The organism is Streptomyces sp. NRRL S-87 (genome assembly GCF_000719335.1).
Lineage (GTDB): Bacteria > Actinomycetota > Actinomycetes > Streptomycetales > Streptomycetaceae > Streptomyces.
Genome location: NZ_JOGB01000007.1, coordinates 112649 through 169014, shown reverse-complemented (window position 1 = coordinate 169014; position 56366 = coordinate 112649). Strand labels below are relative to the sequence as shown.

At 74.1% G+C, this 56366-nt stretch carries 43 protein-coding genes (1 of these 43 cut by a window edge); 11 read left to right on the top strand and 32 right to left on the bottom strand.

All coding sequences use genetic code 11. The features are described from left to right. Positions 1-332: 332 nt before the first annotated feature. The 3 genes from IF43_RS0106890 to thyX form a co-directional block, all read right to left on the bottom strand. Positions 333-2018, bottom strand: coding sequence for a ribonuclease J (locus IF43_RS0106890; RefSeq protein WP_030195446.1), 1686 nt, complete (start codon positions 2016-2018; stop codon positions 333-335). 112 nt (positions 2019-2130) lie between these two features. After that, on the bottom strand, positions 2131-3030 hold the full coding sequence (gene dapA, locus IF43_RS0106885) for a 4-hydroxy-tetrahydrodipicolinate synthase (RefSeq protein ID WP_030195443.1): 900 nt from the start codon (positions 3028-3030) through the stop codon (positions 2131-2133). A 209-nt stretch (positions 3031-3239) separates the two neighbouring features. Beyond that, positions 3240-3980: an FAD-dependent thymidylate synthase gene (thyX, locus tag IF43_RS0106880; RefSeq protein ID WP_030195440.1), complete on the bottom strand. Its 741-nt coding sequence runs from the start codon at positions 3978-3980 to the stop codon at positions 3240-3242. 230 nt (positions 3981-4210) lie between these two features. Between thyX and IF43_RS0106875 the strand changes: the two genes are divergently transcribed. After that, the gene (locus IF43_RS0106875; RefSeq protein ID WP_030195437.1) at positions 4211-4450 is read left to right on the top strand and encodes a hypothetical protein; all 240 of its coding nucleotides are present in this window, start codon (positions 4211-4213) and stop codon (positions 4448-4450) included. A gap of 95 nt (positions 4451-4545) precedes the next feature. Next, the gene (locus IF43_RS0106870; RefSeq protein WP_030195434.1) at positions 4546-5115 is read left to right on the top strand and encodes a PH domain-containing protein; all 570 of its coding nucleotides are present in this window, start codon (positions 4546-4548) and stop codon (positions 5113-5115) included. A 62-nt stretch (positions 5116-5177) separates the two neighbouring features. On the opposite strand, the gene IF43_RS0106865 is transcribed toward IF43_RS0106870, so the two are convergent. The 6 genes from IF43_RS0106865 to eccD form a co-directional block, all read right to left on the bottom strand. Continuing rightward, on the bottom strand, positions 5178-5630 hold the full coding sequence (locus tag IF43_RS0106865; protein WP_030195433.1) for a tetratricopeptide repeat protein: 453 nt from the start codon (positions 5628-5630) through the stop codon (positions 5178-5180). Positions 5631-5647: 17 nt separating this feature from the next. Beyond that, positions 5648-6397: a 4-hydroxy-tetrahydrodipicolinate reductase gene (dapB, locus tag IF43_RS0106860; RefSeq protein ID WP_030195432.1), complete on the bottom strand. Its 750-nt coding sequence runs from the start codon at positions 6395-6397 to the stop codon at positions 5648-5650. A gap of 61 nt (positions 6398-6458) precedes the next feature. Further along, positions 6459-7838, bottom strand: coding sequence for a pitrilysin family protein (locus IF43_RS0106855; RefSeq protein WP_030195431.1), 1380 nt, complete (start codon positions 7836-7838; stop codon positions 6459-6461). Continuing rightward, positions 7835-10051: a polyribonucleotide nucleotidyltransferase gene (locus IF43_RS0106850; RefSeq protein ID WP_030195430.1), complete on the bottom strand. Its 2217-nt coding sequence runs from the start codon at positions 10049-10051 to the stop codon at positions 7835-7837. The genes IF43_RS0106855 and IF43_RS0106850 overlap by 4 nt, the downstream gene beginning before the upstream one ends. 283 nt (positions 10052-10334) lie before the next feature. Next, positions 10335-10622, bottom strand: a complete 288-nt coding sequence (rpsO, locus tag IF43_RS0106845) for a 30S ribosomal protein S15 (RefSeq protein WP_030195427.1) — start codon at positions 10620-10622, stop codon at positions 10335-10337. A 213-nt stretch (positions 10623-10835) separates the two neighbouring features. Then, positions 10836-12320 (bottom strand): type VII secretion integral membrane protein EccD, encoded by a 1485-nt coding sequence (gene eccD, locus IF43_RS0106840; protein ID WP_030195424.1) that lies wholly within the window; start codon positions 12318-12320, stop codon positions 10836-10838. Positions 12321-12509: 189 nt separating this feature from the next. Between eccD and IF43_RS0106835 the strand changes: the two genes are divergently transcribed. Further along, a complete protein-coding gene (locus IF43_RS0106835; RefSeq protein ID WP_030195421.1) occupies positions 12510-16460 on the top strand; it encodes a type VII secretion protein EccC in 3951 nt (1316 codons plus the stop codon). An 82-nt stretch (positions 16461-16542) separates the two neighbouring features. Continuing rightward, the gene (locus IF43_RS0106830; RefSeq protein WP_030195418.1) at positions 16543-16782 is read left to right on the top strand and encodes a DUF397 domain-containing protein; all 240 of its coding nucleotides are present in this window, start codon (positions 16543-16545) and stop codon (positions 16780-16782) included. Positions 16783-16959: 177 nt separating this feature from the next. Here the strand turns inward: IF43_RS0106830 and IF43_RS0106825 are convergent, their stop codons facing one another. From IF43_RS0106825 to eccB, 4 genes are all read right to left on the bottom strand, one after another. Then, on the bottom strand, positions 16960-17250 hold the full coding sequence (locus tag IF43_RS0106825; RefSeq protein ID WP_030195416.1) for a WXG100 family type VII secretion target: 291 nt from the start codon (positions 17248-17250) through the stop codon (positions 16960-16962). Positions 17251-17305: 55 nt separating this feature from the next. Further along, the gene (locus tag IF43_RS0106820; protein ID WP_030195408.1) at positions 17306-17647 is read right to left on the bottom strand and encodes a WXG100 family type VII secretion target; all 342 of its coding nucleotides are present in this window, start codon (positions 17645-17647) and stop codon (positions 17306-17308) included. A 169-nt stretch (positions 17648-17816) separates the two neighbouring features. Continuing rightward, positions 17817-19001: a type VII secretion-associated serine protease mycosin gene (gene mycP, locus IF43_RS0106815; protein ID WP_030195405.1), complete on the bottom strand. Its 1185-nt coding sequence runs from the start codon at positions 18999-19001 to the stop codon at positions 17817-17819. Between the two features lie 19 nt (positions 19002-19020). Then, positions 19021-20580 carry a type VII secretion protein EccB gene (gene eccB / locus IF43_RS0106810; RefSeq protein ID WP_030195401.1) on the bottom strand — a complete coding sequence of 520 codons (1560 nt, stop codon included), beginning with the start codon at positions 20578-20580 and terminating at the stop codon, positions 19021-19023. 334 nt (positions 20581-20914) lie between these two features. On the opposite strand from eccB, the gene eccE reads away from it, so the two are divergent. The 3 genes from eccE (at position 20915) to IF43_RS42410 (ending at position 26587) form a co-directional block, all read left to right on the top strand. Next, positions 20915-22264: a type VII secretion protein EccE gene (gene eccE, locus IF43_RS0106805; RefSeq protein ID WP_030195398.1), complete on the top strand. Its 1350-nt coding sequence runs from the start codon at positions 20915-20917 to the stop codon at positions 22262-22264. An 83-nt stretch (positions 22265-22347) separates the two neighbouring features. Further along, positions 22348-23028 carry a hypothetical protein gene (locus IF43_RS0106800; RefSeq protein WP_051794814.1) on the top strand — a complete coding sequence of 227 codons (681 nt, stop codon included), beginning with the start codon at positions 22348-22350 and terminating at the stop codon, positions 23026-23028. Positions 23029-23410: 382 nt separating this feature from the next. Continuing rightward, the gene (locus tag IF43_RS42410) at positions 23411-26587 is read left to right on the top strand and encodes an SCO5717 family growth-regulating ATPase (RefSeq protein ID WP_030195394.1); all 3177 of its coding nucleotides are present in this window, start codon (positions 23411-23413) and stop codon (positions 26585-26587) included. 120 nt (positions 26588-26707) lie between these two features. Here the strand turns inward: IF43_RS42410 and IF43_RS0106790 are convergent, their stop codons facing one another. The 9 genes from IF43_RS0106790 to rimP all read right to left on the bottom strand — a co-directional run bounded on the left by IF43_RS0106790 (position 26708) and on the right by rimP (position 38864). Continuing rightward, complete coding sequence (locus tag IF43_RS0106790) at positions 26708-27664, bottom strand: bifunctional riboflavin kinase/FAD synthetase (protein WP_078909956.1); 957 nt, start codon at positions 27662-27664, stop codon at positions 26708-26710. A 94-nt stretch (positions 27665-27758) separates the two neighbouring features. Further along, positions 27759-31427: a serine protease gene (locus IF43_RS42405; RefSeq protein WP_051794807.1), complete on the bottom strand. Its 3669-nt coding sequence runs from the start codon at positions 31425-31427 to the stop codon at positions 27759-27761. Between the two features lie 399 nt (positions 31428-31826). Beyond that, on the bottom strand, positions 31827-32732 hold the full coding sequence (truB, locus tag IF43_RS0106780) for a tRNA pseudouridine(55) synthase TruB (RefSeq protein WP_030195388.1): 906 nt from the start codon (positions 32730-32732) through the stop codon (positions 31827-31829). Next, a complete protein-coding gene (rbfA, locus tag IF43_RS0106775) occupies positions 32729-33169 on the bottom strand; it encodes a 30S ribosome-binding factor RbfA (RefSeq protein WP_030195384.1) in 441 nt (146 codons plus the stop codon). Before rbfA ends, truB begins: the two co-directional genes overlap by 4 nt. 35 nt (positions 33170-33204) lie before the next feature. After that, the gene (locus IF43_RS0106770) at positions 33205-33498 is read right to left on the bottom strand and encodes a DUF503 domain-containing protein (RefSeq protein ID WP_030195381.1); all 294 of its coding nucleotides are present in this window, start codon (positions 33496-33498) and stop codon (positions 33205-33207) included. A 210-nt stretch (positions 33499-33708) separates the two neighbouring features. Beyond that, a complete protein-coding gene (infB, locus tag IF43_RS0106765) occupies positions 33709-36789 on the bottom strand; it encodes a translation initiation factor IF-2 (RefSeq protein WP_030195379.1) in 3081 nt (1026 codons plus the stop codon). A 147-nt stretch (positions 36790-36936) separates the two neighbouring features. Then, positions 36937-37212, bottom strand: a complete 276-nt coding sequence (locus IF43_RS0106760) for a YlxR family protein (protein ID WP_030195376.1) — start codon at positions 37210-37212, stop codon at positions 36937-36939. Positions 37213-37356: 144 nt separating this feature from the next. Further along, positions 37357-38349 carry a transcription termination factor NusA gene (nusA, locus tag IF43_RS0106755; RefSeq protein ID WP_030195373.1) on the bottom strand — a complete coding sequence of 331 codons (993 nt, stop codon included), beginning with the start codon at positions 38347-38349 and terminating at the stop codon, positions 37357-37359. A 2-nt stretch (positions 38350-38351) separates the two neighbouring features. Then, entirely contained in the window at positions 38352-38864 is a 513-nt protein-coding gene (rimP, locus tag IF43_RS0106750) for a ribosome maturation factor RimP (protein WP_030195371.1), read from the bottom strand. A gap of 164 nt (positions 38865-39028) precedes the next feature. Between rimP and IF43_RS0106745 the strand changes: the two genes are divergently transcribed. From IF43_RS0106745 to IF43_RS36130, 4 genes are all read left to right on the top strand, one after another. Continuing rightward, positions 39029-39649, top strand: a complete 621-nt coding sequence (locus IF43_RS0106745) for a hypothetical protein (protein ID WP_030195369.1) — start codon at positions 39029-39031, stop codon at positions 39647-39649. Further along, entirely contained in the window at positions 39646-40104 is a 459-nt protein-coding gene (locus IF43_RS0106740) for a ferritin-like domain-containing protein (protein WP_030195366.1), read from the top strand. Before IF43_RS0106745 ends, IF43_RS0106740 begins: the two co-directional genes overlap by 4 nt. A gap of 16 nt (positions 40105-40120) precedes the next feature. Then, a complete protein-coding gene (locus IF43_RS0106735; RefSeq protein ID WP_030195362.1) occupies positions 40121-41014 on the top strand; it encodes an aminoglycoside phosphotransferase family protein in 894 nt (297 codons plus the stop codon). A 145-nt stretch (positions 41015-41159) separates the two neighbouring features. Next, positions 41160-42161: a slipin family protein gene (locus tag IF43_RS36130; protein WP_051794804.1), complete on the top strand. Its 1002-nt coding sequence runs from the start codon at positions 41160-41162 to the stop codon at positions 42159-42161. Between the two features lie 65 nt (positions 42162-42226). Here IF43_RS36130 and IF43_RS0106725 read toward each other — a convergent pair whose 3' ends face one another. The 10 genes from IF43_RS0106725 to IF43_RS0106675 form a co-directional block, all read right to left on the bottom strand. Then, positions 42227-43921 (bottom strand): proline--tRNA ligase, encoded by a 1695-nt coding sequence (locus IF43_RS0106725; RefSeq protein WP_030195356.1) that lies wholly within the window; start codon positions 43919-43921, stop codon positions 42227-42229. Positions 43922-44069: 148 nt separating this feature from the next. After that, positions 44070-44669, bottom strand: a complete 600-nt coding sequence (locus IF43_RS0106720; protein WP_030195353.1) for a GNAT family N-acetyltransferase — start codon at positions 44667-44669, stop codon at positions 44070-44072. Positions 44670-44755: 86 nt separating this feature from the next. After that, entirely contained in the window at positions 44756-45601 is an 846-nt protein-coding gene (locus IF43_RS0106715) for a DUF4081 domain-containing GNAT family N-acetyltransferase (protein WP_199922683.1), read from the bottom strand. Between the two features lie 146 nt (positions 45602-45747). Beyond that, complete coding sequence (gene ispG / locus IF43_RS0106710; RefSeq protein ID WP_037887509.1) at positions 45748-46905, bottom strand: flavodoxin-dependent (E)-4-hydroxy-3-methylbut-2-enyl-diphosphate synthase; 1158 nt, start codon at positions 46903-46905, stop codon at positions 45748-45750. A gap of 208 nt (positions 46906-47113) precedes the next feature. After that, complete coding sequence (locus IF43_RS0106700; RefSeq protein WP_030195341.1) at positions 47114-48415, bottom strand: RIP metalloprotease; 1302 nt, start codon at positions 48413-48415, stop codon at positions 47114-47116. Beyond that, the gene (gene dxr, locus IF43_RS0106695) at positions 48412-49662 is read right to left on the bottom strand and encodes a 1-deoxy-D-xylulose-5-phosphate reductoisomerase (protein ID WP_030195338.1); all 1251 of its coding nucleotides are present in this window, start codon (positions 49660-49662) and stop codon (positions 48412-48414) included. Before dxr ends, IF43_RS0106700 begins: the two co-directional genes overlap by 4 nt. Before the next feature lie 21 nt (positions 49663-49683). Then, positions 49684-51102 carry a hypothetical protein gene (locus IF43_RS37820; protein WP_158939187.1) on the bottom strand — a complete coding sequence of 473 codons (1419 nt, stop codon included), beginning with the start codon at positions 51100-51102 and terminating at the stop codon, positions 49684-49686. A gap of 71 nt (positions 51103-51173) precedes the next feature. Continuing rightward, entirely contained in the window at positions 51174-53117 is a 1944-nt protein-coding gene (locus IF43_RS0106685; protein ID WP_030195325.1) for an acyl-CoA dehydrogenase family protein, read from the bottom strand. Between the two features lie 244 nt (positions 53118-53361). Next, complete coding sequence (locus tag IF43_RS0106680) at positions 53362-54807, bottom strand: aldehyde dehydrogenase family protein (RefSeq protein ID WP_030195324.1); 1446 nt, start codon at positions 54805-54807, stop codon at positions 53362-53364. A 178-nt stretch (positions 54808-54985) separates the two neighbouring features. Then, on the bottom strand, positions 54986-56366 hold the 3' portion of the coding sequence (locus IF43_RS0106675; protein WP_030195323.1) for a PucR family transcriptional regulator. It continues 200 nt past the right edge of the window; only the last 1381 of its 1581 coding nucleotides appear in the window; its start codon lies off the right edge, out of view; the stop codon is at positions 54986-54988.

Genomic DNA, 56366 nt, shown 5'->3' with positions numbered 1-56366 from the left:
ACGCTGTTGAGTTCTCAAGGTGCGGACGCTTCCTTTGTTCCCGTTTCCGGGCCCTCCGGGCGCTTCCTTCGTTTCCGACTCTATCAGATCTTTTCTCGATCCGATTTCCTCGGTGCTTTCCGGTTCCGGCCCGTTTCCCTTTCGGGGGGCTTTTCCCTTTCGGCGTTTCAGACTCTATCAGGTTTCCCTGGTCCGAATTCCCACCCCCTTCGGACCGGTTCGGGCACACGACTGTGCCGTCGGTCTTTCCGGGGTAGAGCCGTAAACGTACTGGAGCGGGGCCCCCGATGCAAATCGGGGGCCCCGCTCCTGGGCCGAGAGGGCGAGGTCCGTCAGACCTCGACCACCACGGGGAGGATCATCGGGCGGCGGCGGTAGCCGTCGGAGACCCACTTGCCCACCGTGCGGCGGATGAGTTGCTGCAGCTGGTGGGGTTCGAGGACCCCGTCGGCGGCCTGCCGCGCGATGGCGTCCTCGATCCTCGGGACGACCGCGGCGAAGGCGGAGTCCTCGATGCCGGAGCCGCGGGCGTGGATGTTCGGTCCGCCCACGACCTTGCCGGTGGTGCTGTCCACCACGACGAAGACCGAGATGATGCCCTCGTCCCCGAGGATGCGGCGGTCCTTGAGCGAGCTCTCGGTGACGTCGCCGACCGAGAGGCCGTCCACGTACACGTAGCCGGCCTGGACCTTGCCGCTGATGCGGGCCTTGCCGTCGATCAGGTCGACGCAGATGCCGTCCTCGGCGATGACGATGCGGTCCTTCGGCACGCCGGTGAGGGCGCCCAGCTCGGCGTTGGCACGCAGGTGGCGCCATTCACCGTGGACCGGCATCAGGTTCCGCGGCTTGCAGATGTTGTAGAAGTACAGCAGCTCGCCGGCGGAGGCGTGGCCCGAGACGTGGACCTTGGCGTTGCCCTTGTGGACCACGTTGGCGCCCCACCGGGTCAGGCCGTTGATCACGCGGTAGACCGCGTTCTCGTTGCCCGGGATCAGGGACGACGCCAGGATCACGGTGTCGCCCGGGACGATCCGGATCTGGTGGTCGCGGTTGGCCATGCGGGACAGCGCGGCCATGGGCTCGCCCTGCGAGCCCGTGCAGACCAGGACGACCTCGTGGTCGGGCAGGTCGTCGAGGGTCTTGACGTCGACGACCAGGCCGCCGGGCACGTTGAGGTAGCCCAGGTCGCGGGCGATGCCCATGTTGCGGACCATCGAGCGGCCGACGAAGGCCACGCGGCGGCCGTACTCGTGCGCCGCGTCGAGGATCTGCTGGATGCGGTGCACGTGGCTCGCGAACGAAGCGACGATGATCCGCTTCTGGGCGTTCGCGAAGACCGTGCGCAGCACGTTGGAGATGTCCCGCTCGTGCGGGGTGAAGCCCGGGACCTCGGCGTTCGTGGAGTCGGTGAGGAGGAGGTCGATGCCCTCCTCGCTCAGCCGGGCGAAGGCGTGCAGGTCGGTCAGGCGGTTGTCCAGCGGGAGCTGGTCCATCTTGAAGTCGCCGGTGTGCACGACCATGCCCGCGGGGGTGCGGATGGCGACGGCCAGGGCGTCGGGGATGGAGTGGTTGACGGCGATGAACTCGCAGTCGAACGGGCCGAGGTTCTCGCGGTCGCCCTCGGCCACCTCGAGGGTGTAGGGGCGGATCCGGTGCTCCTGGAGCTTGGCCTCGATGAGGGCCAGGGTCAGCTTGGAGCCGATGAGCGGGATGTCGGCCTTCTCCCGCAGCAGGTAGGGGACGGCGCCGATGTGGTCCTCGTGGCCGTGCGTGAGCACGATGCCCTCGATGTCGTCCAGGCGGTCCCTGATGGACGTGAAGTCCGGCAGGATCAGGTCGACGCCCGGCTGCTCCTCCTCGGGGAAGAGGACGCCGCAGTCGACGATGAGCAGGCGGCCGCCGTACTCGAAGACGGTCATGTTCCGGCCGATCTCACCGAGGCCGCCGAGCGGGGTGACGCGGAGGCCGCCCTCGGGGAGCTGCGGAGGCGCGCCGAGTTCCGGATGCGGATGGCTCAAAAGTCTCTCCTCACCACACGCGCCACGTACCTCCTGGGCACGTGGCGCGCATGACAATCGTGCACTTGCTGTTGACTTGTGTGGTCGTGCTGTTCAGTTGTGAAGTCTGGTGTCAGAGCTGTACCCCGCCGGCGGCGAGGTCGACCTTGAGCTGGGCGGTCTCGGCCTCGGTGAGCCCGATCATCGGCAGCCGGAGCGGGCCGCCGGGCAGGCCCTGGAGGGCGAGCGCGGCCTTGGTGGTCATGACGCCCTGGGTACGGAACATGCCCGTGAAGACCGGCAGCAGCTTCTGGTGGATCTCGGTGGCCTTCTGCACGTCGCCGCTCAGGTGCGCGTCGAGCATGGCACGCAGGTCGGGGGCCACGACGTGGCCGACGACCGAGACGAAGCCGATCGCGCCGACGGAGAGCAGCGGCAGGTTCAGCATGTCGTCGCCGGAGTACCAGGCGAGGCCGCTGCGGGCGATGGCCCAGCTGGCGCGGCCGAGGTCGCCCTTGGCGTCCTTGTTGGCGACGATGCGCGGGTGCTCGGCGAGCCGGACGAGGGTGTCCGTGTCGATCGGGACGCCGCTGCGGCCGGGGATGTCGTAGAGCATGACGGGCAGCTCGGTGGCGTCGGCGATCGCCGAGAAGTGCCGGACCAGGCCCTCCTGCGGGGGCTTGTTGTAGTACGGCGTGACGGCGAGCAGGCCGTGCGCGCCGGCGGCCTGGGCCTGGCGGGCCAGCTCGATGCTGTGGTGGGTGTCGTTGGTGCCGATGCCGGCGACGACGTGGGCCCGGTCTCCGACCGCCTCGAGCACGGCTCGTACGAGGTCGTTTTTCTCCGCGTCGGTGGTGGTGGGGGACTCGCCGGTGGTCCCGTTGATGATCAGGCCGTCGTTGCCTGCGTCGACGAGGTGGGAGGCGAGTCGCTGAGCACCGTCGAGGTCGAGCGCGCCCTCGGCCGTGAAGGGCGTGACCATCGCGGTGAGGACCCTGCCGAAGGGGGTCTGCGGAGTGGAGATCGGAGCCATGGGTAACACGCTACTCGCTGCTCTGCCCGCGGTGCCCCCTTGGGGGGACGTGTAGGAGGGACCTCCCAGTGTCGGCCGTGCGGGTTGTTGGATCCCGGCACTGCCTGCTCGGGGGTTCAAGCAGTGCCGGGTCCGTTTGATCAGCCTAGATGAACTTCACGAAACGTCGCAATACGGACACTTCGGCTGATTCCTCGCACATGGGTACGCTACGGCGCGACGCGGCCGTTCTTGTTGAACGCGGCGTAGGTGAGGGGCATGAGCCCGGCCCAGTGCTGCTCCATCTTCTCGCCCACCATCTCGATCTCGCGCTGCGGGAACGAGGGCACGGCGGCCAGCTCGTGCTGCGTGCGCAGGCCGAGGAAGTGCATCAGCGAGCGGGCGTTGCAGGTGGCGTACATCGAGGAGTACAGGCCGACCGGGAGCACCGAGCGGGCCACCTCGCGGGCGACGCCGGCGGCGAGCATCTCCTGGTAGGCGTCGTACGCCTGACGGTACGAGTCCTCCATGACGCGGCCGGTCAGCTCGTGCTGCGCCCGGGTGCCCTCGACGAACACGTACTTGCCCGGGCGGCCTTCCTGGACCAGCTTGCGGGACTCGTCCGGCACGTAGAACACCGGCTGGAGCTCCCGGTAGCGGCCGGATTCCTCGTTGTACGACCATCCGACGCGGTGCCGCATGAACTCGCGGAACACGAAGATCGGCGCACTGATGAAGAAGGTCATCGAGTTGTGCTCGAAGGGGCTGCCGTGGCGGTCCCGCATCAGGTAGTTGATGAGACCCTTCGAGCGCTCGGGGTCCTTCTGGAGCTCGTCCAGGGACTGCTCGCCGGCCGTCGACACGCGCGCGGCCCACAGCACGTCGCTGTCCGTGGCCGCGTGCTTGACCAGCTCCACGGTGACGTCGCTGCGGAAGCTGGGTTTCAGGTCGGGTGCGGGGGTCTCGCTCACCGGCGAAGGGTCCTTCCAGTACGTGGCCAGGGGCGGCGCCCACTCTACGGGGCACGACGGACCTCGCCGGACCGCCGACCCGGTGACCGGCCGGAGGGGCAGTCCACGGGACGGACTTCGTCGAATTTGCCGAAAAGGGGCACCCGGGGGGCCGTTCGTGCGTCCTACCTCACAGCAAGGTCGTTTCCGTACGTCCGCCCCGCCCGTACCCGTGAGGAGATGCCGCCCCGATGTTCCGCCGGCGCGAGTCCGTCCCGTTCGCCTTCGTCGCCGAGGCCGACCGATTCCGCAGTAACGTCACTCCCCCGCCGCGCGAGCGTCCGGGCCTCGGGCAGATCGCCGCCCGTAGTCTGGTCGGGATCACAGTGGTGGCCGGTCTCGTCGGCGCCCTGCTCTTCGGGATGCCCGCGCTGCAACCGCAGACGCCGGGCGGGGCCGAGCAGTCCACGGCCTCCTCCGAGGGCCGCTGACGCCGTCCGGCCCCCCTGGGGTGGAAGGCCATTGACGGGCTGGATAGCCTCACCGGCACAGCCCAACCGAATGTGCATGTGAGTGAGGACCAGCCGTGCCCCTGCCCTTCCTGACGGCTTCGGACAGCGCATTCGACGCGCACGACGAGTTCGACGCGGCCCTGCCGCACGCCGACCACGACCAGTGGCGGCGCCCCTACCGGCCGGGCCCCTGGCGTGTGGCAGCCGCCGCGCTGCTGCTGCTCCTGGGGTCCTTCATGCTGCTGGCCACGGTCGTCGTGGCCTTCGCCGGCGCCCTGACGGGCACTCTGGTCTGCCTCGGAGCGGCGCTCCTCGTGATCGGCTCGGCCCTGCGCATGCTGCGGGCCGGCGTCTGGGTGAGCCGCGCGGGCCTGCGCCGGGTGTCGTTCTTCGGCACCCGTACGGTCGCCTGGTCCGAGGTCACCGAGATCCGCACCGTCCAGCAGCCGGTCCGCTGGCTGGGCCTGCCCCGTACGGTGCAGGGCCAGGCGCTGACGGCCGCGGCCCGTTCGGGTTCCGCGCTGCCGGTGCTGCTGACCGACCACAACGCCGACTTCCTCTCCCGTACCGAGGCCTTCGACCGGGCCGCGGACACGCTGGAGGCCTGGGCCGCGGAGTACGCCCCGGCCGGCGCGGCGTCGTAACACCGCGGAGGAACGACGCAGGGCCGGCTCCGCGGAGCCGGCCCTGGAAGCCCGTCGGGGTCTCAGACCCCGACGGGCTTCTTCGCGTGCAGCGCGATCGCCCGCTGCATGGCCTTGCGCGCCCGCGGGGTGTCGCGGGCGTCGTGGTAGGCCACGGCCAGCCGGAACCAGCAGCGCCAGTCGTCGGGGCTGTCCTCGGTCTCGGCCTTGCGGCGCGCGAAGACCTCGTCGGCGGAGTCCCGCAGGATCCGGCCGTACCCGTCCCTGGCCAACTCGTCGACGGGCAGGCCGCCCTGGGCGTCCAGTTCGGCGGCGAGACGGTTGGACCGCGCCACGAACTGGGTGTTCTTCCACAGGAACCAGATGCCGATCACCGGCAGGATCAGCACGGCCACGCCGAAGGTCACCGTCAGCACGGTGCCGTGCTGGACGAGCAGCACGCCGCGGCTGCCGACCAGGACGAAGTAGACGACCAGGACGGCGGCCGTGAGCAGATAGGTGAGCTTCGCGCGCATGGGTGGGCCTCAGCGGGTCAGAGGTCGAGGAAGTTTTCCAGGCCGAAGGTGAGGCCCGGAGTGGTCACCACGCGGCGGGCGCCCAGCAGGACGCCGGGCATGAAGCTGCTGTGGTGGAGGGAGTCGTGGCGGATGGTCAGGGTCTCGCCCTCGCCGCCGAGCAGCACCTCCTGGTGGGCCAGCAGGCCGCGCAGGCGGACCGCGTGCACCGGGACGCCGTCCACGTCGGCGCCGCGGGCGCCGTCGAGGGCGGTGGCGGTGGCGTCGGGCATGGGGGCGCAGCCGGCCTCGGCCCGGGCGGCCGCGATCAGCTGGGCGGTGCGGGTGGCCGTGCCGGAGGGGGCGTCGACCTTGTTGGGGTGGTGCAGCTCGACGACCTCGACCGACTCGAAGTAACGGGCGGCCTGGGCGGCGAACTTCATGGTGAGGACGGCGCCGATGGAGAAGTTCGGCGCGATGAGCACGCCGGTCTCCGGGGAGGCGGCGAGCCAGGTGCGCAGCTGCGCGAGGCGGTCCTCGTCCCAGCCGGTGGTGCCGACCACGGCGTGGATGCCGTGGCGCACGCAGAAGTCGAGGTTGCCCATCACCGAGGCGGGGGTGGTCAGCTCGACGGCGACCTGGGCGCCGGCCTCGGCCAGCGTCTCCAGCTTGTCGCCGCTGCCGAGCGCGGCGACCAGTTCCATGTCCTCGGCGGCCTCGACGGCCCGGACGGCCTCCGAGCCGATGCGGCCCTTGGCTCCGAGGACGGCCACGCGCAGCTTGCTCATGTTGTTCGCTTCCTTACGTCGCGTACGTACGTCACTGCCTGTCGCGCCACTGCTGGTCCTGCTAGGCCACCGCTTCGTCGAGGCGGGCGGCCTGCTTCTCCTTGAGCGGGCCGATCACCGAGAGGGACGGTCGCTGGGCCAGTACATCGCGCGCGACGGCCCGGACGTCGTCCGGGGTGACGGCGGCGATGGCGGCGAGCATGTCGGAGACCGACATCTGGGTGCCCCAGCACAGCTCGCTCTTGCCGATGCGGTTCATCAGGGCGCCGGTGTCCTCCAGCCCCAGGACGGTGGAGCCGGAGAGCTGGCCGACGGCCCGCTTGATCTCCTCGTCGGTGAGTCCCTCCGCGGCGACCTTGTCCAGTTCGTCGCGGCAGATCCGCAGGACGTCGTGGACCTGGTTGGGGCGGCAGCCCGCGTACACGCCGAAGAGGCCGGTGTCGGCGAAGCCGGAGGTGTACGAGTACACGCTGTAGGCCAGGCCGCGCTTCTCGCGGACCTCCTGGAACAGCCGGGAGGACATGCCGCCGCCGAGGGCGGTGTTCAGGACGCCCAGGGCCCAGCGGCGGTCGTCGGTGCGGGCCAGGCCCGGCACGCCGAGGACCACGTGGGCCTGCTCGGTCTTGCGGCTGACCAGCTCGACGCGGCCGGCGGCGCGGATGCGGCGGTGGCCGCCGCGCGGGCCGATCGGCTGGGCGTCGGTGTGCTTCAGCGCGCCGGCCTTCTCGAAGGCGGCGCGGACCTGGCGCACGACCTTGGCGTGGTCGACGTTGCCGGCCGCGGCGACGACGAGGTGGCGCGGGTCGTAGTGCTTCCGGTAGAAGCGGGCGATCTGGTCCCGGCTGAGCGCGTTGATCGTGTCGACGGTGCCGAGGACCGGGCGGCCGAGGGGGGTGTCGCCGAGCATCGTGTGCGCGAACAGGTCGTGCACGCAGTCGCCCGGGTCGTCCTCGGTCATCGCGATCTCCTCGAGGATGACGCCGCGCTCGGCGACGACGTCGGACTCGAGGATCAGCGAGCCGGTGAGCATGTCGCAGACCACGTCTATGGCCAGCGGCAGGTCGGTGTCGAGCACCCGCGCGTAGTAGCAGGTGTACTCCTTCGCCGTGAAGGCGTTCATCTCGCCGCCGACCGCGTCGATGGCGGCGGAGATGTCGAGGGCGGACCGCTTCTTGGTGCCCTTGAAGAGGAGGTGCTCCAGGTAGTGCGTGGCGCCGTTGAGCGTGGGCGTCTCGTCGCGGGAGCCGACGTGGGCCCAGATGCCGAAGGTGGCGGAGCGGACGGAGGGCAGCGTCTCGGTGACGACGCGCAGTCCGCCGGGCAGGACGGTGCGGCGGACGGTGCCGATGCCGTTCTCGCCCTGGAGCAGGGTTTGGGTACGGGCGACGGCCCGCCCCTCCGAAGAGGGGCGGGCCGTCACACGGGAACTACGCGACGTCACTTGTCGGAGTCGTCCTTGTTCTCAGAGGCGTCCTCGCCCTCGATCACGGGGATGAGGGAGAGCTTGCCGCGCTGGTCGATCTCGGCGATCTCGACCTGGACCTTGGCGCCGACCGCGAGCACGTCCTCGACGTTCTCCACGCGCTTGCCACCGGCGAGCTTGCGGATCTGCGAGATGTGCAGCAGGCCGTCCTTGCCCGGGAGCAGGGAGACGAAGGCACCGAAGGTGGTGGTCTTGACGACCGTACCCAGGTAGCGCTCGCCGACCTCCGGCATGGTCGGGTTGGCGATGCCGTTGATCGTGGCGCGGGCGGCCTCGGCGGCCGGGCCGTCGGCGGCACCGATGTAGATGGTGCCGTCGTCCTCGATCGTGATCTCGGCGCCGGTGTCCTCCTGGATCTGGTTGATCATCTTGCCCTTGGGGCCGATGACCTCACCGATCTTGTCCACCGGGATCTTGACGGTGATGATCCGCGGGGCGTTCGGGGACATCTCGTCCGGGGTGTCGATCGCTTCCATCATCACGTCGAGGATGTGGAGGCGGGCGTCGCGGGCCTGCTTGAGGGCCGCGGCCAGGACGGAGGCCGGGATGCCGTCCAGCTTGGTGTCGAGCTGGAGGGCGGTGACGAACTCCTTGGTGCCGGCGACCTTGAAGTCCATGTCGCCGAAGGCGTCCTCCGCACCGAGGATGTCGGTGAGGGCGACGTAGTGCGTCTGGCCGTCGATGTCCTCGGAGATGAGGCCCATGGCGATGCCGGCGACGGGGGCCTTGAGGGGCACACCGGCGTTCAGCAGCGACATGGTGGAGGCGCAGACCGAGCCCATGGACGTCGAGCCGTTGGAGCCGAGGGCCTCGGACACCTGGCGGATCGCGTACGGGAACTCCTCGCGCGTCGGCAGCACCGGCACGATGGCGCGCTCGGCGAGCGCGCCGTGGCCGATCTCGCGGCGCTTGGGCGAGCCCACGCGGCCGGTCTCGCCGACGGAGTACGGCGGGAAGTTGTAGTTGTGCATGTAGCGCTTGCGGGTCACCGGGGAGAGGGTGTCCAGCTGCTGCTCCATGCGGAGCATGTTGAGGGTGGTGATGCCCAGGATCTGGGTCTCGCCGCGCTCGAACAGGGCGGAGCCGTGGACCCGCGGGATGGCCTCGACCTCGGCGGCCAGGGTGCGGATGTCGGTGACGCCGCGGCCGTCGATGCGGACCTTGTCCTTGATGACGCGCTCGCGGACCAGGGCCTTGGTCAGGGAGCGGTAGGCGGCGGAGATCTCCTTCTCGCGGCCCTCGAAGGCCGGGAGGAGCTTCTCGGCGGCCAGCTCCTTGACGCGGTCCAGCTCGGCCTCGCGCTCCTGCTTGCCGGCGATGGTGAGCGCCTGGGCGAGCTCGCCGCGGACGGCGTCGGAGAGGGCGGCGTACACGTCGTCCTGGTAGTCCAGGAAGACCGGGAACTCGGCGACCGGCTTGGCGGCCTTGGCGGCCAGGTCGGCCTGGGCCTTGCAGAGGACCTTGATGAACGGCTTGGCGGCGTCGAGGCCGGCCGCGACGACCTCCTCGGTCGGCGCCTCGGCGCCGCCCTTGACGAGCTGGATGGTCTTGTCGGTGGCCTCGGCCTCGACCATCATGATCGCGACGTCGCCGTCCTCCAGGACGCGACCCGCGACGACCATGTCGAAGACGGCGTCCTCGAGCTCGGTGTGCGTCGGGAAGGCGACCCACTGGCCCTTGATCAGCGCGACGCGGACGCCGCCGATCGGGCCGGAGAAGGGCAGGCCGGCCAGCTGGGTGGACGCGGACGCGGCGTTGATCGCGACGACGTCGTACAGGTGGTCGGGGTTGAGCGCCATGATGGTGGCGACGACCTGGATCTCGTTGCGCAGGCCCTTCTTGAAGGACGGGCGCAGCGGGCGGTCGATCAGGCGGCAGGTGAGGACCGCGTCCTCGGAGGGGCGGCCCTCACGGCGGAAGAAGGAGCCGGGGATCTTGCCCGCGGCGTACATGCGCTCCTCGACGTCCACCGTCAGGGGGAAGAAGTCGAGCTGGTCCTTGGGCTTCTTCGACGCGGTGGTCGCGGAGAGCACCATCGTGTCGTCGTCCAGGTAGGCGACGGCGGAGCCGGCGGCCTGGCGGGCCAGGCGGCCCGTCTCGAAGCGGATGGTGCGGGTGCCGAAGGAGCCGTTGTCGATGACGGCCTCGGCGTAGTGGGTCTCGTTCTCCACTAGCGTTTTCTCCATTTTCGTCGTCTCCGTCCTCCACCCGTGTGGTGGGGGACGGTTTCTGGAGAAGCGCTCCTGGGTGCGGGCCGGTCTTCGATCGAAGCACCCGGTACGGGCCGCCGTGGGCTCTCCGGATGCCACTACCGAGGACCGGCGTGCGTATGGAGGGCGCTCCTCCTCTTCAGTTGTCGCGTGTTGCGACCAGACTACAAAGCGTCCGGTACGTCCCGCACGTACAGCAAAGGGAGCGGCCCCCTAAGAGTGGGAACCGCTCCCTTCACAGGTCTTACTTGGCGCCGGCGGCACCGCGGCGGATGCCGAGGCGGTCCACCAGCGTACGGAAGCGCTGGATGTCCTTCTTGGCCAGGTACTGCAGGAGGCGGCGGCGCTGGCCGACCAGGATCAGCAGACCACGGCGGGAGTGGTGGTCGTGCTTGTGGGCCTTCAGGTGCTCGGTCAGGTCCGAGATGCGGCGGGAGAGCAGCGCGACCTGGACCTCGGGGGAGCCGGTGTCGCCCTCCTTGGTACCGAACTCGGTCATGATCTGCTTCTTGACAGCGGCGTCGAGAGCCACGCTTGCTCCTCTTGGGTTCCGAATGCCTCCGAGTGCCCCAGGTCTGCGTCTCTGGGGAGCTTCCGTGACTCGGGAGGCGGGTCCGCCGGACGCCGGCCCCGGGCGGTTGCACCGGGGACGCGTACACAAACGGCCGTCACACAGCGTACCAGTAGGTGGGACGGCGCCGCTGCCGGGTTTCGGGCCCGGGGCGTTCTCCCTGGTCAGGGCGTTTCAGCTGGTCAGGGACCGGGCGGCGGAGTAGACGTCCAGGACGGCCAGGGCCAGCGGGACCAGGGAGAGCAGGACGGCGGCCTCGGCCAGGTCGAGCAGTCTCCCCCAGAAGGGTGACAGGCCCTTGCGCGGGATGACCAGTCCGACGGCGGTGAGCAGCGCGGCGCCGGCGGCGACGGAGGCGGACAGCCAGGTGGTGCGGAGGTCCAGCGGGCCCCGGTCGCCGTACACGAGGAGCTCGCGGAGCAGGTCGTGCGGGGGGTTGAGGGCCATGCCCAGGACGAGCAGGGCGATGGCGGCCAGGCCGGCGAGGAGGGTGCAGGCGACCTGGGAGGTGTAGCGGAAGAGGCGGGCGCGCAGCAGCATGGCCAGGCCGGCGGCGAGGGCCAGGGGCTTGGCCCAGGTGTCGTCGGAGAAACCGAGGACGGCGGCGGAGCCGATCACGACGGCGCTGGAGCCGGCGACGAGGCCGAGCAGCATCTCGTGGCCGCGGCGGGCCTGGGCGGCCACCCGGTCGGCGTCGACGGCGGCGGGGCCGCCCGTGGCGGCCGTGGCGGCCGTGTCCGCCTCGGGCGTGTCGTAGCCGTCGTGGGCGCCGTACGGGGCGGCGTACCCGATGGGCAGCCGGGCGAAGCGGGCGGACAGTCCGGGCAGGAAGGCGACCAGGCCGATGGCGGCGGGGGCGCAGACGGCGGCCGTCGCGGTGGCGGAGGCGTCGGTGAGGATCGCGGCGAAGGTGGCGAGGGTGCCGGTGGCGGCGAGGAAGGTGGCCGCCACGAAGGGCGCGTCGCCGCTGGGGGTGAGGGCCACCAGGGTGACGGCGGCGGTCAGGACGCAGGCGCAGCCCAGCAGGAACTGCAGCCGCCCGGGGCCCTCGCCGGTGGCGGGGGCCACGATCCCGGCGCCTGCGATGAGCAGGAGGGGCAGGGCGCCCAGGCCGAGGGCGACGGCGGAGCCGCGGTCGTCGTAGACGCGGGCGCGGACGCCGGCGAAGGCGGTCAGGAGGAGGCCGGCGGCGCCCGCGACGATGCCGGGCAGGCCGTGCATGTCGTGGTGGACCGGGTCGGCGTACCAGAGGACGAAGCCGAGCAGGACGAGCAGGACGACGGCGCCGGCCAGACCCGCGCCGCGCAGCAGGTCGTCGCTCCAGCGGTGCCGGTCGTGGACGACGGCCGCGGCGACGGCGTCGGAGACGTCGTCGAAGACGGCGGGGGGCAGGGACTCGGCGAACGGGCGCAGCGAGAGGACCTCGCCGTCGAGCACCTGCTGGGAGGCCAGGGTGCGGGCGCCGTCGAGGACGGTGCCGTCGCGGCGTACGAGGTGGTAGCCGGTCGGGGTGCCGACGGGCTGCGTCTGGCCGGTCAGCCGGAGCAGTTCCGGGTAGACGTCGGCGACGGCGATGTCCTCGGGGAGCGCTACGTCGATGCGGCTGTCCGGGGCCACGACGGTGACCCTGCAGAAACCGGTCGATGCGGCCGTACTCACCTGTAACCCCCTGGTTCGCGGTTGCGCACGCTGCGCGGGCGGTGCGCGCGCCACCCTACCGGGCGGTGGTGTGACCGTCGGCCAGTAGGATCACCAGCGCCGTTGCCGCCCTTGGCGGGGCGGGCCGGCAAGGAGGGCCGTGGGGGCGCCGGATGACGTCCCGTCCGTTGTCAAGGGATTGATGCTCCGGTGAGCCAGATCGTCGTCAAGCGCCCGCCGCGGGCGCTGCCGCCCGAGGTGCCGTCGGACGAGCTGCCGCTCCAGGCGCCTCCCGAACTGCCGCGCGGGCAGCAGGAGGGCATGCTGATGCAGCTCCTGCCGCTGCTGGGCATGGGCTCGTCGGTGGTGTTCTTCTTCATGCCGAACGCGCACCCGTTCATGCGGGTGATGGGCGTGCTGATGCTGGTGTCCACGGTGGCCATGGTGGTCGCGCAGATCGTGCGGTTCCGGCGCGGTGTGCAGGGGCAAATGGCCGACGTGCGGCGGGACTACCTCAAGTACCTGGCGCAGACGCGCCGTCAGGTGCGGCGCACCGCGCGGGCGCAGCGCGACGCGCAGCTGTACCTGCACCCGGCGCCGGAGCAGCTGTGGGCGGTGGTGGCCGAGGGCTCGCGGGTGTGGGAGCGGCGCGTCGGCGACGCGGACTTCGGCCAGGCGCGGCTCGGGCTGGGCGCGCAGCGGCTGGCGACGCCGCTGGTGGCGCCGGAGACGGCACCGGTGGACGAGCTGGAGCCGCTGACGGCGGGGGCGATGCAGCGCTTCCTGGCGGTGCACTCGTACCTGGACGGGCTGCCGATGGCGGTCTCGTTGCGGGCGTTCTACCACGTGACGGTCTCCGGCGAGCGGGAGTCGGTGCGGGGTGCGGCGCGGGCGCTGGTGGCGCAGCTGGTGACGCTGCACTCCCCCGAGGACCTGATGGTGGCGGTGGTCGCGGCCCCGGGCGCGGTGACGGAGTGGGACTGGACGAAGTGGCTGCCGCACGCGCAGCTGCCCGGGCAGGTCGACGGGGCCGGTACGAAGCGGCTGTTCGGCGACGACCTGGGCGAGCTGGAGCGGCTGCTGGCGGGGCGGCTGGACGGCCGGCCGCGGTTCAGCCGCGACGTGCAGCCGGTGCTGGACCAGCCGCACGTGCTGGTGGTGCTGGACGGCGGTTCGGTGCCGCAGGACTCGGTGTTCGCGGCGGAGGGCCTGCAGGGCGTGACGATCGTCGAGGTCGTGCCGGGCGAGCTGGAGGAGCCGCGCGGCGGACTGTCCGTGCACGTGCGGGCCGGGCGGCTGCGGCTGGAGTCGGGCGCCGGGGTGGCGTACGAGGGCGTACCGGACGCCCTGTCGCTGCCGGCGGCGGAGGCGCTGGCGCGGCAGCTGGCGCCGCTGCGCACGGGGGGCGGCGACGAGGACGAGCCGCTGCTGGCGAACCTGGACTTCACGGACCTGCTGAACCTGGGCGACGCGGCGCAGGTCGACGTGGCGCGCACCTGGCGGCCGCGGTCGGCGGGCGAGCGGCTGCGGGTGCCGATCGGGGTGGGCGAGGACGGCGCGCCGGTGATGCTGGACCTGAAGGAGGCCGCGCAGGAGGGCATGGGCCCGCACGGGCTGTGCGTGGGCGCGACGGGGTCGGGCAAGTCGGAGCTGCTGCGGACGCTGGTGCTCGGGCTCGCGGTGACGCACACGTCGGAGACGCTGAACTTCGTCCTGGCCGACTTCAAGGGCGGCGCGACGTTCACGAGCATGGCGCAGATGCCGCACGTGGCGGCGGTCATCACGAACCTGGCGGACGACCTGACGCTCGTGGACCGCATGGGGGACTCGATCCGCGGCGAGTTGCAGCGCCGCCAGGAGCTGCTGCGCTCGGCGGGCAACTACGCCAACGTCCACGACTACGAGAAGGCCCGGGCGGCCGGTGCCCCGCTGGAGCCGCTGGCCTCGCTGGTGCTGGTGATCGACGAGTTCAGCGAGCTGCTGACCGCGAAGCCCGACTTCATCGACATGTTCATCCAGATCGGCCGGATCGGCCGGTCGCTGGGCGTGCACCTGCTGCTGGCCTCGCAGCGCCTGGAGGAGGGCAAGCTGCGCGGTTTGGACACGTACCTGTCGTACCGGATCGGTCTGCGGACGTTCTCGGCGGCGGAGTCGCGCACGGCGATCGGCGTGCCGGACGCCTACCACCTGCCGCCGGTGCCGGGTTCGGGCTACCTGAAGTTCGGCACGGACGACATGACGCGCTTCAAGGCGGCGTACGTGTCGGGCACCTACCGGGTGGCCGGTCCGGAGCTGTCGGTGGGCCGGTTCCCGGTGGAGCGGCGCCCCGCGCTGTTCACGGCGGCGCCGGTGCCGGTGGTGTACGCGGCGCCGGACCCGGCGTACCTGGCGGAGGAGGCGGCGCGCGGGGACGACGCGCTCGCCGACACGGTGCTGGACGTGATCGTGCGGCGGCTGGAGGGGCAGGGGGTACCGGCCCACCAGGTGTGGCTGCCGCCGCTGGACGAGGCGCCGCCGCTGGACCAGTTGCTGCCGGGCCTCGCGCCGTCGGCGGAGCGGGGGCTGCACGCGGCGGGGTACACCCGGCCGGGCGGTCTGGTGGTCCCGCTGGGGCTCGTCGACAAGCCGTTCGAGCAGCGCCGGGAGGTGCTGTACCGGGACTTCTCGGGGGCGGCGGGGCACCTGATGGTGGTGGGCGGTCCCCAGTCGGGCAAGTCGACGCTGCTGCGGAGCCTGGTGTCGGCGTTCGCGGTCACGCACACCCCGCACGAGGTGCAGTTCTTCGCGCTGGACTTCGGCGGTGGCTCGCTGGCGTCGGTGGCCGACCTGCCGCACGTGGGCGGGGTGGCCTCGCGGCTGGATCCGGAGCGGGTGCGGCGCACGGTCGCCGAGGTGGCCGGGGTGCTGGCGCGGCGGGAGGAGTTCTTCCGGGCGCGCGGGGTGGACTCGATGGCCACGTACCGGCGCCGGCGGGCGGCCGGGGAGCTGCCGGGCGAGGTGTTCGGCGACGTGTTCCTGCTGGTGGACGGCTGGGGCGCGCTCCGGGCCGACTACGAGCACCTGGAGCCGGTGGTCGCGGACGTCGCGGCGCGCGGGCTGGGCTACGGCGTGCACGTGGTGCTGACCGCCTCCCGCTACATGGAGGTGCGGGCGGCGCTGAAGGACCAGATCCTGGGCCGGCTCGAGCTGCGGTTGGGCGACCCGATGGACTCGGAGTTCGACCGCAAGGTGGCCGCGAACGTGCCGACGGGCGCGCCGGGCCGCGGCCAGGTGCCGGAGAAGCTGCACTTCATGGCCGCGCTGCCGCGGGTGGACGGGCGGACCGGCGCCGAGGGGCTCTCGGAGGCGACCGCCTCGTTCGTGGCGTCCGTACGGGCCGGCTGGGCCGGTCCCGGGGCGCCCGCGGTGCGGCTGCTGCCGCGCACGCTGCCGGCCGACCGGCTGCCGAAGGGCTTCGAGTTCCCGGAGCGGGGCATCGCGATCGGCATCGACGAGACGGACCTGGAGCCGGTGTTCGTCGACTTCGAGACCGATCCGTTCTTCCTCGTGTTCGGCGAGGGCGAGTCGGGCAGGACGGCCCTGCTGCGGCTGATCGCCAAGCAGCTGGCGGAGCGGTACACCCCGGACCAGGCGCGCATCGTGGTGGGCGACTACCGGCGCACGATGCTGGAGGCGGTGGCCCCCTCGCACCTGCTGGAGTACGCGCCGATGGCGTCGTCCATGCAGACGCACATGGAGGCGGTGGCCACGGTCATGGGTCGGCGGGCGCCCAAGCCGGACGTCACACCCCAGCAGCTGCGCGACCGCAGCTGGTGGACCGGTCCGCAGCTGTTCGTGATCGTGGACGACTACGAACTGGTGGCCACGCAGGCGGGCAGCCCCATGGCGGGGCTGGTGGAGCACCTGCCGTTCGCCCGCGACGTGGGCGTGCGCTTCATCGTGGCGCGCAGTACGGCGGGCGCCTCCCGGGGCGCGTACGAGCCGTTCCTGCAGCGGGTCAAGGAGCTCGGGGCGCAGGGCGTGGTGCTCTCCGGCGACCGCAACGAGGGGGACGTCCTCGGCGGGGTGCGGGCACGGGCGCTGCCGCCGGGCCGGGGCGTGTTCGTCTCGCGCAAGCGCGGGCAGTCACTCGTCCAGCTGGGCTGGCTGGCGGATCGCTGACGCGGGCGGAGTCGGACAAGTACGATCCCCGGCAGGGCTGTTCGTACGACCGCTCCCCCGCACGCCCGAGAGGAAGGCGCCGATGGCCGACGCACGTGAGAAGGACGAGCTGTACGCCCTGGACATCTCGGGGGTGGAGTGGCTGAGCGCGCCCGGGACCGAGGAGCACGAGGAGCGCGTGGAGATCGCGCACCTGCCGGGCGGGGCCGTGGCGATGCGGTCCTCGCTGGATCCGGACACCGTGCTGCGGTACACGGAGGCGGAGTGGGAGGCGTTCGTCCTCGGAGCCCGCGACGGGGAGTTCGACCTCGAGCAGCGGTGACCCGCTCGCCGCGTGACGCGGCCGCCGCGTGACCTGGGCGTCAGGTGACCCGGGCGCCACGTGACGCGGGCGCCCGGTGACCCGGCCGCCGCGTGACCCGGTCACCGCACACTCAGGAAGGGGCCAGCGCTGCCGGACGGCGCGGGCCCCTTCCGGGTGGTGCGGGTGCGGGGGCGCTCAGACCATGCGGAAGCGCGCGGCGTTGCCCCGGTCGGTGTCCTGGTAGCCGACGAGGGAGTTGTCGAGCAGGCGGGCGATGGTGCCCAGCTTGTTGTTCATGCCGGCCATCTCGGTGCTGACCACCTGCTGGATCTCCAGGTACGAGGTCTTCGCCTCGCCCTCCCAGGACTCGGCGACGGTACGGACCTGGGCCATCAGCTGGTCCAGCTCCTCCGACAGCTTGTGGCTGGTGGTGCGGACGTCATCGGCGGCGGTGGCGACGGTGTCGTAGTTGACTGCGAAGGACATGTCGGTCTTCTCCCGTTGGAATGCGGCTGCGGCAGGGCGGGGCGGGGCGGACGGCTCAGATGTCGAGGATCGCGCTGTGCGCCGGCTCGCCGTCGCTGTCGTTGACGCGGCGGATCTCCGCGATGCGCTGCTGCTCCTCGGCGGTGAAGCCCTTGACGCTCATGCGCATGGCGTCCTCGAGCTCCTGGAGCTTCTGCTTGATCTTCCGCAGGTGGTCGTTCACCCCGCGCTGCAGGACGTCGTACTCCTGGCTGGCGGCGCCTTCCCAGCCTTCCTGGATCCGGTCGACCACGTCGTTGAGCCGGGTGATCCGGTTCGACAGCTCGGTGTGGTAGCCCAGGATCTCGTCGGCGAGCTTTTGCTTCTTCGCGTCGTCGACTGCGAGGTTGAACGCCATGGTCGGTGCACTCCCGTCATTACTTCTGTGAAGTCGCTTGCCACCCTAGCCACTTCATAGGACAGGCCCAACAAGTGCCCCTGATGGCCCAGGGTGACGGGCCGCGGGCGCCGCGTGTTCGCCGACTGCAAAGTTCCGCACGGCAGTCGGCCGGGCGGCGGACCGCCGGCTACCGGCCGCGGCGCCGGCGGCCGAGGTCCCTGGTGACCGTTGCGGTGCCCGCGACGACCGCGATCAGCAGCCCCGCGAGGGCCAGGGCGTACGTGGCGTACCGGGCGTCCCGCTCCTGGCGGGTCTCGGCGGTGGACAGCGGCGCGGCGGCGGGGGCCTCGGCGGGGACCGGTCCGCGGTCCGGGGTCGGGGACTCGCGCGGGGCCTCGTCCTCGGTCAGGGCGCGCACCGGGTCGACCACGCCCCAGCCGACGAAGTCGTCGCGCCCGTTGACCGAGCGCACGGCGGTCTGCTGGATCTGGGCGACGATCTGGCGCGGGGTCCAGTCGGGGTGCTTGGCGCGCAGCAGGGCCGCGACGCCGGCGACGTACGGGGCGGAGAAGCTGGTGCCGTTGTCGACGCACTGGCCGTTGCCGGGGACGGTGGAGACGATGTCCACGCCGGGCGCGGCCACGCCGACGAAGGAGCCGGGCTGGGAGAACGCGGCGCGCTCGTTGTTGCGGTCGGAGGAGGCCACGGCCAGGACGCCGTCGAAGGCGGCCGGGTAGGTCTTCTTCTGCTCGCCGGTGAGGCCGTCGTTGCCGGCCGAGGCGACGATGACCACGCCCTTGCCGATCGCCCGCGCCACGGCCTGGGCGAGGGCGGAGGCGGGCGGCAGGGGCTTGTCGGTGTCCTGGGAGATGTTGATGACCTGGGCACCCTTGGCCACCGCGTGGTCGATCGCCTCGGCCATGGTGGCCGCGGTGCCGCTGTTGCGGTCGTCGTTCTGGCGGACGGGGATGATCGTGGCTTCGGGGGCCAGGCCGACGAAGCCGGTGCCCTCGCGGGGGCGGGCGGCGATGAGTCCGGCCACCTTGGTGCCGTGGCCGACCCGGTCGTCGGTGCCGTCCTTGCCCTTGTCGAGGAAGTCACGGCCGGCGGAGGTGTCGACGGCGCCGCGCAGCTGGGGGTTGACGCGGTCGACACCGGTGTCGATGACGGCGACGCGGACGCCCTTGCCCCTGGTGTCCTGCCACAGCTGGTCGAGCAGGACGCGCTGGAGGGGCCAGGGTCGGCCCGCTATCTGCTTCCTCATCGGGAACGTGCACTGGCCGGCGCCGGCCAGGCGCGGCCCGTCGGCGGGGCGGGCGGCGGTCGGGGCGAGCACGAGCGCGGCCGCGAGCAGGGAGGTCGTACGGATCACTGGCGTCCCTCCCCGGTCCTCAGGAACCCTGCGGCTGGCGCGCGCTGTTGGTGTCCAGCCGGGGCCCCTTCGAGAGGAACTCCGACCACGCGATCGGCACGACGGCCGGCACCACCTTCTCGTAGCCGAGCCGGATCCGGGCCTGGCTCGCCTCGGGGCGCCCGTCCTCCTCCTTGCCGCCGCCCGCGCCGGCGCCGACGGCGGACCGGCGGGCGTCGCTGTCGCCGTTGGCCTGGAGGGCGTAGCGCAGGCCGGTGTCGGTGAGGAGGAAGAGGGAGCCGTCCGGGCGGGACCGGGCGCCGCCCTGCACCTGGGTGTAGAGGAGTCCGGTGCCGGGCGTGACGTAGGTGCTGGTGCCGGTGGCGGTGAGGTCGACGGGGAAGCCGGTGCCGGCCCAGGTGCTGAGGGTGGCGCGGCCCTGGGCGTCGACCTCGCGGAGCACGGCGCAGACGGTGTCGCGGGGCGCCGCGCCAGAAGTGCCGGGGGCGGCGGCCTTCGTACGGTTGACCTGGGCGGGCCGGGACTGGGGCCAGCGGGCGGAACCGGCGAAGGTGCCGCGGGCCGGGTCCAGGGACTGCAGGTCCACGTCCCGCGGCCGGCCGTTCATGTCGAGGCCCGCGGTGGCCGGGGCGTTGATGAGCAGCCAGGCGGTGAACTCCGAGACCGGCTGGACCTTGCCGGGCAGCACGACGTAGTGCTGGGGGCCGGCGCCGGTCTGGGCGCGCAGCACCAGGCCGACGCGGTTGTCCGCCGTGGCCAGCCCCGACAGCTCGGCATCGGCGCCGGGGCGGCCGGGCAGCTCGGGGAAGGCGACGGGCGTGCCGGTGCGCAGGGCGGCCAGCCAGGCGGCGGTGACGGGTTGGGAGCGCGCGGTCTCGCCGACCAGGGCGCGCACGAGGGTGTCGCGGTCGGACTTCGGGCCGGCGATCGCGTACTTGGTGCCGGTGGCGTCGACGAGGTACCGGGTCTTGTCGGGTCCGTGGACGTAGAGCACCTGGGCGCCGGTGAGCCGGTTCGGGCCCTCGGTGCGGGCGGCGTCGCGGTCGGCGAGGACGAAGGCGGCGGTCTGGGTGCCGTGGCCGCCCGCGCCGGGCTGCTGGCAGACGGCCCAGCGCTTGGCGGTGCCGGCGTCCCGGGCGGTGGGCAGCCGGTCGGGGGCGTAGGGGATGCCGAGGATGGGTCCGCGCGGGGGCTTGCCCGAGTCGAGGATCTCGTCGCTGACCTGGATGACGTCGAACTGCTGGGGGGTCAGCAGCAGGCGGGCCGAAGCGAGGTTGAGGACGGGGTGCAGCAGCGTCTTGTCACCGGTCTTGAGGACGACGTACCGGGTGGTGGACTGCTCGCCGACGACGACCTTGGCACCGGGGGTGTCCCAGCCCTTGGGGGCGACGGGCTTGAACATGCCCCAGGCGCCGAAGCCGGCCAGGACGAGCGCGCCGGCCACGAGGCTCGGCACGACGGCGCGCAGCGGGCGCGGGGCGCCCTCCTCGCTGCCGGTGGCGGAGGGTTGCAGGAACGCGGCGACCGTGCGCCGCTTCGCAAAGGTGTAGGCGTTGAGTTCGTCGCGCCGTGATGCCATGACCGCCCTGTCTCTCCCCGCTTCTCCCCGGTCGCGCCCGGCCGTTGCCGGCTGATCCCGGCCGTCGCGGGCCCGCGTGGCGGGGCCGGGGTGGCCGGTGCGTGCGGGCTGCGGCCCCGGTGGGCGGCCGGCCGCGGGCTGTCGGACCGGGCACCTACTATGCCTGTTGCCGGACGGCGAGTTCGGGCCGGATAGGGTGGCCGCGCCCCTGCGGGCGTTCCGCACCGGCCCGTTCGGGCCCGCGTGAGGCCGATGGGGGCGGATCGGGCGGATTCCGGACGGCGCGCGGCGCGGGTGCCGGTCCGCCGCACACGAAGGGGGAGGTGCGCGGGAGATGGCCACCGCGACGGAACCGCGGGCCGCGGGGGCGCCGCGGCCGGACACCGGGAGTTCGGGCCCGGGCGGCGGCGCAGCCGTGGCCGACCGGGGCGGGGTGACGCCGCGTCCGACGGCGCGGCCCGGGCGCTTCGGTCCGTTCCGACTGCAACAGGTCGTCCTGCTGGAGCTGGCGGCCGCGCTGCTGCTGGTGGCGTGGGTGCTGGGGCCGTGGCTCCTCGTGCCGGCCGGCGTGCTCGCCGCCGTGCTCGTCCTGTTCGCGCTGGTACGTCGTCACCAGCGCTCCCTCCCCGAATGGCTGGGCACCGCGCTGGCCCTGCGGGCGCGGCGGCGCCGGGCGGCCGCGTCGGCGGTGCCGGCGGGCACCGAGCCGGGGCTGGCTCCGCTGGTGGAGGCCGAACCGGCGCTGCGCACCTACACCTTCGCGGACCGGGACAACGAGCGGGAGCGGGGCCGTGAGCGGCCGCCGGTGGGGATGGTCGGCGACGGGACGTTCCTGACGGCCGTGGTGCAGGTGGACGTGGAGGCGACGGCCCTGCGGCCGGACCGCTCGGAGCGGGCGCTGCCGCTGGGCCTGGTCCGGGACGTGCTGGAGACGGACGGGATACGCCTGGAGTCGGCCCAGCTGGTGCAGCACACCCAGCCCGCGCCGGCCCCGCACCTGCCGAAGGAGGCGATGGCGGCCCGCAACTACGCGCCGCTGCAGGCCCGGACGGGCACGCCGGCGGTGCGGCTGACGTGGATCGCGCTGAAGCTCGACCCGGAGCTGTGCCCCGAGGCGGTGGCCGCGCGCGGCGGCGGCCTGGTGGGGGCGCAGCGGTGCGTCGTACGGGCGGCGGACCAGCTGGCCAGCCGGCTGACCGGGGCCGGGTTCCGGGCGACCGTGCTCACGGAGCAGGAGCTGACGGCGGCCCTGGCCACCTCCTCGTGCGCCAACCCGATGGCGATCACGCAGGCGGGGCGCGCGGGGCAGGCCGGTACGGCGGGGAGGCGTACGGAGGAGACGGCGCGCAGCTGGCGCTGCGACGACCGGCGGCACACGACGTACTGGGTGGCGCGCTGGCCCCAGCTGGGCGGCGGGGCGGCGCCGTTGGCGCAGTTCGCGGCGCTGCTGACGTCCGTGCCGGCGGTGGCGACGAACTTCAGCCTGACGCTGGCCCGCGGGGCGCGGCAGGAGGTCTCCCTGACGGGCCACGTCCGTATCACCGGGCGGAGCGACGAGGAGTTGGTGGCCGCGCGCCGCGAGCTGGAACGCATCGCGCGGGGCGTGCGCACGGGACTGGTCCGACTGGACCGCGAACAGGTGCCGGGGCTGCTGGCCTCGCTGCCGCTGGGAGGTGCGCGGTGAGGGCGCGGCGGAGTACGGGGGCCCGGACGGCCGGGGGCGGTGGACTTCGGGACCGGCGCGGTCGGCAGCGGCTCGGCTTCGGTCTGATCGGTCCGCGGCGCGAGCGGCACGCCCTCTCGTTCGAGGAACTGGACGCGCTGGCGCTGCCGGTGGCGGACGACGGCGTCGTCATCGGCGTCGACTCCGGCGGCCGGCCCGCCGTGCTGGGGCTGAACCGGCCCACGGCGTACGACGTCACGCTGGTGGGCGGCCTGTGGACCGCCCAGGTGGTGGCCCTGCGGGCGGCCGCGACGGGGGCCCGGGTCGCCGTGGAGACCGGCCGCGCCCCGGCCTGGACGGCCCTGGCCCGCTCGGCCGGCGGCGGCCAGCAGTGCGTGACGCTGCACGAGGTGGGCCGGGTGCCGCCGCAGGGCGCGTCGGCGGGCAGCCCGGTGCTGGTGGTGCGCGACTGCGGGATGCGGCCCCCGCGGGGCCGGGTGGTTGCCGGGCCCTGGCAGTCGGTGCTGACGCTCCTGCCCTATCTGAGCCCGGCGGCACCGCGGCTGCTGGAGCAGTCCGCGCTGGTGGGCGTGCAGCGGGTGTCCCCGGACGAGGCGGAGCAGATCGGCCGGCTGATGAACCTGCCGCGCTCGGCGGTGGACGCACTGCCCACGCTGGGCGACGGCGTCACCCTGTGGTGCACGGGCCGGGACCGGCAGTTCGTGATGACACAGGGCACGGAGGCGGAGCTCGGTCTGCTGGGCGCGGCCCGGCGGATCGACTGAGCGGTCGGAATCCGTTCGGGGCCGCACCGGTCGCGGGCGGGCGGCGGGCGGAGGGCCGCACCGGTCGGGGCCGGTGGCCGGTACCGGGGTCTCGCGAACTGCGTTCCGGTGGTGGGGCGTTGGCGGGGCCCGTCGGCATCGGTGACCCGTTGCCGCGCGCCGGGGCCGGTGCAACGCGGCGGCAGCCCGGCGGGAGCGTCGGGACACCCCCTAGGCTGGCCGTGTGCGCGGACGCGCCGCTGGGGGTCCGGTCGGGATCGCCCGGCCGCCGGACCGGCCGGCTCGTACGGCAGCCGCGGCCGGCGCCGGGACCGGGCCCGACCCCGGGCGAGCCGCCCACGCGAGTGCCGGACGTCGGCACTCGGACCGAGCAGGAGGATGTGTGTACGGCGATCGGAACGAGAGCCGCGACGGGTCGCGAGACGTCCCGACGGACGATCAGTCCGACGCGGAGCCCGAGCTGACGGGCGAGTTCACCATCGACTACACGCCGCCGGCCTGGTACACGCAGACCGCGGCGCCGGGCCCGGTACCGGGCGTCCCCGTACCGGGGCTGCCTCCGGGCAGCGGGTTCGAGCCGAACTGGCCCCCGCAGGACGCCGGCCCGGCGCAGCCCGCGGTCCCGCCGGCCTGGTCCACCCACGCCACCGCGCCGACGCCGTCGGGCCCCGTACCCGGCCGGCCGGAGCAGGGCGTTCCCGCGCAGGCCGGCCCGGCGACTCCCGCACACCCGGAGCAGGGCGTTCCCGCCCAGGCCGGCCCGGCGACTCCCGCACACCCGGACCAGGGCGTTCCCGCCCAGGCCGGCCCGGCGACTCCCGAACACCCGGACCAGGGCCACGACGCCCCGGCCCGGCCCGGCTTCCCGGCCCCGCCCACCCCGGTGCCGGTCCAGGCCGGACACGAGGCGCAGGCGCAGTACTCGGCGCAACCCGGTGCCCCTGCCGCCCCGCAGCACGTGCACGCGGGACACGGCGTGCCCGCGCACCCCGGCACCCCCGTCGTGGACGTACCCGGGTCCGGTCCCGCCGCACAGGGCCCGGCCGGGTCGGCCGATCGGGTGAGGGACGCCGACGAGCGCGTCACCGGTGCGGGCGACGCGGCCCCGGGCACCGGCAACGGGCCCGCGGACGCGGCACCGACCGCCCCGACTCCCCCGGCCGGAGAAGCGGTCCGCGCACCCGTCGCCCCCTACGCCGACTACTCGGTCTCGGCCGAGGCGCCCGGCGCGTTCCCGGACCCCGAGCACGCGCCGACGCCCCCGGCCGAGCCGGCCACGGCTCCTGCCCCCGCCCCTGTCCCGGGCCGCGGCACCGAGGCAACCCCGACCCGTGGCGCCACGGACCCGAATCCGATCCCGGCCCCGGCTCCAGGCGCGGCCCCGTACCCGACCCGTGGCACGGACCCGGGCCCGATCCAGGACGCCGCCGCGGCTGCCCCCGGCAGCACGGGTGCGGTCCCTGACCCGGGTGCGCCCCCGGCCCCGGAGCAGTACCCGGCCGTGACGGCGGACGCCGCCGGGCCCGCCGCCCCGGGCACGGACGCGGCACCGGAGCCGTACCCCGCCGTGACGGCGGACGCCGCCGGGCCCGCCGCCGGCTTCGGGGACGACGCCCTGCTGCCGCCGCCCGGACCCGGTGCGGTGCCGGTGTCGGACGCGCGGCCGCCGGCCGGCGCCGGCAACGACGACTACCCGCTGTCCGCTGCGGACGTCCCGTCCCCGTCGACGATGCCCGTCGCGCCGCCCGCCGCGACGGGCGGCCCCGTACCGGCGCAGCAGGCCCCCGCCGGGTACGGCTTCCCGCCCCCTGCGGTCCCGCAGCCACCCGCAGCAACGGCCGGGGCTCCGGCACACGCTCCGGCTCCGGCTCCGCAGGGCCCCGGCACTTCGTACGACGCCGGCGCTCCGTACGGCGCCACGGCCGCCCAGCCGCCCGTTCCACCGCCCCCGGCCGCCGCCGCGCCGTACGGGCAGCCGCAGGGGTACGCGCAGCCGCCCGCCGACCCCCGGACCGGAGCCGTGTGGCCGGCGCCGTCCGGCGACCCGGCCGGGGCTCCCGTGGCGGGACCCCCCGGAGGACCCGTGGGTGCGCCGGCCGCGGGTCCCGGTGGCGCGTTCGCGACCGGCCACGCCCCCGGCCACGGCGGCGCCTTCCCCGCCGGCCCCGTCCCGGGCGGCCCCGTCCCGGGCGGCGCCGGCGCCGGACCCGCCGCCGCACCGGGCACCGGGCCGGTCCCCGGTCATGCTCCCGGCGCCACCCCGCCGACCGCCGGCCCCACCGGACCGATGGGCCCCGACCCGCGCCAGCAGCAGCCCGGCCCCGGGGCGCCCCTCGGCTACACCGCCGCCGTCGAGCTGTCCTCCGACCGCCTGCTGCGCGCCAAGCCGCAGAAGCCGCGCAGCAACCGCGGCGGATCCGGCGGCGGGCTGTTCCGGTTCGGCGGCAAGGCGGCCGAGGCCGAGCGCCAGCGCAAGCTGGAGCTCATCCGCACCCCCGTCATGTCCTGCTACCGGATCGCCGTCATCAGCCTCAAGGGCGGCGTCGGCAAGACGACGACCACCACCGCCCTCGGTGCGACGCTCGCGAGCGAGCGCCAGGACAAGATCCTGGCCATCGACGCCAACCCGGACGCCGGCACCCTCGGCCGCCGCGTGCGCCGGGAGACGTCGGCGACCATCCGCGACCTGGTCCAGGCGATCCCGTACCTGAACTCGTACATGGACATCCGGCGCTTCACCTCCCAGGCCCCGTCCGGCCTGGAGATCATCGCCAACGACGTGGACCCGGCGGTCTCGACGACGTTCAACGACGAGGACTACCGCCGCGCGATCGACACCCTCGGCAAGCAGTACCCGATCATCCTCACGGACTCGGGCACCGGGCTCCTCTACTCCGCCATGCGCGGCGTCCTGGACCTCGCCGATCAGCTGATCATCATCTCGACCCCGTCCGTCGACGGCGCGAGCAGCGCGAGCACCACGCTCGACTGGCTGTCCGCGCACGGGTACGCCGACCTCGTCGCGCGCTCCCTCACCGTCATCTCCGGGGTCCGTGAGACCGGAAAGCTGATCAAGGTGGACGACATCGTCCGGCACTTCGAGACCCGCTGCCGCGGGGTGGTCGTGGTGCCGTTCGACGAGCACCTGTCGGCCGGCGCCGAGGTCGACCTCGACATGATGCGGCCCAAGACCCGGGAGGCGTACTTCCACCTCGCTTCCCTGGTCGCCGAGGACTTCGTGCGGGCCCAGCAGGCCCGGGGCGTGTGGGGCCACCCCGCGGCACCCCACGGGCCGCAGGCCGGGTACGCCCCCGCGTCGACGGGAACCCCCGGCGCACCGGTGCCGGGCCCCTACGCCGGTCAGGGCCCCTACCTGGGTCAGGCGCCCCACCCCGGTCCGGCCCCGGCCCCGCACCCGGCCGGACCGCAGGGCCGGCCGGTCCCGTCGTCCCCGCCCCCGCAGCCTCAGGCCCCCGCCCCGCAGCCGCACCAGCAGCCCGGCGCAGCCGCCCCCGGCCAGGACTGGCAGCAGCCCCCGCCGCCCCCTCGGCACCAGTAACCGGAAACGGCCGAGGGCCCGTACCCCTTCAGGGGTACGGGCCCTCGGCCGTGGCTCGGGCTCGGGCTCGGCTCCGGGCGACCGGGGACGAGCGGGGAACCAGCAGGGCCTGGGGGTGTTCTAGTGGTCCGCGTCGTACGCCTCGGTCAGCGCCCGCGCCCGCTTCACATCGTCCGCGATGGCCTCCAGCAGGCCCTCCAGCGACTCGAACTTCGCCATGCCGCGCACGTACGCCAGGAAGTCCACGGTCACGTGGAGCCCGTACAGGTCGAGCCCGACCCGGTCGATCGCGTAGGCCTCGACGGTCCGCTCGGTCCCGTCGAACTGCGGGTTCGTGCCCACCGAGATGGCCGCCGGCATCCGCTCGCCGTTCGCGCTCAGCCAGCCCGCGTACACGCCGTCCGCCGGGATCGCGGTGTGCGGCAGGGTCTCGACGTTCGCCGTCGGGTAGCCGAGCTCGCGCCCGCGCTGCGCGCCGCGCACGACCACGCCCTCGACGCGGTGCGGCCGCCCGAGGATCTCGGCCGCGCCCTCGACGTCGCCCTGGGCGACCAGCCGCCGGGTCAGCGTCGAGGAGAACGGCTCGCCGCCCCCCGCCGCGCCGCTCACGTGGAGGTCGACGACCTCGACCTCGTAGTCGTACGTGGCGCCGAGCTCCGCGAGGTAGTCCGTGGTGCCGGCGGCGCGGTGGCCGAAGCGGAAGTTCGGGCCCTCGATGACGACCTTCGCGTGCAGCGCCTCGACCAGCACCTTCACGATGAAGTCCGCCGGGGACAGCTGGGAGAACTCGGCGGTGAAGGGCAGGATCAGCACCGCGTCCACGCCCAGCTCGGCCATGAGCTCGGCGCGCCGGTGGTGCGGGGCCAGCAGGGGCGGGTGGCTGCCGGGGCGGACGACCTCGCTCGGGTGCGGGTCGAAGGTCACGACGACGGAGGGGACGCCGAGCTCGCGCGCGTGGGCCACGGCCCTGCCGATGATCAGCTGGTGTCCGCGGTGGACGCCGTCGTAGGAGCCGATGGTGACGACGCTGCGCCCCCAGTCCTGGGGGATCTCCTCCAAGCCACGCCAGCGCTGCACTGTGACCGCTCCTCGCCCGAAACCCGTAGTGCCGGTAGTGAATGCCTCTGCCCTGCGGACGTCATTCGCTCACACGGATGACACGGATGACGCCTTACGCAGGTCTAAGACTGCCATGTCCCCGCTCGTCCGCCGTCATCGGCATGGTCCTGAGGGGCGGGCTCGAGTGCCTCTCGAGCACGGTGAGAAGGGCCAGGGCCGGGCCGTGGGCCGTGGTGGCCTCGGGACGGGCCAGCAGCGCGAGGGCGGCGAACCGCAGCAGGTCGCGGTCGGTGGGGGTGGCGGCGTACGGGGCGGTGGCGAGGCCGTACGCGGCCGCGGCGACCCGGCGTTCGGGGCGGGGGTCGCGCGACCAGCGGTCCACCGCCCGGCAGAGGGCGGACGGCTCCTCCTCCGCGAGGACCGCGAGGAGTTCGTCGGCGCGCGGATGGGCACGGGCGACCAGGGCCTCGGCGAGGTCGTCCAGGGCCAGGCCGCGGTGGGTGTGGAGGAGGGCCTGGGCGGCGGTGGCCACGGTGGCGCCGGGGGTGGCGGCGAGGGGGGTGTCGTCCCCGAACCAGTCGCAGAGCAGGGGCTGCACGGCGCGCGGGTCGGCGTGCAGCCGACGGACGACGGCGTCCAGCCGGCGGTCGGGCGTGCCGGGAGGGGCGTCGCCGGGGAGCAGGTTGCGCAGCAGGTCCAACCGGTCGGGCTCGGGGAGGGCGAGCCGCTCCCAGAAGCACCCGCCGAGCCCGGCCCCCGGCGGCGCCGGGAGGAGCGCAAGTACGCGCAGGACGCCGAGGTACGGCCGTACGTCGCCCAGCCGCAGCAGCACCTCCCGCAGCAGCCGCCCCGCCCACCACTCCCGCTCCCCGGCCCCGCCGTCACCCGTCCCTCCACCGGCCGCGCCGCCGTCAGCACTCCCGGCCGCACCGCCCGGCCCTGCGAAGGCCGCGCCGCCCTCCGAGCCGACGACCGTCGCCGGCCACCCGCGCGCGGGTCCCGTCTCCCCCGCGGCGGCGGGTCGGGCACGCCCGACGCGCGCCGCGCCCCACCCGGCCCGCGGGTCGGGACGGACCTCGCCGGCGCGCCCGCCGTTCCCGGCGCGGAACGCCTCCCCCGGACCGGCCGGGCCGGGCCTCGCGGCGGGTGGCGGCGGCGCGGTCTGGGCGAGGGCCTCGACCAGGCCGGCCAGGGACCGGGCCAGGGTCGGGGCGTCCTGCTGGAGCAACGCCTCGACGACCACGCCGACCCGGTGCCGGGGCACCCGGGGCGCGGCCGCCGCTCCGTCCGCGGCCGCCGCACGCGCGGTCGCGGGCGCGGCCGACGCCACCCGTCCGGGGCCGCCGGAGGGGCCTGGGGGCGGCGGGGCCACGGGCGGTCCGGTCGGTCCGGCCGCCGACGGCCCCGGCCCCGGCCCCGGTGACGCGGTCGCGGGCCGCGGCGGGGGGAGCGGGGGGCCGGTCAGGAGGTGCAGGGCGCCGGGCAGGTCGAGGTGGGCGGCCTGGAGCCAGTCGGCGAACTCCTCGTGGGCGAACCGGTACCCCTCCCCCGCCGGGACCAGCAGCCCCTCCGTCAGAACGGCCGAGGCCCAGCCGGTGCGCCACGGGAACAGTGCCTCGAAGGCCGCGCGGTCGAGGTCCCCGCGCGACAGGCAGAGCCGGGCGGCCTCGTGCACCCGGCCGGAGACCCGCGCGGCGAGCCGCCGGACCTCCCGCCCCGGCACCCGTACCGCGGCATGCCTCCCGGAGCCGCTCCCACCGGGCCGGTCGCGGAAGGCAGCGCCGGCCTGGTCGCGCGTCGCCCCGCCGTCGGCACGCCGCCGGCGACCGCCCCCCGCACCCGGCCCCGCGTCCTCCCGACCGGCCCCCGCCCACGCCCCCGCCCACGCCCCCGCCCCCGCCGCGTCCCCGGCCCCGGTCCTGGTCCTGGTCCCGGTCCCGGCACGACCCGAACCCGCTCCCGAACCCCCGGCGGTACCGGCGGACCCCGCCCGCGGATGCGCGCCCGCGGATCCCGCCCCCGCATCCCGCCGAGCGCCGTCGCCCGCCGCCCCCGCACCGGCGTGCGCCGCCGAACCCGCCCGCGCACCCCCCGCGGCACCACCGGACCCCGCTCCCCGGGCCGACCCGCCGGAGCGCGCACCCGGCCCCGCGGAGGCACCGTCCGCCCCCGCTCCCTCCGGGCCGCCGGGGCCGCGCCCGGGCGTCAGGGGGTCGGCGGTCAGGCGGGTCGCGATGCGCAGGCAGACCAGCGCGAGGTACGCCGTGAAGGTCTCGTCGCGGTCCGGGCAGCCCTCGGTGACACCCGCCGCGCGCACCTCTCCCAGCAGCCGCAGCGTCAGCGGGTGGCCCGCGTCCCGCGCGGCCACGCCGGTGTCGGGGATGCCGTACCGGCCGCGGACGGTGGCCGCCTCCGGCGCCGCCAGGTCGCCCAGTCGGACCGCGGGCGCACCCGTGAGACCGGCCTGCTCCCAGTACTCGTGGAACTCCCACCGGCACCCCGCCACGAGCCGCGCCCCGCCCTGACGCAGCCAGCGCAGGGTGGCGGCCGTCCACTCCGCCAGCGCCCCCGAGAGCCGCAGCGGCATCTCCTCCGGCGCGTCGAGCACGACCAGCAGCGGACGGCCCGCGGCCAGGGCCAGGGCCGCCACCCGGGCCGGGTCCACCGGCTCCGCGGGGTCGCCGACCGGGCGCCGGTGCCCCGCGGCCGGGGACGGTCCGGCCGCGGGCCCCCCGGTGCCGGGTCCGCGGGCTCCGGCCGCCGGCCGGCGGGGCGGCCCGTCCGTCCCGTACGGCACGGCGTCCGTCCCGTACGGCGCGGCTTCCGCCGCGGCCACGATCCGGCCCGCCTCCCGCAGGGCCCGGCCGACCGCCTCGGCAAGGGAGGTGTCCCCCGCCTTCAGGTCGGCGCCGCGCAGCCACACGGTCGGGGCCGGCTCGGGGCCGCGGGCCCGGCGGCGCGCGAGGGCGGCGAGCTCGGTCGTACGCCCGGCGCCCGGGTAGCCGACCACCGCGCAGACGGCCTCCGGACCCGCCGCGAAGGCCGCCAGCTCCCGTGCCACGGCGGGGCGTGCCACGGGGTCCGGTCCGCCGTCCGCCGCCCCGAGGGTGGTGGCGGTGAGCTGGAGCGCGCCGGCGAGGTTGAGTTCCGGGCCGTACGCGGGCACGGTCGCGGCGTTGCGCGCCAGCAGCGCGGCCAGCGGGCCGTCGGGCGCGGCCGCGGCGGCGGCCCGCAGCGGCACCGCCCGCGGACCACCGCTGAGGACACCGAGGACGGCCCCGGTCGCGACGTCCAGGACCGGTCCGCCGGTCGCCTCGCCGCCGTCCCGGAGCGCGTCGCGGCCGTCCGTGCCGATGGCGAGGTCCAGCGCGGTGCCGGTCGCCCGGAGCACCCGGGCCTGGCGCCAGCCTCCCGCGGCGAGGTGCACGTACGTCCCGGCGGCGATCCGCGGCGCCGCGGCCACCGGCAGCGGTCGCACCCCGAGACCGTCGGTCCGTACGAAGGCCAGCCCGTGCTCCGGGACCGGCACCACGGCGTCCGGCCCGGCCTCGAAGGACCGCTCCCCCGCGCCGTGCAGGACCAGCGGCCCCCGGGCCCCGGTCACGGCCTCCAGACTGGTGACCACGGTGCCGGTGTCGTCGGCGACGAACCCGCTTCCCCCGGGCCGGCCGGCCCGGTCGCTCAGCCGTACTAGGGCGGGGCCGTGGACGGCACCGCCCCCGACCGGACCCCTGTTCCTGCTCCCGTCCCCGCCGCCGTCGCGGTCGGCGCCAGCCGCCATCACGCCCCCTCGCCCGCCTCCCCACCGCTCCCCCGTACGGCAGACGGTAGGGGGCGAAGATCGCCCGGGCAGGACACCGCGGAAACGCGCCCCCTCACGCTCCCTCCTTTCACTCCGAGCGCCGCCCCGGAAGGGTGAATAGCGGAGGTCGGGTGGATAGAGACCGTGCAGGGGGAGCGAGGGGGACGCGGAGCGGTGAGCGGCGCAGGGGGGTGCGCTCACCGCTCCGCGACGGTCCGGGGGGAGGGACCCCGGCGAACGACGAGGGCGGCCCCGCCGAGCGGGGCCGCCCTCGTCACGACCTTCAAGGACCGCCGGCCGTCCGGGGACCGCCGGGCCGCGCGCACGCCGCCCGACCCCCGGCCGCCGGTGTGTGTCAGAGGCCCGTCCGCCGTCCCGCTACGCGAAGACCGCCAGCGACTTCGCCTTGCCGTTCTTGCTCTCGACGAGCGCGAGCAGCCGGCCCTCCGGGCCGAACACCGCCACCGGCTTGCCCGGGGCGTACTCGTCCGGCATGTCCAGCCGCACGCCGTTGGCGAGCAGCCGGGAACGCTTCGCGTCGAGGTCCCAGCGGGCGAAGGCCGCGGTGGCCGCGTCGGCGATCGGCATGACCGTGAGCTCCTCCTGGAGCTGGTCGAGGGTGCGGGCCCGGTCGAGCTTGTACGGGCCCACGCGCGTGCGCCGCAGCGCCGTAAGGTGTCCGCCCACGCCGAGGTCGGACCCCAGGTCCCGGGCGAGCGCGCGGATGTACGTACCGCTGGAGCAGACCACGGACACGACCAGGTCGACGACCTTGGTGCCGTCCGCGGCCTCCGCCTCGCGCATGTCGTACACCTGGAACGAGGAGATCGTCACCGGCCGCGCCGGGATCTCGAACTCCTCGCCCTCCCGTGCGCGCTTGTACGAGCGCACGCCGTTGATCTTGATGGCGCTGACCTTCGACGGCACCTGCATGATCTCGCCGGTCAGCTTGGCGATCCCGGCGTCCACCGCCTCCCGGGTGACCGCGGAGGCGTCGGTGGACGAGGTGATGTCGCCCTCGGCGTCGTCGGTCAGGGTGTCCTGGCCGAGCCGGATGGTGCCGAGGTACTCCTTCTCGGTCAGCGCGAGGTGGCCGAGGAGCTTGGTGGCCTTCTCGACGCCGAGCACGAGCACGCCCGTGGCCATGGGGTCGAGGGTGCCGGCGTGGCCGACGCGGCGGGTCTTCGCGATCCCGCGCATCCTGGCGACGACGTCGTGCGAAGTGAAGCCGGACGGCTTGTCCACGATGACAAGGCCGTCCGGCGGGGTGGGCTTGGTGCTCATTCGGCGGCTTCGTCCTCGCCAGGCTTCTTGTAGGGGTCGGCCTCGCCGGCGTACGTGGCGCCCGAGGAGGCCTCGCGGACCTGCTCGTCGGAGGCGCGCGCCTTGTCGAGGAGGTCCTCGATCGTGCGGGCGTTCTCCGGGAGGGCGTCCGCGACGAAGGTCAGGGTGGGCGTGAACTTGGTGCCCGCGGCCCGGCCGACCGCGGAGCGCAGGAGGCCCTTGGCGCTCTCCAGGCCGGCGGCGGCGCTGGCGCGCTCCTCGTCGTCACCGTAGACCGTGTAGAAGACCGTGGCCTCCCGCAGGTCGCCGGTGACCCTGGTGTCCGTGATGGTCACGTGCGTACCCAGACGCGGGTCCTTGATGCCGCGCTGCAGCTTCTCGGCGACCACCTCCCGGATGAGGTCCGCCAGCTTCTTCGCCCGCGCATTGTCGGCCACTGGTCCGTCTCCTTCTTTTCTTGCAAGTCAAGCATTCAGTCTTCATCACCGTGGAGCCGGCGCCGCACCGACAGCAGCTCCACTTCCGGACGCGCCGCGACCAGCCGCTCGCAGCGGTCCAGTACGTCCGAGAGGTGCCCCGTGTCCCCCGACACCATGGCCACGCCGATACGGGCGCGGCGGTGCAGGTCCTGGTCGCCGACCTCGGCCGCGCTCACGGAGAACTTCCGCTGGAGCTCGGCGACGATGGGCCGGACGACGGAGCGTTTCTCCTTCAACGACCGTACGTCGCCGAGGAGCAGGTCGAAGGACAGAGTCCCTACGTACATGCAGATCCGGATGTCCCGCCGGTTCGGGTTCGGTGGCGCCCGCCCTGGGGTGCCCGCCGGGCCGACACGCTCGGCCCACGCGCTCGGCGGGAACATCCAAACCGTACACGCAACGGCCGGGGCCGATCGACGGAAATTCCGCCGACCGGCCCCGGTCACGACATCCCCCAGCTACCGCCGGGAGGTGCACCCAGTGCGAACCGCTGCGCGTCAGACGCGCGGCTTCTCGCGCATCTCGTACGTCGCGATGACGTCGTCGATCTTGATGTCGTTGAAGTTTCCGAGGTTGATACCACCCTCGAAGCCCTCGCGGATCTCGGTGACGTCGTCCTTGAAGCGGCGCAGGCCGACGATGTTGAGGTTCTCGGCGATGACCTTGCCGTCGCGGATGAGGCGCGCCTTGGTGTTGCGCTTGACCTCGCCCGAGCGGATGAGGACACCGGCGATGTTGCCCAGCTTGGACGAGCGGAAGACCTCGCGGATCTCCGCCGTGCCGAGCTCGACCTCTTCGTACTCCGGCTTGAGCATGCCCTTGAGGGCCGCCTCGATCTCCTCGATGGCCTGGTAGATCACCGAGTAGTACCGGACGTCGACGCCCTCGCGCTCCGCCATCTGCGCGGCACGGCCGGCCGCACGGACGTTGTAGCCGATGACGATGGCGTCCGAGCCCATGGCCAGGTCGATGTCCGACTCCGTGACCGCACCGACGCCGCGGTGCAGGACGCGGATGTCGACCTCTTCGCCGACGTCCAGCTGGAGCAGGGACGACTCCAGGGCCTCGACCGCACCGGACGCGTCGCCCTTGATGATGAGGTTGAGTTCCTGGACCAGACCGGCCTTGAGCACCTTGTCGAGGTCCTCGAGGGACACCCGGCGGGTGCGCTTGGCGAAGTTGGCGTTGCGCTCGCGCGCCGCGCGCTTCTCGGCGATCTGGCGGGCCGTGCGGTCCTCGTCCACGACGAGGAAGTTGTCGCCGGCACCCGGGACGTTGGTGAGACCCAGGACCAGGACGGGGGTCGACGGACCCGCTTCCTCGACGTTGTTGCCCTTGTCGTCGAGCATGGCGCGGACACGGCCGTACGCGTCGCCGACGACCATCGTGTCGCCGATGCGGAGGGTACCGCGCTGCACCAGGACGGTGGAGACGGCACCGCGACCGCGGTCGAGGTGCGACTCGATCGCAATACCCTGCGCGTCCTGCTCCGGGTTGGCCCGCAGGTCGAGCGAGGCGTCGGCGGTGAGGACGACGGCCTCCAGCAGGGAGTCGATGTGCAGACCCTGCTTGGCGGAGATGTCGACGAACATCGTGTCGCCGCCGTACTCCTCGGCCACCAGGCCGTACTCGGTCAGCTGACCGCGCACCTTGACCGGGTCGGCACCCTCGACGTCGATCTTGTTGACCGCGACCACGATCGGCACGTCGGCCGCCTTGGCGTGGTTCAGGGCCTCGATCGTCTGCGGCATGACACCGTCGTTGGCCGCCACCACGAGGATCGCGATGTCGGTCGACTTGGCACCACGGGCACGCATGGCGGTGAACGCCTCGTGACCCGGGGTGTCGATGAAGGTGATCCGGCGCTCTTCGTCGTTGACCTCGGTGGAGACCTGGTACGCACCGATGTGCTGCGTGATGCCGCCGGCCTCGCCCGCGACCACGTTGGTCTTGCGGATCGCGTCCAGCAGTCGGGTCTTACCGTGGTCGACGTGACCCATGACGGTCACGACCGGCGGACGCGGCATGAGGTACTCCTCGCCGCCCTCGTCCTCGCCGAACTCGATGTCGAAGGACTCCAGCAGCTCGCGGTCCTCCTCCTCCGGGCTGACGATCTGAACCTGGTAGTTCATCTCGCCCGCGAGGAGCTGGAGGGTCTCGTCCGAGACGGACTGCGTGGCAGTGACCATCTCGCCGAGGTTCATCATGACCGCGACCAGCGACGCCGGGTTGGCGTTGATCTTCTCCGCGAAGTCGGTGAGGGAGGCACCGCGCGACAGGCGAACGGTCTCGCCGTTGCCGCGGGGCAGCATCACGCCGCCCACGGACGGGGCCTGCATGGCCTCGTACTCCTGGCGCCTCTGACGCTTCGACTTGCGGCCGCGACGGGCCGGACCGCCGGGACGGCCGAAGGCACCCTGCGTGCCACCACGGGCACCGGGGCCGCCGGGACGACCGCCGAAGCCGGGACGACCGCCGCCGAAGCCGCCGCCGCCACCGGGAGCACCGCCACCGCCGCCGGGACGACCGGCGAAGCCGCCGCCGCCACCGGGACGACCGCCGCCGCCCGGACCGGCCGGACGACCGGCGAAGCCGGGACGACCGCCGCCGCCACCGGGACCGGCCGGACGACCGCCGGGGCCACCGGGGCCACGACCGCCGGGGCCCGGACGCGGGCCGGCAGCCGGACGCTGCGGCATCATGCCGGGGTTCGGACGGTTACCGCCCGGGGCACCGCCCGGACGCGGGGCTCCGCCCTGCGGACGGGGCATGCCGCCGGGGGTCGGGCGCGGACCCTGCGGACGCGGGCCGCCGCCACCGGGGCCGGCCTGCGGACGGGGACCACCGGGAGCACCGGCGCCGGGGGCACCGGGGCGCGGAGCGCCGCCCGGACGGGGCGCCTGCGGGCGCGCCATGCCGGTGGAGCCGCCGGAGGTGAAGGGGTTGTTGCCCGGACGGGGACCCGCGGGACGGGCGCCCGGACGCGGGGCCTGGCCGCCGGGACGCGGGGCCTGGGCACCGGGGGTGCCGGCCGGACGCGGCGCGCCGGGACGGGCGCCGCCCTGGCCGGGACCGGCCGGACGGTTGCCGGTGGGACGCGGGCCCGGGGTCGCGCCGGCGGGGCGCTGGGCCTGCGGCGCCGCCGGGGGCGCCTGGAACTCGGCCGCGACCGGAGCCGGAGCCGCCGGAGCGGGCTTCGGGGCCGGGGCCTTCGGACCGGGACGCGGGCCGGGGGCGGCCGGGGTCACCGGGGCGCTGGCCGCGGGAGCCTCGGCTGCGGCCGGCTTGGGGGCCGGTGCGCCGGGCTTCGGGGCAGCGGGACGGGCCGCGGAGGCCGGAGACGGCGCGGGCGCCGCGGGCTTCGCAGGGGCGGCCTTGCGGGGCGCGCCGGGCTTCGCAGCGGTCTTGCCGGCACCGCCGGGACCCTGCAAAGCGTCGGTCAGCTTGCGTACAACGGGCGCCTCGATCGTCGAGGACGCCGAACGGACGAATTCACCGAGTTCTTGGAGCTTGGCCATGACGACCTTGCTCTCTACTCCGAACTCCTTGGCGAGTTCGTATACCCGGACCTTAGCCACTTCGCTCCTTTTAGGTCCGGTTACCGCCGGACCGTTGCTACTTCATGGGCGTACTCATCGCGTACTCATCGAGTGCTCATCGCAATCTCGACCTACTTCCAACTCGCGAGGTACCTGACCGCACGGAGATCCGTGCCGTACTTCTTCTTACGGTGTCGCCTCGAGCGTCTTGCGCAGTTCCGCCGTGTCGAGCGCCCTCTGGGTCCGAAGGGCCCTGGGGAACGCCCGGCGGCGGACCGCCAGCTCGAGGCAGTTCACGGCGGGGTGCACGTACGCACCCCGGCCGGGCAGCGTACCGCGAGGATCGGGGACGCACTCGTCCCCTCTCGCCACGATCCGCAGCAGGTCGCTCTTGGCCGCTCGCTCCCGGCACCCCACACAGGTGCGCTCAGGGCATGCGCGGGCATGCGTCCGGCCAGACACGCCTAAGTCTACCTCCCCGCACCGACCTCACCCCTTCGGGCGAGAAATCGAACGGATGTTGTCCCGATCGGGGGGCTGGACAAGCCGCCCCCGTCTCCTCATGTCTACCCGCCGGGAACCCCCGGCGGGTAGCGGTTTATTCCCTCAGCCCTGCTCGGCGGGCTGCTCGGTGTCCGGACGGATGTCGATCCGCCAGCCGGTCAGGCGGGCGGCCAGGCGGGCGTTCTGCCCCTCCTTGCCGATCGCCAGCGACAGCTGGTAGTCCGGCACGGTCACGCGCGCGGAGCGCGCACCCATGTCGACGATCTCCACCTTGCTCACCCGTGCGGGGGACAGCGCGTTGGCGACCATCTCCGCCGGGTCGTCCGACCAGTCGACGATGTCGATCTTCTCGCCGTGCAGCTCGGCCATCACGTTGCGCACCCGGCCGCCCATCGGGCCGATGCAGGCGCCCTTCGGGTTCAGGCCCGCCCGGGTGGAGCGGACCGCGATCTTGGTGCGGTGGCCGGCCTCGCGGGCGATCGCGGCGATCTCGACGCTGCCGTCGGCGATCTCCGGGACCTCCAGGGCGAAGAGCTTCTTCACCAGGTTCGGGTGGGTCCGCGAGAGCGTCACGGACGGCCCGCGCACGCCCTTGGCCACGCGTACCACGTACGTGCGCAGGCGCAGGCCGTGCGGGTACTCCTCGCCGGGGACCTGCTCCTGCACGGGCAGGATGGCCTCCAGCTTGCCGATGTCGACGAGGACGTTCTTGGGGTCCTTGCCCTGCTGGACGACGCCGGTGATGACGTCGCCCTCGCGGCCCGCGAACTCGCCGAAGGTCAGGTCGTCCTCCGCGTCGCGCAGCCGCTGGAGGATCACCTGCTTGGCGGTGGTGGCGGCGATCCGGCCGAAGCCCGACGGCGTGTCGTCGAACTCCTGGGCCTCCTGCCCCTCCTCCAGGTCCTGCGGGTCCTCCTTCGCCCAGACGGTCACGTGACCGTTGGTGCGGTCCAGCTCGACGCGGGCGCGCCGGCGGCTTCCCTCGGTGCGGTGGTACGCGATGAGGAGGGCCGACTCGATCGCCTCGACCAGCAGGTCGAAGGAGATCTCCTTCTCCCTGACCAGACCCCGCAGGGCACTCATGTCGATGTCCACGGCTACGCCTCCTCTTCCTTCTTGTCCTTGCGGTTGAACTCGATCTCGACACGCGCCCTGGCGATGTCCGCGAACGCGATCCGTCGGGTGGTGGCCTTGCGGCCCTTGACGCCCGGGATCTCGACGTCGAGGCCCTCGTCGTCGACGTCGAGGATGCGCGCGACCAGCTCGCCGGCACCCTTGTCGCCGGGGGCGGTCAGCTGGAACTTCACGAGGCGGCCGAGGGCCCGTACGTAGTGGCGGTGCTCGGACAGGGGGCGGTCCGCGCCCGGCGAGCTCACCTCGAGGACGTACTCGTCCTCGCCCATCGCGTCGGTCTCGTCGAGCTTGTCGGAGATCTCACGGCTCAGCTCGGCACACAGGTCCAGCTCGACGCCCTCGTCGGAATCGACCACGATCCGCAGCATCCGGCGCCGACCCGCACGGGACATCTCGATCTCCTCGAGGTCCAGGCCCTTGTCGGCGACGAGCGGCTCCAGCAGTCCGCGCAGCCTGTCGCTCTGGGTGGTGCTCATCCGGGTGACTCCTCGGCCGCGTGTGCTGTTGTGGTTTCCGTCGCGTGTCAGACCAAAGGGTATCCGGTCCCGGGGGGTGTTGCCGTCCGCCCCGGCCCAGCACGCCGCGGGTACGGTGATCACCGTCCCGCCCCGCACCTCCGCCACCCCCCGAGGACGTCACCGTGCCGTTCCCCCTGCCCGCGCGGCCCCCGCGCCCCTCGCGAAGAAGCCTGCTGGCCGCCGGTGCGGCCGCGACCGGTGGCGCCGTCCTGCTCTCCGGGTGCTCCGGGGACGGCGGCGGCCCACGGCGGCCCGCACCGGTACCACCCGATCGGCGCATCAGGGAATCGGCCGTCCGGGAGACCCTGGAGCTGCTGGGGCGCTACGACGCCACGCTCGCGGCCCACCCGGCGCTCGGCACCCGGCTCGCCCCGCTGCGGGCCGCGGTGGCGGCGCACGCCCTGGCCCTGGCCCCGGCCGGGACGCACCCGGCGACGGCGCCGCGTCCGACCGGTGCGGCCGCTCCCGCGTCCCCCGCACCTCCCCCGCCGTCCGCCGCTCCGGCCGGCTCCGGGGCGCCCGCGCCGTCGGGGTCCCCGGCCGCCACGCCCCCCACCGACCCGGCGCCCTCCGACCCCGCGACGGCACTGGCCGCGCTGGCCGGGGCCGAGCGCCGTACCGCCACCGCCCGCGCCGCGGCGCTGGACGGTGCGCCCGGGGAGCTGGCACGGCTGCTGGCCTCGGTCGCGGCCTGCGCCACCGTCCACGCGTACCTCCTCACCGGAACGGAGAACCAGGCATGACCGACAAGCCGGAGAGCGGCCCCGGCGTGCTCGCGGCCGCACAGGCCGCCCTGGCCGCCGAGCACGCGGCCGTCTACGCCTACGGGATCGTCGGCGCCCGGGTCGCGGGCGAGCGCGCGCCCGAGGCGCGGACCGCGTACGCCGCCCACCACGCCCGCCGCGACGCGCTGACCCGCACCGTACGGGCGCTCGGCGGGACGCCCCGGCCCTCGGAGGCCGCGTACGCCCTGCCGGCACCCGTGCGCACCCCGGCGGACGCCGAGCGGCTCGCGGCCGGGGTCGAGGACCGGGTGGCGGGCGCGTACTCCGATCTGGTGCGGGCCGCGGAGGGCCCGCTGCGCCGGGAGGCGGCCGACGCGCTGACCGCCGCGGCCCTGCGCGCCGCGCGCTGGCGGGGCGGCGGCGTAGCCTTCCCTGGGCTCGTGGAACGATCGGAACGAGCCACGACCAGCTGAAAGGGACCTCGCACGTATGGCTTTCGAACCGCCTGAGCGGCTTGTCAGGGCGCTCGGCGAAGGGCCCGCGGACACCGCCGGGGAGTGGCTGTCCCGCCTCCCCGAACTCACCCAGGAGGCGCTCGACCAGCGGGAGTTGACCGCCCAGCGGGTGCAGGCTCCGGGGGGCCGCAGCAGCCTGGTCGTGCTGGTCCGGTACGCCGACGGCACCCCTGCCGCGCTCAAGCTCGCGCCGCCGGTCGCCCGGCCGCAGCTGGAGGTGGCCGCGCTGGCGCACTGGGGCGGGTTCGGGGCCGTACGGGTGCTCGACACCCGGCACGAGGACGGGGCGATGCTGCTGGAGCGGCTCCAGTCGGAGGTCTCGCTGCGCTCGCTGCCCGACTCGAAGGCCCAGCTGGAGGCCCTCGGCACGATCCGGCGGCTGTGGGTGGAGCCGCCCGCGGGCCACGGCTTCGAGACGGTTGCCGAGCGCACGGCCCGGCAGGCGGAGGCGATGGCGAAGGCGCCCGAGGAGGCGCAGGAGCTGGTGCGCACGGCGCTGGCGGTCCGGGAGGAGCTGGTGGCCCTCCCGCCGGAGGAACTGCTGCTGCACGGCGCCTTCCGGCAGGGCAAGGTGCTCGCGGGCGACCGGGCGCCGTGGCTGGCCGTGGGCCCCGAGCCGGTGGTCGGTGAGCGGGCGTACGACCTGGCCCGGCTGGTCCGGGACCGGCTCGAGGACCAGATGGCCGCCGCGTCGGGGGCGGCCGTGGCCCGGCGGCGGGTGAACCGGCTGGCCGACGCGCTGGAGGTGGACCGGGACCGCCTGCGGGGCTGGACGGTCTACCGGGCGGTGGAGTCGGGCACGCGGGCGCTGGCGGCGGGGCGGCGGCGGGACGCGGAGCTGCTGCTGGAGTTCGCCACCTGGCTGTAGGGCGTGTCCGTCCCTCCGCTGGACGCCCCTGATCCGGCGGACACCCCTGATCCGGCGGACATCCGCTGAGCGTCGCCGGACCAGGTTGTGCCTCCCGTCCCCGGGCATACCGTTAGGTAGTGGACATGTCTGGCAGGGGGCCGTCATGGTCGAGGAACTGCTGGCAGTAGCCGCCGCGGCGGTCGTGGGCGCCGGGGTGTACACGGCCGCGGCGGCGCGGGTCGTGAAGCAGTACGAGCGGGGTCTGGTCCTGCGCTTCGGGCGGCTGCGCGAGGGCGTCCGGTCACCCGGCTTCACCATGGTCGTCCCGTTCGTCGACCGGCTGATCAAGGTGAACCTGCAGATCGTGACGCTCCCGGTGCCGGCCCAGGAGGGCATCACCCGGGACAACGTCACGGTGCGGGTGGACGCGGTCGTGTACTTCAAGGTGGTCGACCCGCGGAACGCGATCATCGAGGTCGAGGACTACCGGTTCGCGGTCTCCCAGATGGCGCAGACCTCGCTGCGGTCGATCATCGGCAAGTCGGACCTCGACGACCTGCTCTCCAACCGGGAGAAGCTCAACGAGGGCCTGGAACTGATGATCGACAGCCCGGCGGTCGGATGGGGCGTGCAGATCGACCGGGTGGAGATCAAGGACGTGTCGCTGCCGGAGACCATGAAGCGCTCGATGGCGCGGCAGGCGGAGGCCGACCGGGAGCGCCGGGCGCGGGTGATCAACGCGGACGCCGAGCTGCAGGCGTCGAAGAAGCTGGCGGAGGCGGCGGGGGTGATGGCCGACCAGCCTGCCGCGCTCCAGCTCCGGCTGCTCCAGACGGTGGTGGCCGTCGCCGCCGAGAAGAACTCCACGCTGGTCCTCCCCTTCCCGGTGGAGCTGCTGCGCTTCCTGGAGCGCGCGGCCGAGGCCCAGCCGGTCCCGCCGCACGCCGACCCGGCGGCCCCGAAGCCCCCGTCCAAGGCCCCGGGCGGGGCTCCCCCGGCCGCGGACCCCGCGGTCGAGCTGACGGAACTCCCCGCCGACGCCCTGCCCTCCGACGCGCTGCCCGCGGCCGGGTCCTCCCTGGACGCGCACCCGGGCCCGGCGGTGGAGGTGCCCCGCGGCGCCGCCGACGTACCCGACGGCGCCGCACCCGGCGACCCGGCCTGACCACGCGGGCCGCTCGGGCCGGGCGGGCCGGCCTGGGGCTGCCGGGCGGGGCGGCCGGGAACGGGCTAGGCGAGGCGGGAGAGCGCCTCGGAGAGGGCGAGGGTCTCCCGGGTGCCGGTGCGGCGGTCCTGGAGCTCCACGAGGCCGTCCGCGGCGGCGCGGCCGGCGACCAGGACGACCGGGACGCCCAGCAGCTCCGCGTCGGTCAGCCTGACGCCCGGGGACAGGCCGGGCCGGTCGTCGAGGAGGACGCGGCGGCCGGCGGCGGCGAGGGCGTCCGCGGCCCGGGTCGCGAGGTCGAGCTGCACCGCCTTGCCGGCGGCGACGACGTGCACGTCGGCCGGCGCGACCGCGGCGGGCCAGCACAGCCCGCGCTCGTCCGCCGTCTGCTCGGCGAGCGCGGCGACGACCCGCGAGACCCCGATCCCGTACGACCCCATCGTCACCCGGACGGGCTTGCCCTGGGCCCCGAGGACGTCGAGCCCGAAGGCGTCGGCGTACTTGCGCCCGAGCTGGAAGATGTGGCCCACCTCGATGGCGCGGTCCAGCCGCAGGCCGGCACCGCAGGCGGGGCACGGGTCGCCCTCGCGGACCACGACCACGTCGAGGTGGCGGTCCACCTCGAAGTCCCGCCCGCACACGACGTTGCGGGCGTGGGTGTCGGCCCGGTTGGCGCCCGTCACCCACGACGTCCCCGGGGCGATGCGCGGGTCGGCGAGGTAGCGGACCTTCTCCAGGCCCTGCGGGCCGACGTAGCCGCGGACGAGGTCGGGCCGGCCGGCGAAGTCGGCCTCCGTCACCAGCTCGACCACCGCCGGGGCCAGGTGCTCCCCGAGCTTGCCCAGGTCCACCTCGCGGTCGCCGGGCACGCCCACGGCCACGATCTCCCCGTCGACCTTGACCAGCAGGTTCTTCAGGGTCGCCGAGGCCGGTACGCCCAGGTGGGCGGCCAGCGCCTCGATGGTGGGCGTGTCCGGGGTGTCGAGCTCCTCCACGGGCCCCACCTCGTCGGCGGCGACCGGCGCGAGCGCGAAGGTCACCGCCTCGGTGTTGGCCGCGTACCCGCAGGACGGGCAGTCGGCGAAGGTGTCCTCGCCGGCGGCGGCCGGCGCCAGGAACTCCTCGGAGGCCGAACCGCCCATCGCGCCCGAGACGGCCGAGACGATCCGGAAGTCCATGCCCAGCCGGGTGAAGATCCGCCGGTAGGCCTCCCGGTGCAGCGCGTAGGAGGCGGCCAGGCCCTCGTCGTCGACGTCGAAGGAGTAGGAGTCCTTCATCTGGAACTCGCGCCCGCGCAGCACGCCCGAGCGGGGCCGCGCCTCGTCCCGGTACTTGGTCTGGATCTGGTACAGCATCACCGGCAGGTCCTTGTAGGACGCGCACTGGTCCTTGACGATCTGGGTGAAGACCTCCTCGTGGGTGGGTCCGAGGAGGTAGTCGGCGCCCTTGCGGTCCTTGAGCCGGAAGAGCAGGTCGCCGTACTCCTCCCAGCGGCCGGTCAGTTCGTAGGGCTCACGGGGCAGCAGCGCGGGGAGCAGGACCTCCTGTGCGCCGATGGCGTCCATCTCCTCGCGCACGATCCGCGAGACGTTGTCGAGGACCTGCTTGCCGAGCGGCAGCCAGCTCCAGACGCCGGCCGAGCTGCGCCGTACGTAGCCCGCGCGGACCAGCAGCCGGTGGCTGAGGGTCTCCGCGTCCGCCGGGTCCTCGCGGAGCGTCTTCACCATGAGTCGGGACATCCGCTGGACGGGCTGGGACATGCTGCGCTCCTGCTCGAAGGGCCGTGGGGGTACGGGTCTTGAACAGGAGGCTAGTCCGTGCGGGCGGGCGGTCCGTACCGGTTTACGGGCCCGCGCACCGGTCCGCGGGCCGTCGCCGCGGCGGCGGGCAGGCGCGGGCCCGGACGCACTACCGGGCGGCGCCCCGGAGCAGCGGCAGCGGGGCGCCCATCACGGCGTACGGCTGGGGTGCGCTGGGGAAGTACACCCGGCGGGCGAGGTCCCGGTACCCCAGGGCGCGGTACAGGCCGCGCGCCGGGCTCTCGATGTCGATGGCGGAGAGGATGGAGCGGGACTCCGCCGCGCCGTCGGTGATGCGGGTGATCAGGCCGCGGCCGACCCCCCGGCCCTGGAAGCCGGGGTGCACGTGCAGTTCGGTGATGGTGAACGAGCCGTCCAGCCAGCCGTCCTCGCCCTGGACGCGCAGGTACGGCTCGACGACGGTGGACCACCAGTGCATGCGGTCGTTGGGCATGCCGTACACGAAGCCGACGAGCCGGGCGTCGTCCTCGGCGAAGGCGCCGAGCGCGCGGGCCCCGGGGTAGGTCATGTGCCGCTGCACGATGTGACGGCGGATGCCCACTTCCTCGTCGGTGAGTCCGAAGGCGACGGCCTGGACCTCCAGGGCCTCGTCCACGCGGGCGGCCAGGTCCAGCGGCGCGAGCACGACGCCGGCCGGCAGCCGGTCACCGTCGGGAAGACGGGGGTCACCCCCGGGCGAATGCACCATGCGGCGAACCCTACTCGGCGGTCATACGGTCGGAACAGCGCTCGTCGGGCCGCGCGTGCCGACGGCGCGGCACCACGGCCCGGCCCTCAGAACAGCACGCTCATGAACGCCCCGACCTCGTGGAAGCCGACGCGCCGGTACGCCGCCCGGGCCGCGGTGTTGTAGTCGTTGACGTAGAGGCTCACCACCGGGGCCACGTCCCGCAGCGCGTACGCGACCACGGCGGCCATCCCGGTCTCGGAGTGGCCCCGGCCGCGGAACTCGGGGTCCACCCACACACCCTGGATCTGGCAGGCGCGGGCGGTGGCGGCGCCGATCTCGGCCTTGAAGACGACCCGGCCGTCCTCCACCCGGGCGAAGGAGCGGCCGGCCGCGACGAGTTCGGCGACCCGGGCCTGGTAGAGCAGTCCGCCGTCCCCGGCCAGCGGGGAGACGCCGACCTCCTCGGTGAACATGGCCACGCAGGCCGGCATGATCAGGTCCATCTCGTCCTTGCGCACCCGGCGGACCAGGGGATCGGGCGCGATGTCGCGGGAGGGCTCCTCCGTGACCATGAGCGGCTGGTGGGCGCGGATCTCGCGGGCGGGCCCCCAGTGGGGCTCCAGCAGCCGCCACAGCTGCCCGGTGGGCTCGGCCGGGCCGACGACGGACGAGCAGCGGCGGCCGGTCCTGCGGGCGCGGTCGGCGAAGGCCCGTACGGCGGCGGGGGTGGCGCACACGGGGACGAGGTTGGCACCCGCGTAGCAGAGCGAGACCAGCCGGCCGTCCTCGTAGTAGCCCCACATCTCGCCGCCCAGGCGCCAGGGGTCGAGGCCGGCCACCCGGACCCGGGAGGTGACGAACGCGTTGGCGACCGGGTCGCGGTCGAGCACCTCGAGCGCGGCGCCGAGGTCGCTGGGCTCGAGGACCCTGGTGGTGGTCTGCGTCAACACTGTGGGGGCCTCACCGTGCGGGTCTGCTGATCTGTCGCACTGTACCCGGCGGCACCCGGGGTTGCCCCCGTTCACAGGTCACGGAACGGGACCGGCCCCGCCCGCGAGCTGCGGGAACGGGGCCGGGAGGGGTGCGGGGAGGGCGGTCAGCCGGCGACGGCGACCGTGGGCTCGCCGGACATCACGCCGTCCTTCTCCATCTGCTCGGCGATCTTCATCGCCTCCTCGATCAGCGTCTCGACGATCTTCGACTCGGGGACCGTCTTGATGACCTCGCCCTTGACGAAGATCTGGCCCTTGCCGTTGCCGGAGGCGACGCCGAGGTCGGCCTCGCGGGCCTCGCCGGGGCCGTTGACGACGCATCCCATGACGGCGACGCGCAGCGGGACCTCCATGCCCGTCAGGCCCGCGGTGACCTCTTCGGCCAGCTTGTAGACGTCGACCTGGGCGCGGCCGCAGGAGGGGCAGGAGACGATCTCCAGCCGGCGCTGGCGGAGGTTGAGCGACTCCAGGATCTGGATGCCGACCTTGATCTCCTCGGCCGGCGGCGCGGACAGCGAGACGCGGATGGTGTCGCCGATGCCCTGGGAGAGCAGGGCGCCGAAGGCCACGGCGGACTTGATGGTGCCCTGGAACGCGGGGCCGGCCTCGGTGACGCCGAGGTGGAGCGGGTAGTCGCACTGGGCGGCGAGCTGGCGGTAGGCCTCGACCATCACGACCGGGTCGTTGTGCTTGACCGAGATCTTGATGTCGCGGAAGTCGTGCTCCTCGAAGAGGGAGGCCTCCCAGAGGGCGGACTCGACGAGGGCCTCGGGGGTGGCCTTGCCGTACTTCTTCAGCAGCCGGGCGTCGAGGGAGCCGGCGTTGACGCCGATGCGGATCGGAGTGCCGGCGTCCTTGGCCGCCCGGGCGATCTCCTTGACCTTGTCGTCGAACTGCTTGATGTTGCCCGGGTTCACGCGGACGGCGGCGCAGCCGGCGTCGATGGCGGCGAACACGTACTTGGGCTGGAAGTGGATGTCGGCGATCACCGGGATCTGCGACTTCTTCGCGATGGTCGCGAGCGCGTCGGCGTCGTCCTGGGTCGGGCAGGCCACCCGGACGATCTGGCAGCCGGAGGCGGTCAGCTCGGCGATCTGCTGGAGGGTGGCACCGATGTCGGACGTGCGGGTGGTCGTCATGGACTGCACGGAGACGGGCGCGTCGCCGCCGACGGCCACGGAGCCGACCTGGATCTTGCGGCTGACCCGCCGGTCGGCGAGCTTCGTCGGCACGGCCGGCATTCCGAGAGAAATGGCAGTCATCTGCTGTGCAACCCCAAGGTCTGGATCAAGGTCCCGCTGACGGCGGACTCCGAGCCCGGCTTCCGGGCGGGCTCCAGGCCCGAGATTACGCCAATCAGCGCGCGCCCCGCGCACGCGGCGGGGCCCCGGCGCCGGGCGTACACCCGAACGTAGGGGGCCGGGCACGCACCGTGCCCGGCCCCGTTCGCACGTCTGCCCGAAGGCGGCGTCAGCTGATCTTGACCGGGTTCACCACGTCGGCGACCAGGACCAGCAGCGTGAAGCAGACGAAGATGCCGGCCACGACGTAGGCGACGGGCATGAGCTTGGCGACGTCGAACGGACCCGGGTCGGGCCGCTTGAACAGCCGCGCCAGGTTGCGCCGCACGGACTCCCACAGGGCGCCCGCGATGTGCCCGCCGTCCAGCGGGAGCAGCGGGAGCATGTTGAACAGGAACAGCGAGAGGTTGAAGAAGCCGATCAGCTGGAGGAAGAACACCAGCCGGTCGGTGGCGGGGATGTCGAGGGTGGCGATCTCGCCGCTGATCCGGGCGGCGCCGACGATGCCCATCGGGGAGTCGGGCTCGCGCGGGCCGTCGCCGAACGCGGCGTCCCACAGCGCGGGGATCTTCGACGGCAGCTTGATCAGGCCCTGCACGCCCTGCTCGACCATCTCGCCCATGTGGTCGACGGACTGGCCGAAGCCCAGCTGGACCTTCTCGGTGCGGGGGGTGAAGCCGAGGAAGCCGGCCTCGACGAACTTGCCCTCGACGTATCCGCCGTGCCCGTCGGTCTTGGCGACCTGGTTCTCGATCAGCCTGGGGTGGAGGGTGAGCTCCGCGCCGCCGCGCTGCACGGTGACCGTGGCCGGGCCGATGGTGTCGCGGATCTTCTGCTGGAGGACCGACCAGTCGTCGACCTTCTCGCCGTTGAAGGCGACGATCCGGTCACCGGGGAGCAGGCCCGCCGCCTTGGCGGGGGCCACCGGGTCGCCGGCCTTGCAGATGTCGCGCTTCTCGCTCTGCTGGATGACGCAGGGGGTCACCGACTTGACGTTGGTGGTCTGCATGTTGACGCCGAAGGTCATCCAGACGCCGAAGAACACCACGAGGGCGAGCACGAGGTTCATGAACGGGCCCGCGAACATCACGATGACGCGCTTCCACGGCTTGCGCGTGTAGAAGAGCCGGGACTCGTCGCCGGGCTCCAGCTCCTCGTACGCGGCCGAGCGGGCGTCCTCGATCATCGAGCGCCACGGGGAGGTGGAGCGGGCGGTGATCCGGCCGTCCTCGCCGGGCGGGAACATGCCGATCATGCGGATGTAGCCGCCGGCCGGGATGGCCTTGATGCCGTACTCGGTCTCGCCCTTGCGCCGCGACCAGATGGTCGGGCCGAAGCCGACCATGTACTGGGGCACGCGGATGCCGAAGATCTTCGCCGTCGACAGGTGGCCCAGCTCGTGCCACGCGATGGAGACCAGCAGCCCGAAGACGAAGACGAGTATCCCGAGCACCGTCATCAGAAGGATCATGCGCGCGCCTCCACTGCGGCCTTCGCCGCCATCTCCCTGGCCCGGGCGCGGGCCCAGGTCTCCGCTGCGAGGACGTCGGCGACGGTGAGGGCAGTTCCCCGGTCCGGCGTTCCGTGGTCCTCGACGACAGCGGTGACCGTATCCATGATTGCTGTGAACGGCAGCCGACCGGCCAGGAACGCGTCGACACACTCCTCGTTCGCCGCATTGAACACGGCCGGTGCCGTGCCGCCCAGGGCGCCCACGTGGCGGGCCAGTCCGACCGAGGGGAAGGCCTCGGTGTCGAGCGGGAAGAACTCCCAGGTGGAGGCCTTGGTCCAGTCGAACGCGGGGGCCGCGTCCGGGATCCGCTCCGGCCAGCCGAGGCCGATCGCGATCGGGCCGCGCATGTCGGGCGGGGTGGCCTGGGCGAGGGTGGAGCCGTCGGTGAACTCCACCATCGAGTGAACGTACGACTGCGGGTGGACGACGACCTCGATGCGGTCGAAGGGGATGTCGTAGAGCAGGTGGGCCTCGATGACCTCCAGGCCCTTGTTGACGAGGGTCGCGCTGTTCACCGTGATCACCGGGCCCATCGCCCAGGTGGGGTGCGCGAGGGCGTCCTCGACGGTGACGTGGGCCAGCTCTGCCTTCGTCCGGCCGCGGAACGGCCCGCCGGAGGCGGTGACGACGAGCTTGCGGACGTCGGCGCGGGTGCCGGCGGCCAGCGCCTGGAAGAGCGCGGCGTGCTCGGAGTCCACCGGGATGATCTGGCCCGGCTTGGCCAGGGCCTTCACCAGCGGGCCGCCGACGATCAGCGACTCCTTGTTGGCGAGGGCGAGGGTCCGGCCGGCCTCCAGGGCCGCGAGCGTGGGGGCGAGGCCGATGGAGCCGGTGATGCCGTTGAGGACGGTGTGGCACGGGGACGCGGCGATCTGCGTGGCGGCGTCCGGGCCGGCCAGGACCTCGGGCAGCGGCTCGGTGCCGTACTGGGCGCGCAGCGCCTCTCGGAGGGCCGGTACGACGTCCTCGCGGGCCACCGCGACCGTGTCCACCCGCAGCAGGCGGGCCTGCTCGGCGAGCAGGCCGACGCGGCCGCCGGCCGCCGAGAGGGCGGTGACGCGGAACCGGTCGGGGTTGCGCAGGACCAGGTCGATGGCCTGGGTGCCGATGGACCCGGTGGAGCCGAGGATGACGATGTCCCGGCGGCCGACCGCGGGGTCGAACAGGAGGTGCGGGTCGGCGAGGGGGGCTGGGCTGTCGCTCATGCCCCCCATTGTTGCCGGAACTCAGCCGCGCCCGGGCACGGAGTCCCCCTGTACGAGCGCGCCGAGGAGTTCGGGGAGGCTGCCGGGGAACTCGGGCAGCGCGCGGGCGGCGCGCCACCAGGCGGCGGTGTCACCGCCGAGGGCCGCCCCGAGCAGCCGGTCGGCGGCCGCGTGGGCGGCGAGCATGGCCTCGGCCCGCAGCCGGGCGGCCCGGCCGGCCGGGTGGTCGTCCGGCTCGTCGAGGCGGGTGTTCCAGTGGTCGATCTCGCCCAGCCAGTGGTCCTCGTCGAGGGCCCAGGCGGCGGGGGCCTTGTGCCACAGCACGTCGGCGCCGGTGAGGAGGCCCCGGTCCAGGCAGGCCCGTACCCAGCGGATGTCCTCGGCGAGGTCGCCCATGGCGTTGGGCACGGCCAGCGCGGCGAGCGCGAGTTCGCGTTCGACCCCGCCGGCGGCCGCCGCGTCGGGCGGCGGCGGGGCGAGGGCGGCGACGGCGCGGGCCAGCGCCCCGTCGGGCGCGGGCCCGGGTGCGGCGGCGTCGGCCGGGACCGCGGCCGGGACCGCGGCCGGGCCGGCGGCCACGGCCTCGGCCAGCTCCGGCAGGGTGCCGGGGAACGCGGGCGCGCGGCGAAGCAGGTCGTCCCACAGGAGGGGGTCCTCGCCGAGCGCGGGCCGCAGGACGCGCCCCAGGGCGCCCCGGACCGCGGCCTGCTCGGGCAGCGACCAGCGCAGGCCTTTGCTCAGGCGCAGGTCGCCCAGGAGCAGCGTGCGGTGCGCGGGGGCGACCGCGGCCACCAGCTCGTCGCAGGTGAGCAGGCCCATGCGGACGGCCCGGACGGCCGGGCGGTGCCAGGACGGCCCGTACGAGCGCTGCGCCCGCGTGTCCAGCAGGGCCGGGCACGCCTCCCGGGGCAGCCCGCCGGCCAGCAGCAGCGCTTCCACGGAGCCGGGCGGCAGCGGCCCGCGCGCGTGCGCGTGCAGGAGCACGTCCGGGTCGAGGTCGCCGGCCAGCGCCAGCAGGTCCAGCGGCACCCGGGGGTGGCGACGGCCGTGCCGGCGCAGCAGCGCGACGAGGGCCGCGGTGTCGCGGGGGCGGCCGTCGTCGGCGGCGTGACCGGCGGCGGCGAGCTCGGTCCGCACCGAGGCGCGCAGCTCGGGGGTCGGTTCGGGCCGGGCGGCGTAGCGGCGTACCGACGGCAGGCCGGGCAGCGGGCGGCCCAGCACGTACGGGTTGGCGGCCACGCGGCGGCGGTCCTCGGCGGACCCGTCGCGCAGCAGCAGGGTGACGGCCGAGGGCGGGAGCAGCTCGTCGCGGCACAGGAAGCCCCGCGCGGCCGGGTCCATGCGCTCCAGGAGGCCGGCCACGACGGGGTCCGGTGCGTGGCGCAGGAGGAGCGCCACGCACCACGCGAGCCGTCTGTGCTCTCGGTCGCCGTCTGTCATGTCCTGCTCCGCTCGCCGGATTCGTACGCCTGTCCGGCGTGCGGCGATGATCGCAGGTCGGGCCGTGCCCGTCAGCGGACGGGCCGGCGGACGTTCTCGTGCTTGGAGGGGCCGGGGGTGGCGTCCGCGATCCACGGACCCTCGCTCGACGTGTCGATCACACCGTCCTCCAGCCAGGTGTACGTGCCCGAGAGGACTCCGGCGACCACCTTGCGGTCGAGGTCGTCGGTGTTGGCCCACAGGCGCCCGAACAACTCCTCGACGCGCAGCCGGGACTGTCGGCAGAACGCGTCGGCGAGCTGGTAGGCCTCCCGCCCGTGGTCGCCGGTGGCGCGCAGGTGCTCGGCCCGGACGCAGGCCGCGCTCATGGCGAACAGCTCGGCACCGATGTCGACGATCCGGCCGAGGAAGCCCTGCTTCGTCTCCATCCTGCCCTGCCAGCGGGACATCGCGTAGAACGTGGAGCGGGCCAGCTTGCGGGCGTTCCGCTCGACGTAGCGCAGGTGGCCGGAGAGGTCGACGTGACCGCGCGGGTGGAACTCGCGGTAGCTGGTCGGGACGTGGCCGGGTCCGGTGGCGAGCCTGGGCAGCCAGCGGGCGTAGAAGCCGGCGGCCCGGGCCCCCGCCCTGGCCTTGTCCTGCACGGCCTTGTCGGGGTCGATGAGGTCGCCGGCGACCGAGAGGTGGGCGTCGACGGCCTCGCGGGCGATCAGCAGGTGCATGATCTCCGTCGACCCCTCGAAGATCCGGTTGATGCGCAGGTCGCGCAGCATCTGCTCGGCGGGTACGCCCCGTTCGCCGCGGGCGGCGAGGGACTCGGCGGTCTCGAAGCCGCGGCCGCCGCGGATCTGCACGAGCTCGTCGGCCATCAGGCAGGCCATCTCGCTGCCGTAGAGCTTGGCGAGGGCGGCCTCGATGCGGATGTCGTTGCGGTCCTCGTCGGCCATCTGGGAGGACAGGTCGACGACCGCCTCCAGGGCGAAGGTGGTGGCGGCGATGAAGGAGATCTTGGCGCCGACGGCCTCGTGCTCGGCGACCGGGCGGCCCCACTGCTCGCGGACGCCGGACCACTCGCGGGCGATCTTCAGGCACCACTTGCCGGCGCCGACGCACATGGCGGGCAGCGAGAGCCGGCCGGTGTTGAGGGTGGTGAGCGCGATCTTCAGGCCGGCGCCCTCGGGGCCGATGCGGTGCGCCGCGGGCACCCGTACCTGGTGGAAGCGCGTGACGCCGTTCTCCAGGCCGCGCAGGCCCATGAAGGCGTTGCGGTGCTCGACGGTGATCCCGGGGGCGTCGGCCTCGACGACGAAGGCGGTGATGCCGCCCTTGTGGCCCTCGGACCGGGGGACGCGGGCCATGACGACGAGCAGGTCGGCGACCACGCCGTTGGTGGTCCACAGCTTCACGCCGTCCAGGACGTACGTGTCGTCGCCCTCGGGCACGGCGGTGGTGGCCAGCCGGGCCGGGTCGGAGCCGACGTCGGGCTCGGTCAGCAGGAAGGCGGAGATGGCGTCGGTGGCGCACCGGGGCAGGAAGGCGTCCTTCTGCTCCTGGGTGCCGAAGATCTTCAGCGGCTGGGGCACGCCGATGGACTGGTGGGCCGAGAGCAGGGCGCCCACGGCGGGGCTGGCGGAACCGACCAGGGCCAGCGCCTTGTTGTAGTACACCTGGGTCAGGCCCAGGCCGCCGTACTTGGGGTCGATCTTCATGCCGAGGGCGCCGAGGCTCTTGAGGCCGCGGATCGTCTCGTCGGGGATCTGCGCCTCGCGTTCGATGCGGGCGCCGTCGATCTCGTGCTCGCAGAACTCCCGCAGCCGGGCCAGGAAGGCCTCGCCCCGCCGGACGTCCTCGGCGTCGGGCTGGGGGTGCGGGTGGATCAGGTCGAGCCGGAACCTGCCGAGGAACAGTTCCTTGGCGAAGCTGGGCTTGCGCCAGTCCTGTTCCCTGGCCGCCTCCGCGACCTGCCGGGCCTCGCGCTCGGTCACCTTGGGCTGTGCGGGCTGTGTTGCGGACATGAGGGGGCTCACCTCGCCGCCGGGAGTGGGGACGCTACCGATCGGTGCTACCTCCCAGTCGTACCCGCTCCACCGCGACCGGAAAAGCCGGGTTGGGCCGGGCGGGGGTGGGGGCCGCGGGGCGGCACTCTCGTGAGGCGGCGACATGCCGGGATCCCGGGCGGCGGGTTCGGGTGGGCCGGGAAGGGGACGGCCGGAGCCCCCGCACAGTGGGCTCCGGCCGTCGGCTCTGTGGCCGTACGAATCAGATGTTCAGGCCGGTCAGGACCAGGACGCGCTCGTACGTGTAGTCGTCCATCGCGTAGCGGACGCCCTCGCGGCCGACACCGGACTGCTTGACGCCGCCGTACGGCATCTGGTCGGCGCGGTAGGACGGGGCGTCGCCGATGATGACGCCGCCGACCTCGAGCTCGCGGTGGGCGCGGAACGCGGTCTGGACGTCGTGGGTGAAGACGCCGGCCTGCAGGCCGAACTTGGAGTCGTTGACGGCGGCGAAGGCCTCGTCCGTGTTCTCCACCTTGTGCAGGGTGAGGACCGGGCCGAAGACCTCCTCGCAGGCCAGCTTGACGCCGTCGGGAACCTCGGCGAGCACGGTCGGCTCGAAGGAGGCGCCCTCGCGCTTGCCGCCCGCGAGCAGCTTCGCGCCGGCGGAGACGGCCTCGTCCACCCAGGCCTCGACGCGCTCGGCGGCGGCCTCGGAGACGAGCGGGCCGACGTCGGTGGCGTCGTCGGACGGGTCGCCGGTGACCTGGGCCTGGACCTTGGCGACGACCTTCTCGACCAGGCGGTCGTAGACGGCGGCGTCGGCGATCACGCGCTGCACGGAGATGCAGGACTGGCCGGCCTGGTAGTTGGAGAAGGTCGCGATCCGGGTGGCGGCCCAGTCCAGGTCGGCCTCGGAGGACCAGTCGGACAGGACGACGGCCGCGGCGTTGCCGCCGAGCTCCAGGGTGCAGTGCTTGTGGGGCACCGACTGCTGGATGGCGTAGCCGACCGTGTCGGAGCCGGTGAAGGAGATGACCGGCAGGCGCTCGTCCTTGACGAGGGCGGGCATCTTCTCGTTGGCGACCGGCAGGACCGACCAGGAGCCGGCGGGCAGGTCGGTCTCGGCCAGCAGCTCGCCCAGGATCAGGCCGGAGAGCGGGGTGGCCGGGGCGGGCTTCAGGATGATCGGGGCACCGACGGCGATGGCCGGGGCGACCTTGTGGGCGCACAGGTTCAGCGGGAAGTTGAACGGCGCGATGCCCAGGACCGGGCCCTTGACGAAGCGGCGCGTCAGGGCCAGGCGGCCGGTGCCGCCGGCGTCGGTGTCGAGGCGCTGGGCCTCGCCGCCGTTGAAGCGGCGGGCCTCCTCGGCGGCGAAGCGGAACACGGACACCGCGCGGCCGACCTCACCACGGGCCCACTTGATGGGCTTGCCGTTCTCGGCGGAGATCAGCTGGGCGATCTCCTCGGTGCGCTCGACCAGGCGCTTGGACACGTGGTCCAGGGCGGCGGCGCGGACGTGGGCGGGGGTCGCGGAGAACTCCGCCGTCACGGCGTGGGCGGCGGCCACGGCCTCTTCGACCTGGGCGTCGGTCGGCACGCTGACGGTGCCGACGAGACGGCCGTCCCACGGGTTGTGGACGTCGAAGCTGCTCTCGCCGGTGGCCTGGCGGCCGGCGAGCCAGAAGGCGTGGGTGGAAGTCATGCGAATCCCGGCCCTTCGGAAGTTGTGCGGTGTCCTTGTCATCACCACGGTAGGACCGGCGGCCCGAAAGGTCGTTTGTCCGGGGTGGAGTGGCCGGGCGCGCCGTCGCGCCGGTTTGTCACGGTGCCAATCGGAGGCTTTCACTCCGCTCGGTGGTGCGCCACGCCCGTCACCCCGGTCACTGCGCGGGGACGGGCGGGCTGGCCTTGAGCGCCAGCCACAGCTCCATGCGCACGTCCGGATCGTCCAGCGAGCGGCCCAGGATCTCCTCCACACGCCGCATCCGGTAGCGCAGGGTGTGCCGGTGCACGCCCAGGTCGGCGGCGGCCGCGTCCCACTGGCCGTGCCGGGAGAGCCAGGCCTGGAGGGAGGCGACGAGGTCGCCGCGGCCGGTGGCGTCGTGTTCCCGCAGGGCGCGCAGGGTGCCCTCGGCGAAGGCCCGTACGGCGTCGTCGGCGAGCAGCGGCAGGACCGAGCCGTCGGCGAGGTCCTCGTGCTCGACCAGGGCCCGGCCGCGCCGCCGGGCCACAGCCACGGCCTGGTCCGCCTGCTTGTACGCGGTGGCGGCCGCGGCGGTCCCGGCCGGCGCGGACAGGCCCACCACGAGGTCGTCGGCGGCGGCCCCCGGAGCACCGCCGGCCTCGCTGCCGCGCAGGGCCTCGAGGGCCTCGGCGTAGTTGGCGCAGGCCCCCACGGCCGCCCCGCCGTCGGCGGCCAACAGGACCAGGCGCGCCGTCTCGGGCACCACGAGCACGGCCTCCCCGGCCCGGGCGGCGGCCGACTCGACGGCGTCGGTCAGGGCACTGATCTGCTCGGGAGCCGAGGACTCGACGATGACCAGCCGGAACGGCGCGTCGAGCAGCCCCCCGTACAGGTCGCCGGCCACCGCGCGGGCGTGCCCGGGCTCGCCGTCGAGGAGCATCCGCAGCACGGCCGCGCCCAGCCGGGACTCGGCGTCGTGCAGGGAGCGGGAGCGCTCGGTGGTCAGCGTCAGCAGGGCGACGGCGGAGTGGACGGCGTACCGCTCGGCGGTGCCGAGGGGGGCGCCGGTGCCGACGGCCAGGGCGCCGCGGGCCCGCCGACCGGTGCCCAGGGACTGCAGCTCGACCCGGTCCTCGGTGCCGCCGACCACGGCGCTGGCCGGGGCCGGGCGCTCGCGCAGCCGCTCCACGTCGGCGGTGAGCCGGGCGGCGCGGCGGGCCGCCCACTCGGGCGCGGCGGCGACCACGCTGCCGGAGGTGTCGTAGAGCGCGGCCCAGCCGTGGACGTGCGCGGCCAGCTTGGCCAGCAGGTCGGCCGGGCCGTCGGCGGACAGGGCGGCCCGGGTGAGCTCGCGCTGCGCCTCGAAGCCGGCGGTCACGGCCCGGTACTGGTCGGCCGCCAGCGCGGCGGAGACGGCCTTGGAGATGGCGAGGAACGGGGTGCGCCGCGGCACCTCGAGGAGCGGCAGGTCCTCGGCGCGGGCGGCGTCGACCAGGGCCTGCGGGATCTCGTCGTAGTTCACGCCGACGGCGAAGCCGATGCCGACCACCCCGGCCGCGGCGAGCCGGCGGACGTAG

Coding starts and splice junctions, on each gene's coding strand:
- dapA (WP_030195443.1), bottom strand. CDS start 3,030: ATGGCTCCGATCTCCACTCCGCAGACCCCCTTCGGCAGGGTCCTCACC.
- IF43_RS0106875 (WP_030195437.1), top strand. CDS start 4,211: ATGTTCCGCCGGCGCGAGTCCGTCCCGTTCGCCTTCGTCGCCGAGGCC.
- IF43_RS0106865 (WP_030195433.1), bottom strand. CDS start 5,630: ATGCGCGCGAAGCTCACCTATCTGCTCACGGCCGCCGTCCTGGTCGTC.
- dapB (WP_030195432.1), bottom strand. CDS start 6,397: ATGAGCAAGCTGCGCGTGGCCGTCCTCGGAGCCAAGGGCCGCATCGGC.
- IF43_RS0106830 (WP_030195418.1), top strand. CDS start 16,543: ATGGCCGACGCACGTGAGAAGGACGAGCTGTACGCCCTGGACATCTCG.
- IF43_RS0106825 (WP_030195416.1), bottom strand. CDS start 17,250: ATGTCCTTCGCAGTCAACTACGACACCGTCGCCACCGCCGCCGATGAC.
- IF43_RS0106820 (WP_030195408.1), bottom strand. CDS start 17,647: ATGGCGTTCAACCTCGCAGTCGACGACGCGAAGAAGCAAAAGCTCGCC.
- eccB (WP_030195401.1), bottom strand. CDS start 20,580: ATGGCATCACGGCGCGACGAACTCAACGCCTACACCTTTGCGAAGCGG.
- eccE (WP_030195398.1), top strand. CDS start 20,915: ATGGCCACCGCGACGGAACCGCGGGCCGCGGGGGCGCCGCGGCCGGAC.
- IF43_RS42405 (WP_051794807.1), bottom strand. CDS start 31,427: ATGGCGGCTGGCGCCGACCGCGACGGCGGCGGGGACGGGAGCAGGAAC.
- truB (WP_030195388.1), bottom strand. CDS start 32,732: ATGAGCACCAAGCCCACCCCGCCGGACGGCCTTGTCATCGTGGACAAG.
- IF43_RS0106770 (WP_030195381.1), bottom strand. CDS start 33,498: ATGTACGTAGGGACTCTGTCCTTCGACCTGCTCCTCGGCGACGTACGG.
- rimP (WP_030195371.1), bottom strand. CDS start 38,864: ATGAGCACCACCCAGAGCGACAGGCTGCGCGGACTGCTGGAGCCGCTC.
- IF43_RS0106740 (WP_030195366.1), top strand. CDS start 39,646: ATGACCGACAAGCCGGAGAGCGGCCCCGGCGTGCTCGCGGCCGCACAG.
- IF43_RS0106735 (WP_030195362.1), top strand. CDS start 40,121: ATGGCTTTCGAACCGCCTGAGCGGCTTGTCAGGGCGCTCGGCGAAGGG.
- IF43_RS36130 (WP_051794804.1), top strand. CDS start 41,160: ATGGTCGAGGAACTGCTGGCAGTAGCCGCCGCGGCGGTCGTGGGCGCC.
- IF43_RS0106725 (WP_030195356.1), bottom strand. CDS start 43,921: ATGTCCCAGCCCGTCCAGCGGATGTCCCGACTCATGGTGAAGACGCTC.
- IF43_RS0106720 (WP_030195353.1), bottom strand. CDS start 44,669: ATGGTGCATTCGCCCGGGGGTGACCCCCGTCTTCCCGACGGTGACCGG.
- ispG (WP_037887509.1), bottom strand. CDS start 46,905: ATGACTGCCATTTCTCTCGGAATGCCGGCCGTGCCGACGAAGCTCGCC.
- IF43_RS0106700 (WP_030195341.1), bottom strand. CDS start 48,415: ATGATCCTTCTGATGACGGTGCTCGGGATACTCGTCTTCGTCTTCGGG.
- dxr (WP_030195338.1), bottom strand. CDS start 49,662: ATGAGCGACAGCCCAGCCCCCCTCGCCGACCCGCACCTCCTGTTCGAC.
- IF43_RS37820 (WP_158939187.1), bottom strand. CDS start 51,102: ATGACAGACGGCGACCGAGAGCACAGACGGCTCGCGTGGTGCGTGGCG.
- IF43_RS0106685 (WP_030195325.1), bottom strand. CDS start 53,117: ATGTCCGCAACACAGCCCGCACAGCCCAAGGTGACCGAGCGCGAGGCC.
- IF43_RS0106680 (WP_030195324.1), bottom strand. CDS start 54,807: ATGACTTCCACCCACGCCTTCTGGCTCGCCGGCCGCCAGGCCACCGGC.